Origin of the sequence: Shewanella sp. cp20 (assembly GCF_000832025.1) — a bacterium.
Lineage (GTDB): Bacteria > Pseudomonadota > Gammaproteobacteria > Enterobacterales > Shewanellaceae > Shewanella.
In genome coordinates, this window is record NZ_JPII01000045.1 from 1 (window position 1) to 57671 (window position 57671).

A 57671-nucleotide genomic window follows, 5' to 3' on the forward strand; every position below is an offset into this window, starting at 1 on the left:
GTGGGGTCTCCCCATGTGAGAGTAGGTCATTTCCAGGCGCCTAATAAAGCAAAAAGCCCTAGCCTAAAACGCTAGGGCTTTTTGCTTTCTACGCTCGCTTAAATTGCTCCTGGCAATTTATAGCACTTCCTACATCCAAGTAGGTCGCGCGAAAGCATCTACTTTACCTGCAGTCCAAAGCTGCTTACGCAGTGTGGCAGTTTATTGTTCCATTCATGAACTGCATCTTCGCCATCCTTGGCGGTCAGGCCCCTCAGCTTGCAGCTTAGCCGCTTCGCGCTACAGCCATCCATCAAGCTTAGCTTGATAAGTGGATGTCTTACGCCCCCATGTGAGGAGAGTGTTGTAGCAGTATCTGATATTTTCCTCGAAGCTGGCTATGACAGGCGTTTATTCACTTATGTTGGCATGAATGCCTACTCCCGATGTCGGTCGATAAATGCTCCTTCAATATCGACACTTCCACCATTCATGGCGGTCGCCCACCGCCGAGCGGGCTCCCCAGCTTGCAGCCTAGCTGCTTCGCGCTACATCCATCAAGCTTAGCTTGATAAGCGGATGTCTTACGCCCCCATGTGAGGAGAGTGTTGTAGAAGTATCTGATTTTTCTGCGAAACTGGTCATGACAGGTGCTACTTTGGCTTTTAGAAGAGTGAAGACTAAACAGCAGTGAAAAGCCACCTGAATAAGGTGGCTTTCTTGTGTTTAGGTGTATTCGCTCAGACCTGATCTGATTGTTAACCGGTGGTTAGATCAGGTCAGGTTGGGGCAGGTTAGCTTTCAGTTAGTATCTCTGAAGTTTAACACGTTAAGTTCTATCTGCTATTGCTGTGAGGTTAGTGGCCATTTCTCTGTTCTTGTTCAATCAGACCTATACGTCTTTTAAAGGCTTCTCTGGTGGCGTCGTCTGCCTGCTCATACCAAAAATCTAACATCTGACCGACATTTATCTGATCGCGGCGCGGCGTGACCTGCTGTTGAGTACTTTGTGGTGCAGTTGCTTCTTGGGCTGCGAATAAGCTCGCCGATGCTGCTACAGGGCTTGTCGCATGGTTTGTCGCTGGGCTTGTTGAGGTTGTCTGTGTCACCTGGATAGCTTGGCTGACCTCGATGGCTGCAATGCCCCCGCTCGCATTGTAGGCTTTTATCTCCTCACTGTAATCGCGGCCAATCTGAATGCCCTCTTTACGCAGCTTATCTAGCTTGTAAGCGACCTTATTGCCTTGAGTATCTGTGATACTGACTTGGGGGGCGTCATTGAATTTTTCAGCTGATCTAGGAGAGTTGATTTTAGGTAGGCTGACGCGATAGTGATTATTCTCGCCCAAGAAGGTGACGATGAGGGTCTCTGAGGTGAAGCGTTTCTGTTGGCCAAACTCGCGATAAGTGGCGCGGGCGGCCAAGACCAATTGCTGTTGACCATTTTGTGAGATCAGCCGATGGCTTTTGATATCCTTACCGTTAAGCAGCAGTGGCTCGGCGCTATCGGGCAGGGTGATGGTGACTTCGGCGTGCGCTTGTACGAATAATAGCGGGATCAGGAATAGGCAATGGATTAAAGATTTCATGGTAAACCGAGAAAAGAGTAATTTACCTGTGTTATAGCACCTCGCAGCCCAGTTGGACAACTTTACAGATGGCCGTTAGGCTTTTTGAGCATCCTGGGGGATGGGTTACAGTAATTTGCGAACTAAGACCCTATAATGGTGGGAATTAATTCCAGGAGCGTAGCGTGTTAACTAAAATTTTAGTGACTCTGTTAGTGATTGCCGGCGCAATCGCCTATCTTCGTAAGCCAAAGGTGGCTAGTCAACCCACTGCCAGTCAGTTGGGCCAGCGAATCGTGTTTAAGTATCTTGCCTTTGGTATTGCCACCCTGGCGCTCCTGGGAAGTGGCGCCTATTGGTATTGGTCCTGGCAAGAGGGGAATCAGGTGGTTTATGTCACCATTATCTCGCCAGCCGCGGCTTCGAAGGAGGTCTATCAGGTGCGTAAACGCGAATTAGAGAGTGATGCCTTTACTACAGTAGATGGCCTAAAGGTGCGGTTGTCGACTCAAGAGCGAATTGTGATTGCCGATGCCCCGCCAAATATGAGGTAGGCTCTCTTTTTGACGGCTAAACTTTTATTTTGGTTATATTCCCTTCATTAGCAGTCAATTAGGCTGTTCAATGGCGTGTTATTCGGTAGAATAACGCCAAATTATACCCTGCGCTTGGATGTGGTGATTTTTCATCTAAGTGTCTTTTTCAGGAGGTCCTATGATCACGGCTTATGTCTTTCAAGCGAATAAGTTATCCATTGTCGAGTTGAATATTCGAGACAGTGTTCCCGAGGGGACCTTATGGCTAGATCTCTACAAACCTGAAGATGACGAACGTGAATGGTTGAGGGGCTATTCGGCAGAGGAACTGCCGGACGAGGAAGATATTAACGAAATTGAGGCCTCGGCACGTTTCTATCAAAACAAGGACGGCTTGCACATCAACTCCCTGTTCCCCCAACGTGTGGGACAGGACGTAAAAGGGGTGAACGTCTCCTTTAACCTGCGCCCCCAGTTTCTGGTGACCCTAAGGGAAGACGATGTGGGGCTGATCCGACTACTGCGTAACTATTTGCGTCTAGGCCGCTTAGAGGTGCAGACGCCGCAGGCGCTCTTCCTAGAGCTGTTCAACCTCAAGGTGGATTACCTTTCGGATCTCATCGAGGATGTGTATTCAGTGCTCGACAACGTGGGCGAGCAGGTGTTTCAGAGTGACGAGCTGGACGATGTCTTTAAGCTTATCACCTTGCAGGAAGACTCTAACGGTAAGATCCGCCTGAGTTTGCTCGATACCCAGCGCTCTCTTCGTTATATGCAGCGTTATTATCGTGGCAAGTTGACCGAGGAAGATCTTAAAGATCTACGGGAGATGTTGTCGGATATCGAGTCTTTGATGCCGCACAGTCAGTTTATTTTCGATAAGTTAAACTTCTTGCTCGATGCGGCCATGGGTTTCAGTGGCCTACAGCAAAACAAGATCATTAAGATCTTCTCGGTTGCGGCGGTGATCTTCCTGCCTCCTACTGTGATTGCCAGCGCCTACGGGATGAACTTTACCAATATGCCTGAGCTCGAATGGCAATGGGGTTATCCGATGGCGATCATGATGATGATTGGCAGTGCGGCCTCGACCTATTTCTTCTTTAAACGCAAAGGCTGGCTCTAAGTTTAGGCTGATTGTTATAGCTAAACTTGAACAAAGACTCATACCTCAAGCTTAAAGCGTTAGGCTATTTACCTGGATAACAGAGCACCTTGGCTCTGTTTTCCGTGTAAAGGTCGGGCTGATTGATCACCTGGTTTAATGCAATAAATTTATCGTTCATCAGCTGCAGCGCCATATAGCTGCGGGCGTAAGGCGTGGCGCAGCGCGACAGTTTAAATTCGAGGTGATGGCGAATGGTTTCCAGCTGGGCACGGTTGTTGGCATTGGCCTCGTTGATCAAGGCCTTGTTGAGGTTTTTCTGCAGTGTGGCCAATTGCTGCGGCGCGTGCTGCGCCAGCCATTTCAGGCTGTCGAAATCGGGTAGCTCTACCATACTCTTTCCCCTTAGCGCATAAACACCATAATGCAAGGCCAGTACTCTAATTTTAGTCTGGCCTGCGGAGAAAGACAGTCAGGCAGGTTTTATGCTTTCTTGTCGCCACCGAAGAAATAACTGACGCGCTCTCTGGGGCTCAGATATTTGAAGATCTTTTCAGGTAGGGCCGAGGGGGCTATACACCTGACGATAGTGAGTCCTTCGCTCTCCAGATCCACGATAGGCGCCTGTTCTTTAGGCACTAAGGCATCGTATACCAAGATCCGTGGGAAGAGGATCTTCTCAAGATTCACCGCCATCACCATGGCATATTGACCGCTGGAAAGCTCCACCACACTGCCTGGCGGATAGACGCCGAGCATCTTGATCAGTTTGCCGATAGCTGCCTGGTTTAGCCGCTCCTTGTAGTTCTTATACAGGTAGCCTAGCGCGGCATAGGGAGTTTTCGCCTTAACCTGTCCCTCTGGGTGACAGAGTTGGTCGTAGAGGTTCACCGCGGCAACCAGCTGAGTCGGCAGGCTGATCTGATCCGCCTTCAAGCCTCTGGGGTAACCGCTGCCATCGAGAAATTCGTGATGGTCCCTTACGATGGGCGCCGCATCTTCGGGGAAGTTATCGGCCAGCTTCAACAGCTCTATTCCCATCGCGGGGTGTTGCCTGATGAAGTTAAGTTCGGGCTGGGTGAGCGGCGTCTTCTTACGCAGCAGCTGGGGTGGGATCTTGAGCTTGCCGGTGTCATGAAACAGCGCGCCCATACCGACGGCCTCGATATCTTCCCTGGGCCAATCCAGCTCCTTGGCGATCATCATGGAGAGGACCGCCACGTTGAGGGAGTGATAGTAGATCCCCTCGCTGTCTTTGGCATCGCTCATCAGGTGCAGCACCAGATTGTCTGAGTTGAGCAGCTCTTCTGTGATGCTGTTGATCAGTTCCTTGGCGTCGGAAATGGCGTTAAGCGGGCGGTTTCTCAGCTTGGCCACTAGGTTACGCATCATGGCGACCGAGCGGTCAAACTCCTGCTCGGTTTTCTTAAGATCGCGCCTGAGTTTCTTTAGGTGTTCGATGCGCTCTTGCTTATTTTGATTCATCTGCTGACTGAGCTGTGTCAGGTCATTTTCATCTCTAAAGCTGGGGGCATCGTAGGCATCTTCCTTGCCTAGAGGCGGTGCGCTGCTCTTGTCCAGATCGACAAACACATACTCAATACCGAGTTTTTTGATCAGTTCAATCTGAGCTTCTTGCTTGAGTCTAAAGGAGTTAAATAAAAAGGGATGGTCTTTCCAGGAGACAGGTAATCTAACAAAGTTGCCGACTTGTAGTTGGTTTGTTTTTACCTTACAGCTTCTGCTCATGTGTCTTTACGTTTGCCTTGAGTTGCGCCATATTTTATCTGAACCAGCTGGCTTTACAATTACTTAAGCTATGTGTCAGCATAGTTACATCACAAATTTATCTAAATTAGCGAGTTGTACATGGATTTCATCGAAGTCTACCCCAATGCCATCCCAGATGAACTGTGCGATCGTCTCATGGAGACCGTCAACACACATCCTGGTGTTATTGATGGTATTACGGGTCATGGTGTTGACCTGGAAAAGAAAATTAGCCGTGACATTACCATGGATAACTTTCAGGAGTTACTGCCATTGAGAAACGAACTCCTTAATTATACGCTAAAACACAGCGCGCAATATTTTGAAAAATATGCCCTGGGGTTAATGGGGGCGGTAGCTGTCACCCTGGCGGATGAGCAGGGCAAGCCGCAGACGCTGACGCCGGAAAATTTCGATACTCTGGGACGCCACAGGGTACAGCCCCTGGTGCAGTACCTGTATCGTAGCGGCAGCATTAATATTCAATATTATCAGAAAGGTAAGGGGGGATACCCTCATTGGCATTCTGAGCAATTCCCCCAGATGGGACATAACGAGGCGCTGCATAGAGTGGTGCTGTACATGTTTTATCTTAACGATGTAGAAGAGGGCGGCGAAACCGAGTTCTTCTATCAGCAACGTAAGATAAAGCCGAAGAAGGGCACCATGGTGATCGCCCCTGCCGGCTTTACCCATAGCCATAGAGGCAACATGCCCATCAGTGGCGATAAGTATATCGCCACCTCTTGGGTGATGTTTAACCGCGCCGAGAAGCTATACGCTCCCTTGGGTTAAAGTGGGATCTTAATGGTAAACCTCGCCCCTTCGAGGGACGAGGTATCTATGCTGAGACTGCCGTTGTAGCTTGAGACGATTTCATGACAAACGGCAAGCCCTATGCCTTGGCCTGCCTTTTGGGTGTCGGCGCGAACGCCGCGCTCGATGATCCTCTGACGTATGGCCTCGGGAACCCCTGGGCCGTCATCTTCCACGATCAAAACAAACTCGCTGTTGTCGCTGTAGCGAGCCGTAACCGCCACCTTACTGATACATAGCTTGAAGGCGTTCTCCATCAGGTTGCCACATAGTTCCATCAGATCCCCTTTGTCCCCCGGGAACACCTGATCGGCCGGAATATCGGCGTTAAATTGGATCTGCTTGTCGCGGTAGACCTTAAATAGCATCTGTGATAATTGCTCAACCAACGGCGCAACCAAGGTTTGTTCCTGCTTCAGTCCCTTGCGGCCCAGCATGGCGCGCTTAAGCTGATATTTAACCAATTGATCCATCTGACTGACCTGCTCCATGATCTTCTCACTGGCGCTCGATTTACTTAGGGCTTGATCGTCTGTGATGGCGTGCACCGCTGCAAGTCGAGTCTTCAGGCTGTGGGCGAGATCATTCATGGCATTTTGGTATCGCTCTTGCTGCGCGCTCGATTGCAGCAGCAGTTGGTTGAGTGCCTGAGTAACACCTTCCAGCTCCACCGGATAATCCTCCGAGAGCGCCTTGGCCTTGCCACTGCTGACCTGTTGTAGTTCGTTACGCATACGAACCAATGGACGCATCCCCCAATAACCTGCGCTGATCAAGAGTACCAATGCTAAGGCCAAGATCATGCCTAGGCGCCAGTATGTGCGGCGGCTGAACTTGTCAAACTTCTTCTCTAGTTTTTCTGCATCCTTCATCACTAGCAGATTGTACTTTTGCTTGGCGAGTTCAACCGACAGTAGGTAGACAAAGTAGTTTTTACTGTCGGCTAGGTTGAGGTAGTAAGGAGGTGAGTCGAAACGTATCTCGTTGAAGCGCTCGCAGGTATCGAATAGGCCGCGATCCACGGCCAGGGAGGAGGTCCATACCTGTTTAAACTCCTCGTCACAGCTGGCGATAATATATTTTTCCGGAGTGTTGTTCTCGTCGAGCCATGCCGTAGTCTCCGGTATGAGGTTGTGCTCCTTTAGCTCTGCGGCCACCTTGGGGATCTCGGCGATTAGCTCGGCTGTCTCTTCGTTATAATTGTTTTGGGCGTATAACAAATTGACCAGCCAGGCCAGGCCGAATCCCACCAGGGCGATGATGGAGAGTGAGGTGAGAAACATCCGCGTGAGCAGACGTTGTTTGGGTTTAAACCTTATTTGCATGGCAGGTTAAACTTGTAGCCCTGACCACGAATGGTGGCGATGGGGTTTTCCAGGCCGCCCTTGGAGAGTTTCTTGCGTAGGCGGCTCACCATCACTTCTATGGTGTTGGGATCACCCTCTTTATCGCCATAGATCACGTCCAGTAGTCGCTGTTTGGCGACCACCTCATGACAGTGGCGCATCAGGTATTCAAGAATCTGATATTCGAAGGCCGTAACCTCCATCGGGCTCTGATCCAGTGTGACCTGCTTAGCGGCCAGATCCAGCTCCAGGGGACCACTGGTGATCTGCGGTTTAACGAAGCCTGCGCTGCGGCGCACCAAGGCGTCGAGTCTGGCGACCAATTCCTCTTTCTGGAAGGGTTTTACCAGGTAGTCGTCGGCGCCGGCGTTTAGCCCCTCGACCTTATCCTGCCAGTTGACCCGGGCGGTCAGGATGAGGATGGGCGCCTTGAGATCTGCCTTACGTAGCGATTGGATCAGGGCAATACCATCCTGATCCGGCAGACCTAGGTCGATGATGGCGATGTCTATGGGGTAGTTAGTCGCCTGATAAAAGCCCTCTTTGGCGGTTTGGGCAACCTGAACCTGGTTGCCCAATTCACTCAGCTGTACCTTGAGGTGGTGGGACAGGAGGGGATCATCTTCAACGACCAAAATTCTCATATGTTTTGCCTATCATTTATTTGTGTGCTCGCTTAGTGACCCGGTAGGGCAATTGTTAACCAAGCGGAGGACGTTTTATAAAACATTACTTTATAATAGGTTAGCTTAACAGGGACTGACTCATCTTCAAACAAGCTTTAGGCGTTAGCATTTTGTGAGCAATAGGGGCTTCTTGTACCTGTTAATTTGCCTGTCAAATGGTTAGAATCCGGTTAATTTTATACTCTATTAGGCCTGGATATGTCCTTAGCTAAAATTTTACCCCTGATCTTTACCTGTCTATTCGTGCCGGCGACCTTGGCCGAGACCTTTACCTTTACCGCGATTCCGGATGAAAACGAGAGTCAGCTAAAGACACGTTTTAACAAGGTGGCTAAGTATCTGGAGGCCGAGCTAGGCGTTGAGGTGAACTATGTGCCGGTGAAATCATACGCCGCAGCCGTAACGGCATTTCGTAACAATCAGGTGCAGCTGGCCTGGTTTGGCGGCCTATCTGGGGTGCAGGCAAGACGCCTGGTACCAGGCTCACAGGCCATCGCTCAGGGCTATGAAGATCAATATTTTAAGAGCTTCTTCATCGCCAATGCCTCGACGCCGCTCGAGCAATCAAGCAACTTTCCTAACCTGAATGGCTACACCTTTACCTTCGGTTCGAAAGGCTCTACCTCTGGCCGCCTGATGCCGCAGTTTTATATTGAGCGCAACATGGGCAAACAGGTGAAGGATATCTTTACCCGTATCGGTTTCTCCGGCGATCATAGCCGCACCATAGCCCAGGTAGAGGCCGGTGCCTATCAGGTGGGCGCGGTTAATTATAAGGTGTGGGAAACGGCTGTGGCCAACGGCACTGTCGATACCAGCAAGGTAAAGGTTATCTGGGAAACACCTGCCTATCCAGACTATCAGTGGACGGTACGTGCCGATGCCGATCAGCGCTTCGGTGAAGGCTTTACCGAGAAGTTGACCAAGGCCCTGCTAGAGATGAAAGATCCAGATCTACTGGCCAGCTTCCCGCGTCAGTCGTTTGTTGAGGCCGATAACGCAGACTACGAGCCAATCGAGTCTGTGGCGACGGCGATCGGCCTGTTAGATTAATTCTGTGCTTCACATAGCATCACTCTCCCTGAGTTATCACGAGACTCGGGTCATCGACGATCTCGACTTGTCGATTAAACGGGGAGAGTCTTTAGCCATAGTCGGCCCCTCGGGAGCGGGTAAGTCGACGCTGCTCGGCTATATCTATCAGCAGCTTAAACAAGATGCCGCCCTGTGCAGTCAGTCCCAAGGTTTGGTCGATGCCCTGAGCGTGTTTCATAACGTCTATATGGGCGCTTTGGCCAGGCACTCCTTTGCCTATAACCTATTAAATCTCGCCTGGCCGATGACGGCGAGACGTGAAGAGGTGGCCAAGCTGTGCGCGGAGCTGTACCTCGAGGCGCCGCTGCAAAAACCTGTCTCTTCACTATCCGGTGGCCAGCGCCAACGGGTTGCCCTGGCACGGGCACTCTATCAGGAAAACCCGACCTTCATCGGCGATGAGTCATTCTCCGCCCTGGATCCTGTGATGGCTCAGCGCCTGCTTAGCCTGGTCATGGCGCGCCATGAGACGGTTATCATGGTGCTGCACGATAGTGAGCTGGCACTGAATCATTTCGATCGCATCATAGGGCTTAGCGAGGGTAAGTTAGTACTCGATAAGCCAGCGAGTGAGCTCGATGGTGAGCAACTGTCCCGCTTCTTCGATACCCAGATGGCGACCACTCAAGATGTTTAAGTTTGTCGGTCCCTGGCAGCGGCTGACATTAGGCCTCTGGCTGCTGGTTGGTGTCAGTCTGTTGTTTGTCGATATCGAGATAATCAGCCTGGATCCCTGGGGCGAGTTGCTGCGCATGGGGCAGGGGCTGCTGACGCCAGATTTCTTCGCGACCGAATCACTGGTCAATGCCATTTGGCAGACGGTGAGTTTCGCCTTACTCGGTGTAACCTTGGGTTTGCTGCTTGGATCGCCTTTGGCGCTGGTTTATCGCTCGCCTTGGGTGGCGGGCGTCTGCGCCATGGTGCGGGGGATCCATGAGATCTTCTGGGCACTGCTCTTCCTGCAAGTCTTTGGCCTGTCGCCGTTAACCGGCGTGCTGGCGATCGCCTTACCCTACGGTGCGACCTTTGCCCGGGTATTCCACGACATATTGCAACAGGCGCCGGGAACCACCAGGGAAACGTTGCCCTTTGGCTGTGACAGGCTAAGCGCTTATTGCTACGGTAAGCTCGGGCACGTGCTGCCTTTGATGCTGGCCTACGTACGTTACCGTTTCGAGTGTGCCCTGCGCAGCAGCGCCGTATTGGGCTTTATCGGTATGCCAACGCTCGGCTTCTACCTGGAGACCGCATTTCGCCAGGGCAAGTATCATGAGGGAGCGGCGCTGCTCATCCTCTTCGTGGTCTTGATTGGCACCATTCCGCTCTGGTCGCGTCGCCGTCTGCTGCCACTCTATCTGTTGGCGGCGCTGTTGACCTTGCCTAAGATGACAGGCGTCGATCTGCAGCTGGTCTGGCAGTTCCTAACCTTCGATATTCTCCCCCCAGGGATCCGCGAGCTGCTCCATGGTCAGCAGGATCTGACACAAGGGCTCACGCGATTTGCCAGCTGGTGGCAGCGCCTGACCTTTGATCAGGCCTTACCCGGTGTGGGGGCGACCTTAGTACTGGCGGTGAGCGCATTGGGACTGACCCATCTGCTTGCACTGCTTGGGCATCGTTTTGCCAGCATGCATAGCCGCGGTAAGTATTCTATGCCCCTAGGACAGCTCTTGCTGCTGATCATGCGCTCCATGCCGGAGTATATTCTGGCGTTTATTTTCATGATGCTGTGCGGCCCCTCGATGTTGCCTGCAATGCTAGCCTTGGGGCTGCACAACGGCGCCCTGATCGCCTACTTGCTGACGCGCCAGGATAGGCTGATCACACCAAGCGCCCTGTATCAGCGCCGTAGCGATCACTATGGTTATGAGGTGTTGCCACGAATCTATCCTAACCTGATGTCGCTGCTCTTTTATCGTTTCGAGGTGATCTTGCGGGAAACCGCTATCTTTGGGGTGTTAGGGGTGATGACCCTAGGCTTCTATATCGACAGCGCCTTTAGTGAGATACGCTACAACAACGCCTTCTACCTGCTTTTGGTGACGGCACTGCTTAACGTCTTGGTCGATGCGCTGGCGCGGCGAATGCTGGCCAAGCGCCTGTCTCAGGGGATGGCGGTCGGCCAGGTATCTTGTGTGGTCTAACGCTTAGCCTGTCGCAGGCGTTGTACGCCCTGACAGCAGTAAGAGGCCAAGAGGGTAAACAGGGTCACCGCCGACATAATGAAGGCGAGCCTTACCCAAGGGGCATCCATCGAGATGCGCATCTGCACATAATCAATGCCGCTCAGACCCCAGACGAAGATGGCGCTTAAGATAAGCACCAGCTGTAGGCTGCGGGTGATGGCCACATGGCGAATAAACAGGAGTAGTGGCGCCGCGATGAAAGCTGCGCTGATCAGCGTTTGGCCGAAGCGCATAAAATGGGCGCCCAGTAGGGCAAAAGCGAGAAAGATGATGAGAATGCGCCACCACATGATAGTTGCCTCGAATTGTAGAGTGAATAAACAGCTTGTTGGCAGATTACCTTGGGGCGGCGGCGTATTCTATCGCGTTGTTCACATTTTCATTTATTTGCGATCATCATTGTTTAGGGCCTGTTGAAGTTTGCGCTTTTGGGCGTCACTTAGCTTGCCGCTTTCGATCAGATGGAGTAGCTCTTCGACGTCAGCCTCGTCACCGTCACTTCTGATCACGATGAACTCGCGCTCGCCGTCTCCATGATATTTCATTTCGATCTCCGCTATCTCGGTGGCGATTTCGGCGATATCGTCCGATAGCAGCTCGATGTCGTGATTAAATTCGCCATCATGGGCGTCGATGATCACCTCAAAGTCACGGGCTTTCGCCTCAAGTTCTGCGGCTTTGCGTTCCATTTCGGCTCTTTTCGCCGCCATTTCTGCACTTTTGGCCGCTACTTTAACTTCTATCTTGGCGATATGTTTGGCCAGTTCAGCTTCTTTCTTGGCCATCTTCTTGGAGAGTGAGGCTATCTTGGTCTGATCGGCCTCAGACAGTTTATCGTGTCGCAGGTAATGGTAGTGGTGTTCGTCACTGTTGATCTGCTTGAGCAGGCGTACCATCTTATCTTGGGTCTCACGAGGGAGCTTGGCGAGCTTCTGACGGATGAGCTGCTCGTCTTTCATCTCCTCTTGGCTAAAGCTGTAGTTGTGCTGTTTTCCCTCTAGCTCCAGGGTCAGCTTAGTGGCGTCATCGCCATCCTGAATTAACTTGGCGTTGATTTGGCTATCATTAAAATCGATTTGACGCAGGTCGGTGGGCACAGCCGCCAAGGTAAATGACAGTAGCGCAGAGCAGGCGATGAGCGAAGTTAGTTTATTGAGTTTCATGGTTGTTCCTTCGATAGTGATGAATGATTTTCCTATGCACTGCTAAGGCCGTGCCAAATTTGTGAAATCTAGGCTAGATAAGGGGTTGCGCAACTTCAGCCTTGAAGACAGAGATATTGCTCCCTAGCGGCTTACCCTCAAATGGGTCATGGAATTCCTGATATGGGGAAATCTATCGAGCGATACTGTTACTTAGGTGCTAACTATACAGCCACTTGGGTGCTAAGAAAGGTGCGAACAAGTCCCATGTGTGCTCTGCATCGGCTTTACAGACCTGTAAGCAACGCCCAACTAAAGCAAGTGCCACGAGGACTTATCCGCAAGTCCCCTTGTGTAGTGATCCACAAGGGGTTTCATCTTGGTACTGTTTTTGTATAACCTGAAGGGCAGGCACGCGACGATTTATCTTCAGCGGTGCCAATGCGGCGTTTTCACCGAAACTTGAGGGCTCTATGTCGATTAAAGGTTATCTGTTTGTGCTATTTGGCGCGCTCATTCTGATATTGGGTGGCAGCCAGCTGTTGATCTCCCATTTCTATAAGGCGCAGCTACAGAGTGAGTTGAGTGAGCGCTCGAGGGATCTGTCGCAAAACCTGGTCAAGGTGCTGATCGATAACGTGGGCAGCGAACAAGAGTTCGTGGTGCAGTTCGATGAGGCGGCGATGCAGGCGTCAGTCGAGGATGCAGAGGCACTTAGGCAGGAGTTTGAGCAGGATATCGAATCGGTTTCCGAGGCGATCGCGCAGCTCAGTGAAGAGGTGGTGCAAATGGAGATGGAGACGGACGAGGCCTCGGCCGAGCAGAAAGCCTTCTTCCGTGCCAAACTCGCCGCCAAGCAGCAGGAGCTGAGGGACCACCTCAATGCCATGATGGCCTACGAGAGAGAGCTCAAACAGCGCCAGAAAGCGAGTATTGCCGAGGCGAAGAGAGAGGCCGCCGATGAGTATCGCCGACGTTTACACGATGCGGTGAGTCAGATAGAGATAGACGCCAATAGCTGGCTGGATAAGGGCAACGTGGCCATCATAGACGCGCCTATCTCGCCTACTACTCCGGAGAAGGGCAGAGTCGCCGTGGAGTTTGCCCACGATATCAACCTCCCCAATCAGGAGACCAACGAGCAGCTGGAACGCTTCAGCGAGTCCATGATAGGGGCGATTCTGATGAGCTCCTTGGTCGGATTGTTGTTGGTTTATATGCTCAGTCATGTGATCAGTGCGCCGCTGTCGGCCCTCGCGCAGGGGCACAAGAAGTTGGGCCAGGGGGAGCTTGGTTATCAGGTGGATGAGCGCGGCGTCAAAGAGCTGAAGAGCATACTCAATGGCTTTAATAAGATGAGTCACCAGCTTGCCTCATTAAGCGAGCAGAAGAAACAGATGGCCCAGCAAAAACAGCTGGCCGAACTGGGTGAGGTGACCCGGGGAATAGCCCACAGCCTGCGTAATCCCCTGCATACCCTGGGGCTCCTATCCGAGGCCGTTGCCCAGTCGGCATCTATGGATGATGCCAACAAGTTGCTTAATCAGATGCAGCAGAAGATCGCCATGATGGATAAGAGCATTCAATCCCTGCTGACACTGTCGAGCACTCAGGTGAATCGCCAGTCATGGGTGCCGCTGGCGGCGACGGTGCAGGATATCTTGCTGGAACTGTCGATCAACGGCAGCAAGCCCAGCATCGCCTTTCACTGTGACAATGTTGCTCTCAAGGTGCAGGGAGCCGAGTCTGAGATCCGTAGCATCTTGCATGCCGTGGTAATAAACGCGGTGGAGGCGACCCCGGACACGGGCCGTATCGATCTGACCCTGACAGAAGATGATGAGAGTTATATCTTAAAGGTGGCCGATACAGGTAAGGGAATTAGCCCCGAGGTGCGTGATAAGCTGGCGCAGCCCCATGTGACCACCAAGGCCGAGGGGACCGGGATGGGGATCTATATCGCCGAGCGGCTGCTTCAAGGCCATTACGGTGGACGCATCACCTTTGCGGATAATCCAGGGGGTGGCACCCTGGTGACCCTCTATTTCGCCAAACCTATTTCAGATGAATCTAAGCCCCAGACAGAGGAAGTATGATGGAGCAGCCTAAGTTGCATATTTTGGTGGTTGAGGATGAGCCGGATCAAAGAGCCCTGATCGTGCAGATGTTAGCGGCCAACCAGTATCAGGTGGAGAGCGCCGACAGCGTCGAGCAGGCGATTGTGATGATCAAGGCATCCGCGCCGGATCTGGTGTTCTCCGACTGGAAGCTGGGACAGTTGACCGGCATGGACCTGCTCAACTATGTGCGCCGTGAACACCCCGACATGGGCTTTATCATCGCTACCGCCTACGGCACCATCACCCATGCGGTAGACGCCATGCAGGCAGGCGCCGACGATTATCTGGCTAAGCCCTATCAACGTCAGAGCCTCTTGCTTGCCATAGAGAAAGTAGCCAAGTCTATCGCCCTGAAGCGGCAGAATCGCCGCCTCTCCTCCGAGCTATCGCAGCAGCAGGAGCTGGTGGGGCTGGTGGGACGCTCCGCCCAGATGCAGAAGGTGTATCAGAGGGTGCAGCGGGTGAGTGCCACCGACGCGACCGTGCTTATTGGCGGCGAGAGTGGCACGGGCAAGGAGCTGGCGGCGCGGGCGCTGTATCAGCTGTCGGGGCGCAGCCATAAGCCCTTCATTGCCATCAACTGCGGCGCCATTCCCGAATCTTTGGCCGAGGCTGAGTTATTCGGCGCCGAGAAGGGAGCCTATACGGGCGCCAATACCCAGAAGATAGGCAAGTTAGAGGCGGCCGATGGCGGCACTGTCTTTCTCGATGAGATAGGCGAACTGCCTCTGCTGCAGCAGACCAAGCTGCTACGTTTTCTACAGGAGGGGGTGATCTCTCGCCTCGGGCAGAACAGTGAGATAAAGCTCGATGTCAGGGTGATCGCCGCCACCCATAGAGATCTGCAGCAAGAGGTGGCCGAGGGACGCTTTCGCGAGGATCTCTATTATCGCCTCAACGTCGTCCCCATTCATATGCCGGCCCTGCGGGAGCGCCAAGAGGATATCGGCCGTCTGGTGGAACATTTTCTTAAGCTGCATGCCAATCAATACGGCGTGGAGGTGCCCAAGCTGAGCCGGGATACCCTCAAGGCGCTGCTCGACTACAGCTGGCCGGGCAATGTGCGCGAGTTGGCTAACCGTATCGAGCGTTTCGTCTTGCTCACAGATGAAGAGGAGATGGTGCATGAGCTTAACGCGGCGCCGCGGCCGCTTGATACGGCCCGCTTTGTCTTGCCCGACGAGGGTATCGAGTGGGAGAGCTTTGAGAAGGATTGTCTGCGCCAGGCCTTGAGCCGTTTCGAGGGCAATCGTACCAAGGCGGCGAAATGTTTGGGCCTGAGCTACAAGGCGTTTCTCTATCGCCTGGAGAAATACCAGCTGGTTTAGCTTATCTATGCCCCGTCGGCCTTGGCGGCAGGTCACCAGCTGGCGAGCAACAGCCTGAGTTTCATGCCCCAACTGCTGGTGGCGCCAGAGGTCTTAAAGCGGATCTGCCCCTGTTTGTCGATGATATAGATGGCGGGAAATACGCTGGCCCCCCAGTCCTGGTGTAGGGCATCTCTATGACTTATGACGGCAAACTGATAGCCATGCTCTGCCATGAATTGGTTGATCTCATGATCTGAGCCTGAGGCGACGGCGATGCTGATCACCCTGTGTTCATTGGCCACACTATCGACCATGGGGGAGGTGACGCGGCATATCGGGCACCAGGTGCCCCAGAAATAGACCAGGGTGATCTCACCTTGCTCGAGTGTGAGCGGATGGCCTTGGGTGGTGATGCCGCTCAAGGGGGGCGCCTCGCCGGAGATCATGTCACGCTGCTGGTAGCTGAGCAGCGCAAAGGCAAATAGCGCCACAAGGGCTGCGTCTCTGAGATAGCGGTACCTTTTGCGCCTAGGATTCAGGTAAGGCGCCAGGCGGCTAAACCGTCGGCATACCACTCTTTTGAATAGCGAAGGCACAGTTACTGACCTTTAGTTTGGCATTGAGCCTGTGAACTGGACATGGCCGATTAGAGATATTCGGGCGGTGTCTGGCGAGTCCAGATGCGGCTATAGGCCATCAGCTGTGGATAGAAGGTGCGAAAGGCTATTTCTATCTCGGTATCCATCCGCTTCACCGTGTCGATGGCGCCATCAAAAATTTCCGGCTTAGAGACGCGGCGGCTTACTGCCTGGATGGTCTGATTCAGTCCTTCACGGCTCTCATAGGCGATAAGCCAGTTTTCCTGCTGCATGCGCATGATGATATCGCTCAGTTTACCCGGAAGTTCCTCGGCACTGCTGAGCGCCTGATAGGCCTGCTGGGCAAAGTCGGTCAGCGGCAGGTGATGATACTCTTCCCAATATTTTGCCAACATATGGTCAAAAGAGAGATCGATCAGTATCGGCGCGGCGCGTTGCAGCGTCTTGGGAAATGCGGCCTTGAGTTCCTTGGTGAGTTCGTGGCTATCGGTAAGTATGTCTATCTGCCTGTGCAGCCAGATCCCCTGTTGCAGGGCCTTGGGATGATCGGCGATATTGCCCTTGGCAAAATCACCGGCGAGATTAGCGGCGAGATTGGTTTTACTGTTATCTGCCAGGTGCAGATGAGCCAAAAAGTTCATTAGATAAAGTTTAATTGCTTTGTTAATTCACGCTTTTCACGTTATCATGCCCAAAGGTGTGATGAAACCTTTATCTGACGCGGCCTTATTTTTCGCGAACCGTATGCCTGGATACTGGGATCAACAGGATGTGCACCTAGCACCCTTCATATTAATTATCGGTTTAAAGGATCATGGATGATGTGGAACTGGTTAATGAAACGTCTAGGCAAAAAATCTTCCTCGCAACGGCGTCGGGTCGAGGTCGATATTCCCTTCGAACAGCACAGTTACCGTAAAGCCAGCTTCGATCTGCAAGCCAATATTGCCGTGGCTGACAAGGAGAAGAAGGCCAGCTAAGCCCTGTGTCTTGATCTTATCATCATCAGCCAATAGACTAGCGGCCGATTTATGCTAAGCAGAGACAGACTATGCGCGTTGCCGATTTTTCTTTCGATCTTCCCGATGAGTTGATCGCCCGTTACCCCATGCCTAATCGCACGGCGTCCCGACTATTGACACTCGATGGTAATAGCGGCGCGGTAGCAGACAGGCAATTTACCGATATCCTAGAGATGGTTAACCCCGGCGATCTCATGGTGTTCAACAACACCCGAGTGATCCCGGCGCGCGTCTTTGGTCAGAAACAAACCGGCGGTAAGCTGGAGATCTTGGTCGAGCGTATGCTGGATGACAAGCGTATTCTGGCCCATGTGCGTAGCTCCAAGTCACCTAAGCCCGGCACTATCATCTGCTTAGATGGCGGCTATGAGATGACCATGCTCGCCCGTCATGACACTTTGTTTGAGCTAGCGCTTAACAGCGAGTCCAGCATACTTGAGGTGCTCGAAGAGGTCGGACACATGCCGTTGCCGCCCTATATCGACCGTCCCGACGAGGATGCCGATAAGGAGCGCTACCAGACGGTCTATAACCAGAACCCGGGCGCGGTGGCTGCACCGACGGCGGGCCTGCACTTTGACGATGCCCTGCTAGCCGCGTTGAAAGAGAAGGGGGTGAATGTCGCCTTCGTGACCCTGCATGTGGGTGCGGGTACCTTCCAGCCGGTCAGAGTCGATAACATCTTAGATCACAAGATGCACTCAGAGTGGGCCGAGGTGCCTCAGGATGTGGTGGACCAGATCAAAGCCACTAAGACGGCGGGTAATCGTGTCATCGCCGTGGGCACAACCTCGGTACGCTCGCTTGAAAGCGCGGCCAAGGCCAGCGAAGGGGAGCTTAAGGCCTACAGCAGCGACACAGACATCTTTATCTACCCAGGCTATGAGTTTCAGATTGTCGACGCCATGGTGACTAACTTCCACCTGCCGGAATCGACCCTCATCATGTTGATCAGTGCCTTTGCCGGCTTCGATGAGGTGAAAAACGCCTATCAGCACGCGATTGCACAAAAATACCGCTTTTTCAGCTATGGCGATGCCATGTTTGTGACTAAAAAAGCGATCTAAGCGATGATTTTGCTTTAAAATACCCACCCACACTTGAGGTGGGTATTTTTTTAGAGATTTTTGCTGATGAGGGTTGATACTCAGTTGTTTGCCCTTATCTCTATTGTTCAGCTGTGTCTGTTTTAGTGACACGAAGAGAGTCAGACTGTTTCTCTGGCGAGGTTAAAAATGAAATTTGAATTAGATACAACCGATGGCCGCGCACGTCGTGGTCGCCTAGTGTTCGAACGCGGTACGGTAGAGACCCCGGCATTTATGCCTGTAGGCACCTACGGTACGGTAAAAGGGATGACGCCAGAAGAAGTGCGTGCCACGGGCGCCGACATTCTGCTGGGGAACACGTTTCACCTTTGGCTGCGTCCTGGCGAAGAGATCATGCGCAAGCATGGCGATCTGCATGACTTCATGAATTGGCAGCGTCCGATTCTGACCGATTCGGGTGGATTCCAGGTATTTAGTCTCGGCGATATTCGTAAGATCACCGAAGAGGGCGTGCACTTCCGTTCGCCAATTAACGGCGAAAAGATCTTCATGGACGCGGAAAAGTCGATGCAGATCCAATACTCGCTCGGTTCTGACGTGGTGATGATCTTCGACGAATGTACGCCATACCCGGCGACACACGACGAGGCACGCAAGTCGATGCAGATGTCACTGCGTTGGGCACAGCGTTCGCGTGATGAGTTCGACCGTCTGGAAAATCCTAATTCGCTGTTCGGGATTATTCAGGGCAGCGTGTATGAAGACCTGCGCGATGAGAGCCTTAAAGGCTTGTTAGAGATAGGATTCGACGGTTATGCCGTCGGCGGCCTGGCGGTTGGTGAGCCTAAGGAAGATATGCACCGCATTTTGGAGCATGTCTGTCCGCAGATCCCGGCCGATAAGCCGCGCTACTTGATGGGGGTAGGTAAACCGGAGGATCTCGTTGAGGGTGTACGTAGAGGGGTCGATATGTTCGATTGCGTCATGCCGACTCGTAATGCGCGCAACGGTCACCTGTTTACCAGTGAAGGCGTTATCAAGATCCGCAATGCGCGTCATCGTGATGATACTTCACCACTCGATGCTAAGTGTGACTGCTACACCTGTAAGAACTACTCACGGGCGTATCTGTACCACTTAGATCGTTGTAATGAAATTTTAGGAGCACGTTTAAACACCATTCACAACTTGCGTTATTACCAAATGTTGATGGAAGGTTTGCGTGGCGCTATCGAGACAGGTACATTAGACGCCTTTGTTGAGGAGTTCTATACCAGTCAAGGTCGCGAAGTTCCTAAGTTATCCGATTAATTTTACTGCTAATAAGAAGAGAGAAATATGTTCATTTCAAATGCATACGCAGCCGACGCGCCGGTAAATGGTGCGGGTGGTACCATGGAACTGGTTTTCATGCTGGTCATTTTTGGTTTGATCTTTTACTTCATGATTTTCCGTCCGCAATCTAAGCGTGTAAAGGAACATAAGAACCTGATGAGCTCGCTGAGCAAGGGTGATGAAGTGCTCACTAGTGGTGGGATCCTGGGTAAGATCGCCAAGATCAGCGATGACAACGATTACGTGTTGCTGACGATCAACGAAACCTCAGAAATCACAATCAAGAAGGATTACATAGCGGCTGTTTTGCCTAAAGGGTCTATTAAGTCACTTTAAGTTGAAAGTTAAGTCACTTTAAGCCAAGAGGGCGATGGTGTGTTAAATAAATACCCAATGTGGAAGAACCTGATGGTGGCGTTGATCATCACCATCGGTGCCTTCTACGCAATACCAAATTTATTTGGTGAAGATCACGCGGTGCAGGTCGTGGCCACACGTGGCGCGGAAGTTAATGCTTCGACTCAGAGTCAGGTTACTGACCTTCTGTCGGCGCAAGGCATCGCGGTGAAGCGTTCAGAGTTGGAAAATGGTCAGCTATTGGTGCGCGTTGCCGATGCCGATCAGCAACTGCTGGCGAAAGAGGCAATTGCCGAGGTACTCGGCGACAAGTATATCGTGGCGCTTAACCTGGCACCGGCTACGCCTCAGTGGCTGGAGTCTATGGGTGGTAGCCCGATGAAGCTGGGTCTGGACCTTCGCGGTGGTGTGCACTTCCTGATGGAAGTGGACATGAGCGAGGCGATCCGCAAGATGACCGAAGCAAAAATTGCCGACTTCAGAACCGATCTTCGTGGTGAGAAAATTCGTTATGCGGGTATTCGCAATACCCCTAAAGGGATTGAGATCAAGTTTCGTGATGCCGAGAATTTAGCCAAGGCAGAACGATTCCTCAAGAGCCGCACTAACGAGATGGTGTTCGTCGATGCGTCGTCAGGCAGCGATTTCATGTTGCTGGCGAACATGAGCGAGATCTACCTCAAGCAAGTGAAAGAGGAAGCGCTGCAGCAGAACATCACCACCTTGCGTAATCGTGTGAACGAGTTGGGTGTTGCCGAGCCTGTGGTTCAGCGCCAGGGTGCGGAGCGCATCATCGTCGAATTGCCGGGTGTTCAAGACACGGCCCGTGCCAAGGATATCCTGGGTGCGACTGCGTCTATCGAATTCCACATGGTTGATGAGAAGGCCGATGCGGCGGCGATTGCAGCCGGTCGCGTGTCTCCAGGTTCGCAGATCTATGATCGCCGCGAGGGCGGTAAAGTGGCCCTGCATAAAGAGGTGATGCTTACCGGTGACCATATCCAGGGCGCACAGCCAAGTTTCGACGAGTATAGCCGTCCTCAGGTGTCTATTAACCTGGACTCTAAGGGGGGCTCTATCTTCTCGAACGTGACCAAGGACAACATCGGCAAGCCGATGGCGACCCTGTTCATCGAGTATAAGGATAACGGCGCCAAGAACCCTGACGGCAGCGTGAAGATGGATAAGATCGAAGAGGTTATCTCGGTCGCGACCATCCAGGCGCGTCTGGGCCGCAACTTCGTGATCACTGGGCTTGACCACTCTGAAGCGCAAAACCTGGCGCTCTTGCTACGTGCCGGTGCCCTGATTGCACCTGTCTCTATTGTCGAAGAACGCACCATTGGTCCTAGCCTGGGTGCCGAGAACATCGACAACGGTCTGCAGGCGATGATCTGGGGTATGGCGGTCGTGTTGATCTTCATGCTGGTCTACTACCGCGGCTTTGGCCTTATCGCTAACCTGGCGCTGACGGCTAACCTGGTGATGGTAGTAGGTGTCATGTCTATGATTCCTGGCGCCGTGCTGACGCTGCCGGGTATCGCAGGTATGGTATTGACTGTCGGTATGGCGGTAGATGGTAACGTACTGATTTACGAGCGTATTCGTGAAGAACTTCGTGCGGGACGCAGCGTACAGCAGGCGATTCATGAAGGTTATGGCAACGCGTTTTCAACCATTGCTGATGCCAACATCACCACCTTTATGACGGCCTTGATCCTGTTTGCCGTGGGTACCGGCGCCGTGAAAGGCTTCGCCGTGACCCTGATGATAGGTATCGCGACCTCTATGTTCACCGCCATCGTGGGTACTCGCTCGATAGTTAATGCTATCTGGGGCGGTAAGCGCGTGAAGAAACTGTCTATTTAAGGGGAAGTTGACCATGTTCCAGATTTTATCAATTAAAGGCACGATCAACTTCCTGCGTCACGCCGTGGCCATTAGTGCGCTATCACTTATCTTGGTGGTCGGCTCACTCGCTTCTTTGGCCGTGAACGGGATTAACTGGGGACTTGATTTCACCGGCGGTACCGTCGTTGAGATGGAGTTTAAGAACCCTGTCGATCTTAATAAGCTGCGTGCAGCCCTGACCTCTGACGAGACAGATGGTGCCGTGGTGCAGAACTTCGGTTCGAGCCGTGACGTGCTGATCCGTCTGCCGGTAAAAGAGGGTGTGAAGAGCGACCTGCAAGTCGAGCATGTGATGCAGGCTGCGTCTCAGGTCGACCCTAGCGTGACCCAGAAGCGTGTCGAGTTTGTCGGTCCTCAGGTGGGTAAAGAGCTTGCTGAGCAGGGCGGCCTGGCCGTCTTGGTGGCGCTGATCTGTATCCTTATCTACGTCTCTTTCCGTTTCGAATGGCGCCTGGCGCTGGGTTCGGTAGCGGCGTTGGCGCACGACGTGATCATCACCCTAGGTGTGTTCTCTCTGTTCCAGCTGGAGTTTGATCTGACCGTCCTGGCCGGTGTGCTGACGGTGGTGGGTTACTCGCTCAACGATACTATCGTTGTGTTTGACCGTATCCGTGAGAACTTCCTCAAGATGCGTAAGGGCACCCCAGAAGATGTGGTGAACAACTCTATCACCCAAACCATGAGCCGTACCATCATTACCACGGGCACGACCCTGGTGGTGGTTGTGGCCCTGTTCCTCAAGGGCGGCACCATGATCCACGGCTTCGCGACAGCCTTGCTGATGGGGATCTTCGTGGGTACCTTCTCTTCTATCTATGTAGCGAGTTTCCTGGCGGTTAAGCTGGGGATCAACCGCGAGCATATGATGCCAGTAGAGATCGAAAAAGAGGGCGCGGATCAGGAAGCGCTGATGCCATAGGGCACAGATTGCCTGATATGTGTCATGAAAAAGCCACGGTTTCGTGGCTTTTTTATTGCCAAATTGGCCGGATCCCGACTCGACAATTGGTCAGTTTTAAGGCTAGGATGTTGAGCGAATATACCAATCACAGTAAAAATGTGATCAGAAATAGCGCAGGAAAAACGCTTGAGAACAAAGCAGGATTTTTAGATAAGTAGTTATTCTACAATTAAAAATACTAATACAGTTATCGAGCGTTTTAACAAGCTAGAATGATTAATTATTTATTACGATTGGTATTAGTCAATACACCTGATAATTTGCCAAAAAGAGCAAGCGTTGTAGGGGATAAAGATGGAAGAACGCAGTAAGTTGGTGGCCGGAGGTAACTTGTTACAGGCCCATGCTTGGAAAGGGATGTTGGAGGCCTGCGGTATTGGGGTCGAACTGCGAGGCGAGGCCTTGCTAGGCGGTATCGGTGAGTTACCGGTTGACTTACAGGATGTCGAGCTGTGGGTTGCAGAGTCACAATATGAGGCGGCCAGGGCACAGCTGGAAACCTTAAACAGCGAGAGCCCTAAGTGGCAATGCGTTAAGTGTCACGAGATAAACGAAGGTAACTTTGAACTCTGCTGGCATTGCAGCGCTGAGCGCAGCGAACAGCTCAGCTAGTAGTGCTTGCCGCTGACTTAGGCTTACTTTACTCTTGTCTTATTCTTAGTCGAGACAAGTCATTTAGATAATGCAATATTTTCCCATTTTCGCTCAGGCCGATGGGCTGAAGATCCTGATGATAGGGGCCGGCGAGGTTGCCAGCCGTAAACTTGAGCTGCTGTGTCGCACTCAGGCCCACATCAGGGTGATCGCCCCGGATGTCTGTGACGCCGTGATGGCCTTGGCCACTCAGGGACAGATAGCCCTGGAGCAGCGTTTCGCCGAACTCGATGACCTTGAAGGGATAGACCTGCTCTATATGGCGACCAGCGATGAGCCGCTCAATCGTCAGTTTGCCCTGCAGGCCAAGGCGCAGGGGCTCTGGGTCAATGTGGTCGATGCGCCTAAGCTGTGTAATTTCATCACGCCTGCCATCGTCGATAGAGGACGTTTACAGGTCGCCATCAGCACCAGCGGCGCGGCGCCGGTATTTGCCAGAGAGCTCAGGGCGCGTTTGGAGACCTGGCTGCCAGCCTCCCTGAGCGGGCTGTTTGATTTCATCGCCGAGAAACGCACCGAGGTTCAAGACCGTCTGCCGGCGTTTGAACAGCGCAAGCTGTTCTGGGAACAGTTTTTCCGCCTCAATGGCGACAGGTTCGATGAGCGTACGGACAACAATTTCGAGCAGGCGTTCGATACCCTATCGACCAGTGGCGAACTCTTGCTGCTCGATGCCCACACCCCCATAGATCTCCTTCCCCTTGCTGCGGTGCCCATGATGCAACGCCTCGACTGGCTCTGTAGCGATTTGGACTTGCCGCAGCGTCTGTCTGAGTTGGTGCGCCGTGACGCCGGACGTCAGCCCATGTTGTCGCTCAGCGAGTTGGCTGCCAGGTTAGAGAAGGGCGAACGTGTGATGGTTTATGGTGAATCAGAGACCATAGCGCAGCTGGTGGCCCATTTCCCCATGGCTAAACATCTGCGCCCGGGCGCACTATAACGCTTCTGTTGCTCAAAGGGCGCCTAATTAGGGTAAACTAGGCGCTTTATTCTTAACGATTGAGCATTATGGCGCCCAAAGCAACCGTTTATAAAGTGCAGCTGCAGATTGCCGACATGGATCGTGGCTACTACCAGGATCATTCCCTCACTATTTCGCAACACCCGTCTGAAACCGATGCCCGCATGATGGTCAGGCTGTTGGCGTTTGCCCTGAATGCCAGTGACACCCTGGCCTTTAGCAAGGGGCTCTGCGTCGAAGGGGAGCCTGAACTGTGGCAGAAATCCTTAAGCGATGAGATAGAGTTGTGGATCGAGTTTGGCCAGAGTGACGAGAAGTGGCTGAGGAAGGCAAGTAGCCGTGCCGATAAAGTTTTGCTCTATACCTATGGTGGCCGCGCCGTGCCAATTTGGTGGCAGCAAAATGAGCAAGCGCTCAGTCGTTACCAAAATCTCGAGGTGTGGAATCTTCCCGAAGAGGCGGTGAAGGCGATGGGTGAGATGGTGGCCCGTAACATGAGTCTGCAATATAACATCAGCGAAGGTGAGGTGTGGCTCTCAAACGACAGTGGCAGTGTACACATAGTCCCCGAGCAGCTAAAGGGATAAGCGTTAGAGGATACGCTAGCGCGACGATTACCGTCCATAAGCCCTGGATAAAGGCATAAAAAAACCAGTCTCGCGACTGGTTTTTTACTTTGGGGGTTGTTTTAACGAAGATGTTAATTGAGGAGATTAGGCCTCTTCGGCTAGCTCTTCTTCGCCGCGGCCCTTTGTCTTCACTATGATAAGCGCCGTGATAACTAGGGTGGCAACGATACCGGCAAGGGTCGATACCGTCATCGGCAGGCCTGCACCTAAGGTGGCCGAGTTGAGCAGGAAGCTGATGACCACTGTGGTCATGAACATGGCTGGCACGGTACAGATCCAGTGCAACTTGTTATGACGCAGCAGGTAAGCAGAAGCGGTCCAAAGCATCATCACAGCCGTGGTTTGGTTAGCCACACCGAAGTAACGCCAGATCACACCGAAGTCAACCTGAGTCAGAATCGCACCAACCACAAACAGTGGGATGGCCAGCATAAGACGCTTAGGCAGCGCTATCTGTGGCATCTTGAAGAACTCTGACAGGATAAGACGTGCAGAGCGGAAAGCGGTATCGCCAGAGGTGATAGGCAGAACAATCACACCTAGGATAGCCATGAATCCGCCGACCGCGCCCAGCAGGCCAGTAGAGGCTTCGTATACGACATTTGCAGGGTTACCCGCCATGCCGGCATTTAGACCTTCTACACCGCCGAAGAATGACAGGGCGATAGCACACCAGATAAGGGCGATGATACCTTCACCAATCATGGCGCCGTAGAACACGAAGCGGCCGTTAGATTCATTCTCGACGCAACGGGCCATCAGCGGAGACTGAGTGGCGTGGAAGCCAGATACGGCACCACAGGCGATGGTGATGAATAGCGCAGGCCAGAGTGGCATGTCGTTCGGGTTCAGGTTAGTCAGGAAGTCACCGGCGCTGAAACCTGGCAGCAGCGTGTGCTCGCTAGAGACGATCAGGGCGATGGTCAGGCCCACAGACATGAAGAGCAGCAGGGCGCCGAAGAAGGGGTAGAGGCGACCGATAATCTTATCGACAGGCACGATAGTGGCGATCAGGTAGTAGGTAAAGATGATGCCAAGGAACAGGCTAACATCCCAACCGGTCAATTTGCCTAGCAGGCCAGCCGGCGCCGAGATGAAGACCACACCCACCAGCAGTAGGAGTATGATGGCGAACACGTTCATGAAGTGCTTGGCGCTCTTGCCCAGATACTTACCGGCAAGGTTTGGCACTGACTGACCATTGTTGCGCACCGACAGCATGCCCGAGAAGTAGTCGTGCACCGCACCGGCGAAGATACAACCTATGACGATCCATAGCATGGCGGCAGGACCATAGAGGGCACCTAAGATAGGGCCGAAGATGGGGCCAACACCTGCAATGTTTAACAGTTGAATGAGGTAGACCTTACCTTTCGACATAGGCACATAGTCGACGCCGTCTGTCTTGGTAAAGGCGGGGGTTTGGCGAGCGGTATTGATACCGAACACCTTCTCAACAAACTTACCGTAGATGAAGTATCCGCCGAGGAGCAGGCCGACACAGATTAGAAACCACATCATAATTAGTACTCCCATTAAAAGTTAACAAGAGTGTAACCTGTCGGCAATTTTAGGAAACCGACATTTAGGTGAGTGGTCGAATAAGCGGATTAAGCGGTAAAATCGAGGCGGTAACTGTATTAGTGAAAGCCGAAGATCTGTTTCAGCGGCTTGAGGAAACGCCGCGACACAGGGATGGTTTTACCCGAGTGGGTGACCACCTCGGCGCCATTTTCCAGGATGAGGATCTCGCTGATCGCCTGCGGGGAGACCAGATACTGCTTATGGCAGCGTACCAGATCTGTCTTCTCCTCTAACACCTTGAGGGTCAGGTGAGTGTGTACCTGCTCCTGCGCCGTGGTGACATGGATGCCGCTGAGATCGCTAAAGGCAAACTCCACTTCACCGACATTGACCACCTTGAGACGATTGCCGCAGTAACAGGGAACATGCTCGAGCTGAGTCGGCAGTACCGCATCCAGCGGCTTTTGGTGTAGATCTCGGCGCACCCTTTCAATAGTGGTGGCCAGGCGCGCCTCATCGACGGGTTTGAGTAGATAATCGAAGGCATGATTGTCGAAGGCCTTGATGGCGTACTCGTCGAAGGCGGTAACAAACACCACCCTGGGCATGTTGTCGGGATCTAACATGGCGACCAACTCGAGTCCATTTACCTTGGGCATCTGAATATCGACGAAGATCAGCTGAGGCTTGAGCTTGCCAATGGCTTGCATCCCCTCGATGGCATTACTGCACTGGCCTATTACCTCAAGATCGGGATAGATCTTGAGTTGGTCGTAAAGGGCTTCGCGGGCAAAGGGTTCATCGTCGATTATTAAGCAAGTGATCACGCCGTGGATTCCGTTTGTGCCGCATCGTTAAGCGGCAGAGTAATAATAACTTGGGTAAAACGGTCCTTCTCGCAGTTGATCTTAACGCCATAGAGGGGGCCAAACAGGCTCTGGATCCGCTTATGGACGATGGACATACCTAATCCTGAGGTGTCTGTATTGAGCTCTTCTCGATACAGACCTGCATTGTCTTTAACTTCCAATATTAATAAATCTTGCTCGGCTCTGCCACTGACCCAGATCTCGCCGGGCTCAAGCAGGTGTGATGTACCGTGCTTCACCGCATTTTCTATGATGGGCTGCAGGGTAAAGGCCGGCAGGCGATACTGGTGCAACGCGGACGGAATATCGATATGCACGCTGAGTTTGTCGATAAACCTTGCCTTCTCTATGGTGAGGTAGGCGTCGATATGTTCTAGCTCGTCGCTGAGGGTCACCAGGCCCGTGGTGCGCTTGAGGTTGATACGCAGAAACTGCGACAGATGTTGCAGCAGCTGTCTCGCCATCAGGGGATCTTTGCCTATGATGGCGGCGATGGTATTGAGGGCGTTAAACAGGAAGTGAGGGTTCACCTGAGCCTGCAACAGCTTTAGTTCGGCCTGGGTGAGCAGGCTCTGTTGCAGCTCATAGCGGCCATAGAGGATCTGGTTACTCATCAGCCTGGCGATCCCTTCTCCCAGGGTGCGGTTGATGTTGAGAAACAGCTTGTTCTTCGGCTCATAGAGCTTGATGGTACCAATCACCTCGGACTCACACCGCAGGGGGATAACCAGGCTGGAGCCGAGACGACACTGGGGCGAGATGGAGCAGGCATAGGGAGTCTCCACGCCGTCGGCGAACATGACGCAGTTCTGCTCTATGGCATCTTGGGTGATCTTAGATGAGATAGGCGTCCCGGGAATATGATGGTCATCGCCGATGCCGATGAAGGCCAGTAGCTTCTCTCTGTCGGTAATTGCCACCGCGCCGACGTTGGTCTCCTCCAATATGATTTGCGCCACCTTAGTGCTGCCCTCCTGATCGAACCCCTTGGAGAGAATGCCTACGCTGCGCTCGGCAATTTTCAGCGCCTTGGTGGAGAAGGCGGAAGAGAGCTTGTCGAACATGGTCTTCTGATCTCGCACCATACTCATGAAGAGAGCGGCGCCGATGGAGTTGACCGTCAGCATGGGCAGCGCAATCTGTTTGACCAGGGTCAAGGCCTCGCCATAGGGTTTGGCGATGGCCAGGATCAGTGCCATCTGTAGCATCTCGGCCGAGAAGGTGACCAGGGCGACCAGCAGTGGTGCATAGACCATCTCACTGCGGTTTTGTTTGCGCAGATAGAAGCCGACTATGCCCGCCGACAGCCCCTCTAGGGTGGTGGAGATGGCGCAGGCCAGATCGGTAAAGCCACCCATGCTGTATCTGTGCAGACCGCCGGTTAAGCCGACCAGAAAACCGGTTACCGGTCCGCCTAACAGGCCACCGAGCACGGCGCCCATGGCACGGGTGTTGGCGATAGCATCGTTGGTCTGCTCGCCAAAATAGGTGGCCATGATGCAAAAGCCCGAGAAGATAAGATAGATGTAGATCTTATGGGGCAGGCGAGTGGCCGTCTCGGCAAACAACTTAAACAGCGGCGTCTTACTTAGCAGGTACACTATCACCAGATAGAGACACATCTGTTGGGTGAGCAGGAGGATCAGCGGCATAGCAACTTGGGTACTCGTGTAGGAGAGGCCTGAGTGATCTTCAGCATAGCACTGGCGCTGGTTTTAGGACAAGGGCGGGCTTTGCGTACGGGATCAAAGTTTCTGTCAATGAGATAGGTTATAAAGAGATATCTTTTTTATATCTTTTAGGAAGAGTATGTCAGATTCAATTCATGGCCATCAGGTGATGGAACTTATGTTGTCCTTGGGCCGCGCAGTATCAAAGAGGGAGCTGACTCAGCTCATGCATAACGAGTTTGGTGAGCATGCACGCTATCATACCTGTTCGGCCAGCGAGATGGACGCCCAGGAGCTGATTGCGTTTCTCGAGCGTAAGGGCAAGTTTACCGAGTCGGCCGAGGGGATAGCCACCGCAGCCGATCGTATCTGCAATCACTAACGCATCGCTAGTCCTGGCTGAGCTCTATCAAGGCTTGTAGCTCTGCCTTAGATTTACCGGCGAATTCGGTGATCATCATACGGATCAGGCGAGACTTGGCCACCTTGCTCTCCTTCGCCAGCGAATTGAGCTGAGCTATGCTGGTCTCGGTCAGGGTAAAGGTGGCATGGCGAAAGATACGGCTCGCCTGCTTCTTCTGGTTGACCGTGGTATTGGTTTTGCGTTGTTTCTTGACGCGATTAGAGAGGCTAGGCTGACCAAACGCATAGTTGTTGGCATCCTCGATAAAATCTTCAACCGACAACTTTTTGCGTGGCTTAGATTTACGGCGTTTAAGATCAGTTAAGCTCATAGGAATTTTCTGGTGGTATCGCAAACAGTTCATCGGCGATAGCACGTATCTCGGCGGCGGCTTTTCCTTCCGGTTCGATTTCGATGACCGACGATCCTTGTTCTTCACTGTCATCATAGATGTTGCGGCTAAAGGTCACCGCGTCCAACACCCTGAGTCCGAATGATTCAACCACCTCCTTGGCCTCCAGTATGCGTTTATATTGGCTGGGCAGTGCAGGGCACTGGGTCATCACCACGGTAGCCACCATCTTAGGGTTGACCATCTTACAGGTGCTGAGCATATCTTCCATATGGGGGAGAGTCTTAAGATCCCGCCGCTTGGGCCTCAGAGGCAGTACCACATAGGTGGCTACCGACATGGCCGCACGCATGGCTAGGTTGTCCTGACCACCGCAGTCGACGATCACATAGTCGAATCTTTGGTCTAACCCAAGAAGATCATTACGAATTTTACCGTAGAGTTGAATGCAGTTAATCGCGGGTAGGCTGGTATCTTCGTTACGGGCCTGGATCCAGTCTGAGGTGGTGCGCTGGGGATCACAGTCGACCATCAATACGTTGGCTTTGTATTTTTGAGTGATATGTACGGCGATATTTTGGGCCAGGCAACTCTTGCCCGCGCCACCTTTCTCACCCCCAACAAGCAGAATCATAGCGTGTCTCCCTCAAGCATTGGCACTGGTTTATGTCGCAGAACTTGTGCTGTTTAGTATAGAACAGAGTTATGGATACTGCCCGAACTCCTGTTTTTAGTTCACTGAAAAGGCTAAATAATTTGCATCGCAACCTGGAAACGATGTGGTGCACATTCGGTGCATCGACACACCTGGGCCTTGATACTGTTTTGCTTATCTGTGTTGGGATTGAAGGTGACAGTGAGCAGGTCGCCCAAAGTAAAAGCCTGCTTGTATTCAATCAGCACACCACGACGCGCCAGATCCATACAGATGGCATCATCTGTGTGCACCACGTCTAAGCCATCCGTCCATGAGATCAGGATACGTTCGGCTTCCATGTCAACCCGCAGGGATTGACGGCGTTCTTCAAAATCTTCGTGGTTTTGATCCATCAGAGTTTTCCTTGCTGTTAGATATAGGGGGAAAGCCTTTTAAACGTAGCACAGTTTATGTGGGAAATAATAGTTATAACAACATGAATAACGGTTAGTTATTTACAGCTGATGTTGAGTTGATGCTTGGTAGTCAAATGTAAAAAGGGGCGGCGCCTGCCGCCCCACAAACAGGCTAGTGATCGTCCTCTTTTCGAGGATAGGGGAGTTTTAGCTGTCCCCAGCGGATCACGATAACCGTACTGGCGAGCACTAGGGTAGAAACCGAGATGGCTAGAATACGCCAGTCTTCCATCCCCTTCATATCCAGAATCAGATAACGGGCCAGGGCGACGATGGCGATATAGAGCGGCATCCGCACCGGTAACTTACCGGACTCTGCGTAGTTGGCCACCATGGCCAGCACCTCGAGATAGATGAATAGCAGCAGCAGATCCGCCAGCGCGACCTCTCCCATCTTGATGATGTGCGCTATCTCTTGCCCTATGGCCACTATGGTGGCAATGGCGATGATAATTAAAACAAAATGTTCTATTGCTTTGAGGCTTTTAGAGCCATATTGCGTGTAGAGTTTTCCCATGAATAGCGCTCAATAATGTTTTTATAGATGGTAACAAGTATTGAGCGCTATGCCAGAGCCTGGATGTGATGCTTTTCACAAACTGACGTTTTGGCCTCTGTTAGGGACTTAGCCGGGTCTGCCATCAACCCTTGGAGTGAGCAGAATGGGGGCGTAGCAGACAACAAAGGTGCCAAAGGCGAAGATCCAGGCCACCAGGGCAACCGTGAGCCAAAGCATAAACTGCTGTGGGAACAGGCTTGCCAAGACGCGGGTGATTGTCGAGATAAGGATAAGGGCGAAGGCGCCTGTCATTACCTTAGGTGGTAGCAGGTTGCGACCAGTATGGCCCAAGGAGACCCTGGCCATCATTGCCAGGATCATGCCGCCCAGTCCGCCTACCGTCATGGCGTGCAGACCGGCCGAGACGCTAGCGCCCATCGCGATCAGCAGCAGGCCAACCGGGATGCAGAGATAGCTCAGATGCAGCGACCAGAGTAGTGGTACGCCAAAGGTAGATTGCACGCCCCAACGAGACCAGCGTACCAAGAGGGTGATCCCGGCCACGGCGGCGCACAGCATTACCGCAAGGGGCTGACCCACGAGCATGGCGATAAAGAGAGCCATCAGGCTGATGAAGGTGAGCTTCTCCAGCCAGGAGATGTTGTCCGGGCGCTGCCACTGTGTGGCTCTATCGGTAAAGAAGGGAATTACCCGGCCACCGATGAGGGCCACTATGGTTACCATCAAGATGGTGGCACCGTGAAAGGCATGGGATACCAGCAGGCTGTTCTGGCTGCTCACACCGTAGTAGCTCAGGGCATTGGCCATGGTGAGCAGCAGCAAGATGGGGATGAAGGCAAAGTTGTGCCATTGCCTCACGGCGATCACCTGGCGGGCCAGTACCAGTGCCGCTGCCGGCGCGAACAGTAGATCCAGCATGGCCACGACCTCGAAGCTGCCCCACTGATTATTCGCGAGTAAGATGCGCGGCGCCAGCCAAAGCAGGAAGAGGGCTCCCAGTGACCAGCCTTTGATGCTCTTCTGACCTGTCCAGGTTTGCGATGCGGTTAACAGGAAGCCTGCCACAATCGCCATCACGAAGCCGAACAACATCTCATGGCCGTGCCACCACAGCGGATTGCCATGGGGAGTAAAGCCGAGACGACCGGTGAGAAAGCTGCCCCAAAGTGCCGGGCAATCAGGCTGAACAGAGCGCCAAATAGGAAGAAGGGACGAAACCCCAAACGCAGCAGGGCGAGTTTGGGTTGGAGGTGGGCGGGTTCGTCTATGTTAAGCATACGCGTCTCAATAAATATCCGAGTAATTATGTCGGATATTATAAGATGTAATTTATATGCATGTAAATAAGCGGTAGTCGCTTTTAACGAATACAGACTTTAAATCTGTGTATTGACGGCGACTAATACCAATCAAAGTGAGTATTTGATCAGAAATAGCGCAGGAAAAACGCTTGAGAGCAAAGCAGGATTTTTAGATAAGTCATTATTAAACAACTAAAAATACTGATGCCGTCATTGAGTGTTTTAACAAGCTAGCATGATCAATTATTTATTACGATTGGTATAAGGGCGGAAGCCGTCTTACGGGGCCTTATAAGCGTACTTGCTACTTTAATAGGCGGCTGGCAGGTATACAGTTAAAGACGATGGTTTCACGAACCCGTGGGCTGATGGCGAAACCCGAAAAAGATGTCAACAAAAAGCATAAAAATCAGGTGTTAAAAAACCGCCCCTAAATTATGTACAGTAACTTATATACAGTATCTTATGTACAGTAACCTAAAGGGCGGTTTTAATAGAGTGCGATTAATCCAGGGATTAACGCTTAAGGGCATCGCTCAGCAGAGGGCGGAAGCTCTTCACCATAGCGACGGTTGCCTTAGGGCTACCTGCGATGATGTTGCCTGAACCCATGTAGCCGTGGTTACCGGTAAAGTCGGTGACGGTACCGCCGGCTTCACGAACCAGCAGATCGCCTGCGGCGATGTCCCATGGCTTAAGGCCGATTTCGAAGAAGGCGTCCATACGACCGGCTGCTACGTAAGCCAGATCCAGGGCGGCAGAACCTGCACGGCGCAGATCGGCACACTGGCTGAAAGTAGAGGCCAGCAGCTTCATGTATGTTTCTGAGTGTTGCTTTGCTTTGAATGGGAAGCCGGTACCTACGATGGCGTCGCTAAGATCGTTTGCTTTGCTCACGCGGATACGGAAATCGTTTAGCTTGGCGCCTTTACCGCGCACAGCAGTGAAAAGCTCGTCACGAACAGGATCGTAGACGACGGCAACTTCGGTTTTGCCTTTGTGTTGTACGGCGATAGAAACCGCAAAATGAGGGATGCCTCTAACAAAGTTGTTAGTGCCATCCAAGGGATCGACAATCCACATGTAGTCGCTGTTTTGACCCTTATTCTCACCATTTTCTTCACCGACAATGGTGTGGTCCGGGTATGACTTGCGGATTTGATATGTAATGGCAGCTTCAGCTTCTTTATCTACGTTAGTCACGTAGTCATTGATACCTTTTGCGCTAACTTCTACACGGTCGAGTTCGGTATAGGCACGCATAATTGTTTGGCCGGCAGCGCGAGCGGCGCGCACAGCGATGGTCTGCATCGGATGCATTACAATCCCCTGGATGTTAAAGAACAGATATAAATAATCGGCGCGTATTATACGCTTTTCAAGCGTTATATCAAATATAGATTTTTATATTAAGGGATCCCCTCGCGCTGTGATACCATCAATCCACTGTTCTATAGAAAGAAATCAAACTTGTTTCATGCTTAGCAATATTCGTGTCGTTCTCGTAGGAACCACTCATCCAGGTAATATAGGTTCAACCGCCCGTGCCATGAAAACCATGGGGCTTTCCACACTTTATCTCGCCGAGCCCAAGGTGGCACCCGATGGCCAGTCTGTCGCGCTCGCCGCCGGGGCGTCGGATATCCTTAAGCATGCGGTGACCGTCGACTGTTTGGAAGACGCTATTGCCGATTGCAGCCTGGTGATCGCCACCAGTGCCCGCAGCCGTACTCTGGACTGGCCCATGCTGGATCCTCGTCAGGCGGGTGAAAAACTTGCCGGCGCCGCCGTTAGTGGCCCGGTGGCCATCGTCTTTGGTCGTGAGAGCAATGGTCTGAGCAATGATGAGCTGCAAAAATGCAACTATCATGTGAGCATACCCGCGAATCCGGAATATACCTCGCTGAACCTGGCTCAGGCGGTGCAAATCATCTGTTATGAGGCGCGCGTGGCGCACCTCAACATGGATCCCGAGACGGTGGAAGAGCAGGCGTATCCGCTGGCCAAGGAGCAGGAAAACTTCTTCGTTCATCTGGAGAAGACACTGCTTTCGACCGGATTTATCATCAAGCAGCATCCGGGGCAGGTGATGACCAAGCTGAGACGACTCTTTAGCCGGGCGAGGATCGAGAGCCAGGAGATGAACATCCTGCGTGGTATCCTGACCTCGGTAGATAAGAAGGTCGCATTGGCCCAGCAGGCCACAAAAGTCGTGCAGTCAACGAAGGAAGAATAGAGCCATGGGCGTGATTTCCAGAATTAAAGATGACATAGCCTCCATCTACCATAGAGACCCGGCGGCAAACGGTACCCTAGAGATCCTACTCAACTATCCAGGGATGCAGGCGATTTGGATCCACCGTGTCAGCCATAAGCTTTGGAAGGCCAAATGGTGTCTGACGGCGCGCATGATCTCTACCTTCTCACGCTGGTTGACCGGCGTGGAAATTCATCCGGGTGCCACCATAGGCGACCGTTTCTTTATCGACCATGGCATGGGCGTGGTGATCGGTGAGACAGCCGAAATCGGTAACGACTGTACTCTATACCATGGCGTAACCCTTGGGGGCACGACCTGGCAGGCGGGCAAACGTCACCCGACCCTTGGCAACAATGTGGTCGTGGGCGCCGGTGCCAAGATCCTCGGTCCCATCACCATGCACGATGGGGCGCGTGTGGGCTCTAACTCTGTGGTGGTCAAAGAGGTGCCAAAAGACACCACTGTGGTGGGGATCCCCGCCCGAGAAGTGGCCAGGCCTAGCGATGAGGCTAAGGAGCATGCTCAGCGCCGCTCCGAGATGGCCAAGAAATATGGCTTCGATGCCTATGCGGTCTCGCCCGATAATCCCGACCCTGTGGCCAATGCCATCGGCAAGATGCTCGACCATATGCACCTGATGGACTCCAAGGTGCAAGAGGTGTGTCAGGCCGTGCAGAGCATGGGCGGCAGCGTCTGTACCGAACGGCTTCCCGAGCTCGAAGTGGGTGAATTTAGCGACGCCGAGCAGGCCGCCGCCGAGAAACGCCAGCAGGCGATAGATGAGTTTGATCCCATTATTTAATAAAGAGTGAGATTTATTGCCCTCTGAGCGTTGAATCTTTGCCTTGAAACAGGTTAAATACCCCAGCAACGAAGCAGGGTATTTCCTGTTTCCGATAACGCCCTTAATACCTGACCAAAATACTAGGTTTTATACTTGACTAAAATAGTCGGGTATGATTGAATTGACCTAAGCATTTTAGAGAGCAGTGGTAGCTATGAAACTAACTTCAAAAGGTCGGTATGCGGTAACGGCAATGTTAGACGTTGCAATGCATTCTACTTCTGGCCCGGTCCCATTAGCTGACATCTCCGAGCGTCAGGGAATCTCTCTTTCCTATCTTGAACAACTCTTCGCTAAATTACGTAAGCATGGATTAGTCTCCAGCGTCAGAGGACCTGGTGGCGGTTATCGTCTCGGCTTCGACGCCAGTGATATCTCCGTGGGCATGGTCGTAAGGGCGGTAGATGAGTCGGTCGACGCCACACGTTGTCAAGGTTTGGGAAATTGTCAGAGCGGTACAAGATGTTTAACCCATTCGCTCTGGGGCGATTTGAGCAAACAGATTTCAGATTTTTTAAATGGCATTAGCCTTGCGGGTCTGATGAACAAGCGAGATGTGCAATTTATCTCAATCAAGCAAGACAAGATGCAACAGGAACAAAGAGTAACCCTATAAGTTAACTTTGTTATTAATTATTACTATATGTACGTGGTTAAGTGGTCGCGCCATGACTACTCAGTACGGAGTGTGAGATGAAGCTTCCTATTTATTTAGATTATGCTGCGACGACGCCGGTCGATCCGCGCGTAGCAGAAAAAATGATGCAATACATGACGATGGACGGGATTTTTGGTAACCCCGCTTCACGTTCTCACCGCTACGGCTGGCAGGCCGAAGAGGCGGTGGATATCGCCCGTAACCAGGTGGCCGAGTTGATCAACGCCGATCCTCGCGAGATCGTATTTACCTCGGGTGCTACCGAGTCTGACAACCTGGCTATCAAAGGTGTTGCGCATTTTTATCATAAGAAAGGCAAGCACATCATCACCAGCAAGACAGAACATAAGGCTGTGCTGGACACCTGCCGTCAGCTAGAGCGCGAAGGCTTTGAAGTGACCTACCTTGAGCCAGAGTCAAACGGCATCATCCCTATCGAAAAGATCGAAGCGGCGATGCGTGAAGACACTATCCTGCTCAGCCTGATGCATGTAAACAACGAGATCGGCGTGATTCATGATATCGACGCCATCGGCGAGCTTTGCCGTGCCAAGAAGGTGATCTTCCACGTAGACGCGGCACAAAGCGCGGGCAAATTGCCTATCGACCTGCAGAAGACCAAGGTCGACCTGATGTCTATCTCGGCCCATAAGATGTATGGCCCTAAGGGCATCGGCGCCCTATATGTGCGTCGTAAGCCACGTATTCGTCTGGAAGCGACCATGCACGGTGGCGGACACGAGCGCGGCATGCGTAGCGGTACCCTGGCGACTCACCAGATTGTGGGCATGGGTGAAGCGGCAGCCATTGCCAAGGCCGACATGGAAAGCGACAACGCCCGTATCCGTCGTCTGCGCGACAGACTATGGGACGGCATCAAGCATATCGAAGAAACCTATATCAACGGTGATGCAGAGCAAAGATACTGCGGCAGCCTGAACGTCAGCTTTAACTTCGTCGAAGGTGAGTCTTTGATGATGGCGCTGAAAGATCTGGCTGTTTCATCAGGTTCTGCCTGTACCTCAGCAAGTTTAGAGCCTAGCTATGTGCTTCGTGCATTAGGATTAGACGATGAAATGGCGCACAGCTCAATCCGTTTCTCTATCGGTCGTTTCACGACGGAAGAGGAGATTGACCATGCGATCGAGACCATTACCAAGTCTATCGGTCAGTTGAGAGAGATGTCTCCATTGTGGGAGATGTTCAAAGATGGTGTAGACCTGTCAAAAGTGCAGTGGGCACACCATTAATCCGGCCGATAAACGAATAGAGATTGGAGCAGAATCATGGCTTACAGTGAAAAAGTAATAGATCATTATGAGAACCCGCGTAACGTAGGTTCATTCGACAAGAACGACCCTTCAGTCGTGACCGGCATGGTAGGCGCGCCTGCCTGTGGTGACGTCATGAAGCTTCAGCTGAAGATCGACGAGCAGGGCATCATCGAAGACGCCAAGTTTAAGACTTACGGCTGTGGTAGCGCTATCGCGTCTAGCTCTCTGGTCACCGAGTGGGTGAAGGGCAAGACGATTGAAGAAGCACAAGCGATTAAGAATACGGATATTGCTGAAGAGCTTGCCTTACCGCCTGTAAAAATCCACTGCTCAATCTTGGCTGAAGACGCCATCAAGGCAGCGTTAGACGAATACAAGGCTAAGCACGAAAAGTAATAGTCGGAGTAATAATGGCAATAACGATGACACCGGCGGCGGCCGAGCGAGTAAGAAGTTTCTTGGCTAACCGCGGTAAAGGTATCGGATTACGTTTGGGACTGAAGACGTCCGGCTGCTCCGGCATGGCATACGTGCTGGAGTTCGTCGACGAACTCAATGACGACGATGAAGTTTATGAGATCGAAGGGGTGAAAATCATCATCGATGCCAAGAGTTTCATCTACCTGCAAGGGATCGAGTTAGATTTCGTCAAAGAGGGACTCAACGAGGGCTTCCAGTTCAACAACCCCAATGCGAAAGGGGAGTGTGGCTGCGGCGAGAGCTTCACAGTTTAACGAGCGAATCGAGATACATGAACTATTTTGAGTTGTTTAGTTTATCGCCATCGTTTGAGCTAGATACCGCTTTACTTTCAGAGCGGTATCGCGAGCTGCAGCGTGCGGTGCACCCTGATAAGTTTGCCAATGCCAGCGAGCAGGACAAGCGTCTGGCCGTGCAGCATACCGCCCAGGTTAACGATGGTTATAACACCCTGAAACATCCCATCTCGCGCGCCGAGCACATGCTCAGCCTCAAGGGAATCGACCTAAGCCACGAATCCACCACGGTTAAAGACACTGGGTTTTTAATGCAGCAGATGGAGTGGCGCGAGGCCCTGGAGGAGATCAGCGACAGCGATGATCCCGACGAGGTGATTGAGCATCTGCATCAATCCTTTGGCGAGTATCGCGGTGAGATCACTTCGCAGCTGGCACAAAAGATAGGCAGCGACGAGTCTTCAACCCTGGAGCAGGCCGCCGATCTGGTGCGTAAACTCAAGTTTATGGATAAGCTGCAGGCGGAACTCGAGCGAGCCGAAGACGCACTCTTTTAAGCGCGAATGTTTTTTGATGGCTCTGTCGTCGATTGAGGTCGATTGAGCCTTTTATTTTTTTAAGTTGGAAAGATATGGCACTTTTGCAGATCGCTGAACCCGGACAGAGCGCCGCGCCGCACCAGCACAGGCTGGCTGTGGGCATTGACTTAGGTACTACCAACTCCCTAGTGGCTGCCGTGCGCAGTGGTGTTGCCGATACCCTGGCCGACGAATCAGGCCGTCACGCCCTGGCTTCCGTGGTGCGTTACAGCGAAGATGGGGTGCAGGTCGGCGTGGATGCCGAGCGTTTCTCTGCCCAAGACCCACTCAATACCGTGGTCTCTGTTAAGCGTTTCATGGGGCGCAGTCTGAGTGATATCCAGGCCAAGGATGCCTCGCTACCCTATAATTTCTCTGCCAGCGAAAACGGCTTGCCGCTCTTTAATACCCAGGCCGGTCAGTTCAACCCTATTCAGATCTCTGCCGATATCCTAAGACCCTTAGTGGAGCGCGCCGAGAAGACCCTAGGGGGTTCCTTAGAAGGTGTGGTCATCACAGTGCCTGCCTACTTCGATGACGCTCAGCGTCAGGGCACCAAAGAGGCGGCCAGCCTGCTTGGGGTCAAGGTGCTGCGTCTACTCAACGAGCCGACGGCGGCAGCCATTGCCTACGGACTGGATTCGGGGCAGGAAGGGGTGATCGCCATCTATGACTTGGGCGGCGGCACCTTCGATATCTCGATTCTGCGTCTTAACAAAGGGGTGTTCGAGGTACTGGCTACCGGCGGTGATTCCGCCCTTGGCGGCGACGATTTCGACCATGCCTTGGCGGATCATCTGCAGCAGAGCTGGCAACTGGCCAGCCTCAGCGCCAGCGAACGCCGCGCACTGCTCATCGAGAGTCGCCGTGTGAAAGAGGCGTTGACCGAGCAGGCAAGTGTTACCGCGAGCCTGACATTGGCGGCGGGAGAAGTATTTGAGCAAGTGGTCGACAAGGCGCAGTTTGATGCCCTGATCGAGCCCTTGGTGAAGAAGACCATCGCCAGTTGTCGCCGCGCGCTACGCGATGCCGGTATCAGTACCGATGAAGTGTTGGAAACCGTGATGGTTGGCGGCTCGACCCGCGTGCCTCTGGTACGTGAGCGCGTCGAAGGCTTCTTCGGTAAGGCGCCGCTGACCTCGATCGATCCCGATCGCGTGGTCGCCATCGGCGCCGCGATTCAGGCCGACATCTTGGTGGGTAACAAGCCAGAGTCTGATCTACTGCTGCTGGATGTGATCCCGCTGTCGCTAGGTATCGAAACCATGGGTGGCCTGGTTGAGAAGGTGGTGTCTCGTAACACCACGATTCCGGTTGCCCGCGCCCAGGAGTTTACCACCTTTAAGGATGGCCAAACTGCCATGGCATTTCATGTGGTGCAGGGCGAGCGTGAGCTGGTGGCCGATTGTCGCTCGCTAGCCCGTTTTACCCTCAAAGGCATTCCGCCTATGGCGGCCGGCGCGGCCCATATTCGTGTCACCTTCCAGGTCGATGCCGATGGTTTGCTTAGCGTGACCGCCATGGAGAAATCATCTGGCGTTCAGGCCAGCATCCAGGTTAAGCCTTCCTTCGGTCTGACCGACGAAGAGATCGGCACCATGCTCAAAGATTCGATGGCCCATGCCAAAGAGGATATCGAGCGTCGCATGTTGGCCGAGCAGCAAGTGGAGGCGGCCAGGGTGCTAGAATCCCTGTCGGCGGCACTGGCTAAAGATGGCAACCTGCTCGATGAAGCAGAAGCGGCGACGATTCAGGCGGGAATGGCCAATCTGGCACAGGTGGCGAGCCAAGCCGATACGGACGCCATCGAAAAGGCAATTGCTGCGCTGGACGATGCCAGCCAAAGCTTTGCCGCGAAACGTATGGATAATTCCATTCGATTGGCGCTCAAGGGCCAGTCGGTTGACAATATATAGGTAACAATATGCCTCAAATAGTTTTTTTACCCAATGAAGAGTTATGCCCGGACGGCGCAGTAGTCGAGGCCCAGGTGGGCGAGACTGTGCTGGACGTGGCGCTGCGTAATGGCATCAGCATCGAGCATGCCTGTGAGAAATCCTGTGCCTGTACCACTTGTCATGTGATCATCCGTGAAGGCTTCGATGAGCTGGAAGAGAGCGATGAGCTCGAAGATGATATGCTGGATAAGGCATGGGGCCTAGAGCCTGAGAGCCGCCTGTCGTGCCAGTCTAAGGTGCCCGACAGCGATCTTGTTGTCGAGATCCCTAAATACACCATCAACATGGTGAGTGAAGGTTAAGCCTGACTTACAGTGCGCTGCACAGCGAAAGAAAGCCGGTTCATCAGACCGGCTTTTTTGATCCCGCCATCCGCCGAGGGACTAAACTTAAGGGAGAGTTTTTAGCGATAGAGGTAAGACAATGAAATGGATAGATTCTCTCGATGTCGCACTCAGTCTGCTTGAGGCCCATCCCGATGTGGATCCCGCCAAGATCCGCTTTACCGATCTGCGGGAGTGGGTGTTGGCACTCGATGAGTTTGACGACGACCCCAATCATTGCAATGAGCGGATCCTGGAGGCGATTCAGGCCTGCTGGATCAACGAGTATTGATGTTGCGTCGAGCTTTTTAGTATCGCCTTGACCCAAAGAGGTTCAGGTTTGTGTTTGCTACTTTGCAAGCAGGATCGCGCAAAGCCTAGATGACGGTTTGATGAATGTCTCATTCATCTCGTTATAAAGGTAGGTTTTTCGGTTTTAATTTCGTATAATCCGCGCGAATTTTTAAAAACCTGTTTAATGAAGGAAGCTAGACATGGCTATCGAACGTACTTTTTCTATCATCAAGCCTGATGCCGTTGCTAAAAACCACATCGGTGCTATCTACAACCGTTTTGAAACCGCTGGCCTGAAAATCATCGCTTCTAAAATGGTTCACCTAAGCAAAGAACAAGCTGAAGGCTTCTACGCCGAGCACAGCGAGCGTCCTTTCTTCGGCGCGCTGGTTGAGTTCATGACTTCTGGTCCTATCATGGTTCAAGTACTAGAAGGCGAAAACGCTGTTCTGGCTAATCGTGAGATCATGGGTGCAACTAACCCAGCAGAAGCGGCTCGTGGCACTCTACGTGCTGACTACGCAGACAGCATCGACGAAAACGCCGTTCACGGTTCAGATGCACTGACTTCTGCAGAGCGTGAAATTGCTTACTTCTTCAGCGCTGAAGAACTTTGCCCACGTACTCGTTAATACGAGTCTGATGCAAAACACGCTAAAAGGAGCCTTAGGGCTCCTTTTTTGTGCCCGCCATTTACGGCAAAATAGTACGGTAAAATAGCCCGAGTCATACCAATCACAGTAAACATGTGATCAGAAATAGCGCAGGAAAAACGCTTGAGAACAAAGCAGGATTTTTAGATAAGTAGTTATTCTACAATTAAAAATACTAATACAGTTATCGAGCGTTTTAACAAGCTAGAATGATCAATGATTTATTACGATTGGTATCAATAGCGAAGAGAAGTCGATGAAAATTGTAGCCGATGAAAACATGCCCTATGTCGAAGCCCTGTTTGCCGATCTTGGCGAGGTGGTGATGGTCGATGGCCGCACCCTGACCCAGGCCCAGGTAGAAGATGCCGATGTCCTGCTGGTGCGCTCAGTCACTAAGGTCGACGAGACCCTGCTCGATGGCTGTGACAGGCTAAAGTTTGTCGGCAGTGCCACCATAGGCATGGATCATCTGGATCTGGATTATCTGAAGCGACGAGGCATATTCTGCACCAATGCGCCGGGCTGTAACGCAGTGGCCGTAGGCGAGTACGCCTTCAATGCCATGCTGGAGCTGGCCAGGCGTTTTCATTCGCCGCTTAAGAATAAGACGGTCGGCATAGTCGGTGCCGGTAACACGGGCACAGCGCTGCAACATTGTCTGCAAGCCTATGGGGTGAAGACGCTGCTTAACGATCCCTTGCTCGAAGCCAGTGGCGATGAGCGCGGCTTTGTCTCCCTGGGGGAACTCATAGAGCGCTGTGATGTGATCTCCCTGCATGTGCCATTAACGCGTTGTGGCGAGCATCCCACCCACTATCTGTTTGACCAGGGGCGCCTGAACACACTCGCCGAAGGCACCTGGCTGCTGAACTGCTGTCGCGGCGAGGTGATAGATAACCGCGCGCTCATTCAGGTGAAACAGGTGCGGGAGGATCTCAAGCTGGTGCTGGATGTGTGGGAAGGGGAACCCGAGCCGATGGCCGAGCTGGTGCCCTTGGTAGAAATTGCCACCCCGCATATCGCAGGCTATAGCCTTGAGGGCAAGGCTCGCGGTACCTTCATGTTATATCAGGCTTTGATGGCTCAGCTCGGAAGAGAGGTCGATAAGTCGCTTTCTAGCCTGTTGCCGCCGCTGTGGAGTCATCAATTGTCGCCCCTGTCGGTGCCTGATGAGAGGGCCTTGCTCAGCCTGGTTCGCCTGGTCTATGACCTGCGCGATGACGACGAACTGTTTCGCCAGCGATTCCAAAATAACAAAGGCTTCGACCTGATGAGAAAAAATCATAAGCATCGACGTGAATTTAGCGCGTTAATGCTAGCCAATGCCGCGGGTTCTGATGTAGATTGGTTGTTCGAATTAGGTTTTTCAGGAGTCGGTCTGTAATTATGTCGCAGGAATTTAACGTCGTCGTTTTAGGTGCATCGGGAGCCGTGGGTCAAACAATGATTGAGATCCTCGAAGAGCGCAACTTTCCCGTTGCCAACTTGTATCCTTTAGCCAGTAGTCGTAGTGCGGGCGACACGGTAACTTTCCATGGTAAACAGGTCGAAATTTTAGACGTGGAGACCTTCGATTGGTCTCAGGCGCAGATAGGTTTCTTCTCGGCGGGCGGTGACGTATCGGCCAAGTGGGCACCTATTGCAGCCGAGCAGGGCTGTGTGGTGATCGATAACACCTCACATTTCCGCTACGACATCGACATTCCGCTGGTGGTTCCGGAAGTGAACCCTCAGGCGATCGCCGATTTTCGTAACCGCAACATCATAGCCAACCCTAACTGCTCGACCATTCAGATGCTGGTCGCGCTTAAGCCTGTCTATGATGCCTTCGGGATCTCACGTATCAATGTGGCCACTTATCAGTCTGTATCAGGCTCGGGCAAACAGGCTATCGAAGAGCTGGCCAATCAGTGTGCCAAGTTGTTGCAGGGGCTGCCGGTAGAGCCTAAGGCCTATCCTAAGCAGATCGCCTTTAATGTGCTGCCTCAGATCGATAAGTTTATGGACAACGGCTACACCAAAGAAGAGATGAAGATGGTGTGGGAAACCCAGAAGATCTTCGGCGACGACCAGATAGTGGTTAACCCTACCGCGGTGCGTGTGCCGGTCTTCTATGGCCACTCCGAAGCCGTGCATATCGAAACCGTGCAGCCGGTGAGCGCCGAGGATGTTAAGGCCGTGTTGCGTGATGCGCCGGGCGTTGAGCTATTCGAGTCTAACGAAGAGTACCCAACGGCGGTGACTGAGGCGGCGGGAACCGATCCTGTTTATGTGGGCCGTGTGCGTGAAGATATCTCGCATCCTAACGGCATCAACCTCTGGGTTGTGTCTGATAACATTAGAAAAGGCGCGGCGCTTAACAGCGTACAGATCGCCGAAGTCTTGGTCAGAGACTACTACTGATCACTCGGCCTAACGGGCCAATAAGCCTCTAAGTGGAGAAAAAGCCTGCAGTTTGCAGGCTTTTTTTTGTGTGATCACTTGTTTTTGAAATGTGAACAGTAGCAGGCCATCTAAAACTGGTTTATAGTAATCTCAATAAATACAATTGCCTAAAGCACGCTGCCAAATGGCAGTCCATCATCGCTTGAAAGGGAAGAATTGATGAACTTTCGCACATCGCATCTTGCTGGTTTGCTAGCCAGCGCACTGCTTGTTCTCTCGTCGACTTCGGGTCTTTTATCTGCCGCAGAACCCCTCAATATTACCGGTCCAGATGGTGAGAGTCGCCAGACACTGCGCCAATATGGTCCAACCACGGCGTCTGATACCTTCTGGAGTATTGCACAGAAAACCCGTCCCGATGCGAGTGTGACCATCTATCAGGTGATGGCGGCGATTTATGAAGCCAACCCTCATGCGTTTACCAGTGACAACTACAACAGCCTAGAGAAGGGGATGATCCTGCTGATCCCCTCTAAAGAGGTGATGCTGGCGATCCCTAAGAGTCTGGCCAAACAGCAGGCCGAAAAAAACGATAGAGGTTGGCGTCAGAAGCCGCAGACCGCGGCTAAGCCTAAGCCGGTAGCGACGGCACAAGCGCCGCAAACGAGTCAACCAGAGGCGAGTCAACCTGAGACTGCTCAGGCCGACATGACTCAGGCCAAAACGACTCCGTCTGATAAGCCTAGCGGCGAACAGCAAAAGCAGATTGAGGCATTAACGGCGCAGCTCGAGGCCGAGCAGGCCAAGAACCTGTCACTCACCGATGAGCTCGCCAGGGCACAAGATAAGCTGAATCTGGGCAACAACGACAGCGAGATGTTGCAGGCCAAGATAGATGAGCAAAGCAGCCGTATTGCCGAGCTGGAAGAGGCACTACTGGTTCAGAAAGAGCAGAAGGCGCAACTTAACAGCGAGGTGGAGCAGTTACGTCAGCAGCTCGCGGCCGCCACTCAGCCAGCCCAGCCTAAAGAGGTTGATGATAGCTGGCGCACCATGATGAGCAGCCCGCTCTACCTCGGTTTGTTCGCGGCCATTCCAGCGCTACTGCTGCTGGTCTTGGTATGGCTGTTTATCAAGCGTCGCAACAATAAGAGTGAGGCGGGCGAGGCGAGCGCGCCTGTGACACAGCAGATGGATGATAAGCCTGTCGCACCAGCGCCTGAAGATAGCGAAGAGATGATGGCGGTGCACCTGGACAATGACGATGAGGCCGACTCGCTGGATTCCTTGATGAAGGTCGACGAAACCCAGTTAACGCCAGAGGCCGATCTTAGCGAGGAGTTGCCGCAGGAAGGCGCCGAGATGGTGGTCGATGCCGGTGATGAGCAAGTGATGTCACCGATCGATGATGAAGGGCAGTCACTCGATGATCTCTGGGCCGAGGCCATGGGCGAGCAGGAAGAGGAAGAGACTAAGGCGGCACCGGAAGATGACCTGGATAGCCTGCTGGCCGAATTGGATGCGCCGGTCGCAGCACCCGCTGAGGACGAGGCAGTCGAAGAGCCATTAGCCGAGGAAACTTCGTTCGAGGCGCCTTCAGCACTTGAAGATGAGGCTGACAGTAGCGAGACAGATCTCGATGAGCTGCTAGCCGAATTTGAGCAAGAGACACCAAGCGAAGAGACTAAAGAGGAAGATTTAGATGCGCTGCTGGCCGAGTTTAACCTGCCAGCAGAAGAAGCAGTAGAAGAAGCGGCCGTGGAAGAGACGGCTAAGGCTGAGGAAACCGCCGAGCCTGAAGTCTCCCCAGAGGATGCGCAGCAGGAAACCCTGGCTGATGAGATAGCGCAGGAACTTGAAGAGGCTATCGATGCTAAGGGCGATGAAGCCGAGGTCGACGATACCGATCTCGACGCCTTGCTAGCCGGTTTTGATGCTGAAACAGCAGCCTCAGAAAACGAAGCGACAGAAGCCGAAGAGGCGCTGACGACTGATAGCGAGCAGGATGATGAGATAGCCCGTCAGATCGCCGCCGAATTTGAGGAAGAAAACGACGATGCCGATGAGGCGGATCTCGATGCCTTATTGGCCGAGTTCGAACCCGCTGCGCCAGCAAGCGAGCCAGAAGCCGCTGAAACTCAAGCGCCAGACATTGCAGCGAGCGATGAAGCGTCCGTCGATATCGAGCCTGAACTTGAGCCGGAACTTGAGCCTGAATTCGACCCGGCAGCCGAGCTAGAAGCGAGTAAGCCATCGACCGGCCATGAGCCGCTAGAATTTGATCTGGGTGAGGATGAGCCAAGCGCTCAAGACGAAACCAAGCCTGAGGATGACGGTGAGGTGGATCTCGATGCACTGCTGGCCGACCTCGAATCGGTCGAAGAGGCAGAACCTAAGGCTGAGAAAAGTGAGTCGGGTTTCTTCGGTGATCTCAAGGGCAATAAGCGCAGCAGCGATAATATGCTTGAGTGGGAGTCTGCATTGACTAGTGCTGAGCCGAGTGCACAGGATACGCCGGCAGAAGAAGATGACGACGAAGGTATCGATCTGCAGCTGGACGATGATGATAATCTGACCGTAGATCAGGCACTGGCAGCCCTGGATGCGGCAGAGAAGAAGGGTGCCGCCAGAGCCGTGCCTGAGCATGACCTGACCGCCTTCCAGCAAGATAACGGCTTTATCGATATCGACAGACTGCTTAACGAGGCCGATGAGGAGCAGCTGGATGTCGACAAATACAAGGAGCTGGATGTCGACATGGGTGAGCTCGATAACCTGATGGGCAATGCGGCCATGGTGGATGTCGACGACGAGGAGAATTCGGTCAATGCCAAGCTGGATCTGGCTCGCGCCTATATCGAGATCGATGACATGGATAGCGCCAAGGCACTGCTCAAAGAGGTCGAGCTCGATGGCAACGAGCGTCAGCAGCAAGAAGCCAAGAAGTTGCTAGACGAGCTCTAGTCCAGAGAAGCTCTAAACCAGAGAAGCTCTAATCAAGATAAGTCATAAAAAACGGTGCTTAGGCACCGTTTTTTTTATGGCGGCAAGCCAATATCTTCTCAATTCATGCCGTTATACCAATCACAGTAAACATGTGATCAGAAATAGCGCAGGAAAAACGCTTGAGAACAAAGCAGGATTTTTAGATAAGTAGTTCTTCTACAATTAAAAATACTAATACAGTTATCGAGCGTTTTAACAAGCTAGAATGATCAATTATTTATTACGATTGGTATTAAATCGAGGATGGCCAATTATCGGGCCAGTTAACTATCCAGTTCATACCGAGCTTGTGCTAGAATCCGCCGCCTAGCGTACATATTTATAAAACATGAGTAATCAAACATGAGGACAGGTATTTCATGCGCGTAGCATTAGGTATCGAATATGATGGCAGCCGTTATTTTGGCTGGCAACGTCAGGCCGAGGTCGACTCGGTACAAGCCCAGCTCGAGCGAGCCCTATCTTTTGTTGCCAACGAACCTATTTCGATTCAATGCGCCGGGCGTACCGATGCCGGGGTGCATGCCACGGGCCAGGTAGTGCATTTCGAGACCAATGCCGTGCGTAAGGAAAGCGCCTGGACCCTAGGGGTCAATGTTAACCTGCCGGACGATATCGCCGTGCGCTGGGCCAAGGATGTGGATGATGAGTTTCATGCCCGTTTTACCGCCACCGCCCGCCGTTATCGTTACATGATCTATAACCATCAGTTCAGACCTGGCATCCTGCGCTCCGGCGTGAGTCATTATCCGGGGCAGATAGATGAGACCAAGATGCATGAGGCGGCTCAGTTTCTGTTAGGTGAGCAGGACTTCACCAGTTTCCGCGCCATTCAGTGCCAGTCAAACACGCCGTTTCGCTGCGTACATGAGGTCAATGTGACCCGTCAGGGCATGTATATCTGCGTCGACATCAAGGCCAATGCCTTCTTACACCACATGGTGCGTAATATTGTGGGCTCCCTGCTCGAGGTGGGTTACGGTCGTCAGCCCGTGACCTGGATTAAAGAGCTACTGGCACTAAAGGATCGCACTCAGGCGGCGGCAACGGCCAAGCCTAACGGTCTCTATCTGGTCGATGTCACCTATCCCGAGCATTATGATCTGCCCAAGTTGGCCCTGGGGCCGCTGTTTATGCTGGATTAATCCCGAATCAATATAATTAGAGCAATTCGCAATGACCTTGCTACCTAACGCACAATCTAGCCTTAATGACTGGCTGACGCATCTGATGGCCATCCATCCCACCGAGATCGATATGGGGCTTGGCCGCGTTTCGGCCGTCGCCAAGACCATGGGGCTGGATAGCCTTGCCGGCACTAAGGTAGTGACCGTTGCCGGCACCAATGGTAAGGGCACGACCTGTGCCATGATAGAAGCCATCATGAGGCAGGCGGGGCTAAGGGTGGGGGTCTACAGCTCGCCCCACATGCTCAAGTACAATGAGCGGGTGCGCATCGATGGTCTTGATGCCAGCGATGAGGCGCTTATCGAGGCGTTTTGTGCGATAGATGCGGCTCGCGGCGACATTTCGCTGACCTTCTTCGAATACGCCACCCTGGCCGGGCTCTACCTGTTTAAGCAGGCGGGGCTGGATCTCGTGCTACTCGAGGTAGGCTTAGGCGGCCGACTCGATGCCACCAATATTATTGATGCCGATATCGCGGTGATCACCGCAATTGATATCGACCATCAGGAATACCTGGGTGATACCCGTGAGCTGGTGGGCCGAGAGAAGGCGGGGATCATGCGCGCTGGGCGTCCCGTGGTGATTGGTGACCCCGACCTGCCGGTAAGTGTGGTGGATTACGCCGGGTCCATCGGCGCTAAGATGCTGCGGGTGGATCAGGAGTTTAGCTATCAGGTTAGCGAGACAGATTGGTGTTTTAAGGCGGCCGGGCCGTCTCATCTATCACTCTCAGGGCTGCCGCTGCCCAGCTTGCCGCTGGCCAATGCCGCCACAGCGCTGGCGGTGGTGCAACAGCTTATGCGCCAGCAGTTTGAGACAGAGCAGGCCCGCATCGCCATCGCCACGGGGCTGAAAGAGGCTAAGTTGGCCGGGCGACTCGAGGTGGTTAGCGAGCAGCCCAAAATCATCTTAGATGTTGCCCATAATCCCCATGCGGCGAGTTATCTGGCCAAACGTCTAAGAGCTTATCAAGGCCGGCGAATCTTCGCCCTGTGCGGCATGTTGAAAGATAAGGACTGCCGCGCCGTGCTTAGCCTGCTCGACGATCAGGTACATGCCTGGTATCTGGCAGACCTTGATTGTGAGCGTAGCGCTAAGGCGCAGGATCTGCTCAGCTATCTTGGTGGCGATAAGCCCGCCTATGGTTTTACCTCCGTAGCGCAGGCTTACCTGGCGCTAAAGCCTGAGATTGGCCAATCCGATGTGGTAATTGTGTTTGGCTCCTTTTACACTGTGGCAGAGTTTAAGCAATTGGACCTAAGTTAAATGCAGGTGGATGAAGTAGAAGTTAAACAAGAGAAGGTATCGAGCCAGTTTCAAAACCGCTTGGTGGGCATTATAGTCTTGGTGGCCCTGGGGGTGATCTTTTTGCCCGATATCTTAGATGGCAAGAAGCAGCATCAGGAAGAGCAGTTTGCCGAGATCCCATTGCGACCACAGGCTGAGTCCCGTCTCGACGAGCAGGGCACCATCACGGCCATCGACCTGGGTGAGCAGCAAGCGCAGTTCGACCAACAGATGAGTGCGCGAGAAGCTAACGCTAGCCAACTGCCAGCCGAGCCGCAGAGCGAGAAAGAAACGGCTAAGGTCGTCGAAGCTAAGCCCGAGACTAAGCCAAGTGTGACAAAAACCGATGTTGCGAAAACCGATACCGCTAAGACAAGTGCCTCTAGCAAGAGTGAGCCTGCGCCAGCGACGGCGAGCTCTGCCTATACCCTGCAGCTGGGTAGCTTTAAGAATGCCGACAATGTAAATGCCCTGGTTAAACGCCTTCGAAGCCAAGGCTACCGCGCCTATACCGTGCCGCAAAAGCCGGTAGATGGCCAGCTGACCAAGGTGTTTGTGGGGCCTGATATCTCCAAGGCCAAGCTGCAGAAGCTGCAGACCAAGCTGGATAAGTTTACCGGCCTTAAATCGGCGGTGGTCGACTACAATCCGCTGCTCTGATCTTGAGTGACCGCTCCCCCGACGCCCAGGCTTTCCCTGGGCGTTTTTGTCTGTGGGGCCGGGGTAAAGTTGTCCTGGTTCAGAACTCAGTGTCCGTAATTGCGGATAAACTAAATCACTTTTAAATCAGGCTAGGGGGTGAGAATGTCTTCAGTCTCTGGTAAAATCCCGCCGTCTTAATGCTAATGCTGGATCACCTTATTCAATGGTTTGGATCGATTATGCCATTATTGCGGTCATCGCAATTTCGACTTTAATTAGTCTACTTCGTGGTTTCGTTAAGGAAGCCATGTCACTCGTGGTCTGGTTTGCCGCCTTCTTCGTGGCGAGTCAGTTTTATCAAGATCTCGCCGTCTACCTGACCCAGATGAAAGATGAAATGGTGCGAAATGGCATCGCCATCGCCATCCTGTTTATCTCGACCCTTATTCTCGGTGCCCTGGTTAACTATCTTATCGGCCAATTGGTGGCCAAGACTGGCCTGTCTGGCACAGACAGGGTACTGGGGCTCTGTTTCGGCGCTCTGCGCGGGGCGCTTATCGTCAGCGCGATACTCTTTTTCCTGGATGCCTTTACCGGGGCGCCCAGGACAGACTGGTGGGCCAGCTCACAGCTGGTTCCCGAATTCGGAGTGGTTATCCAGTGGTTCTTTGACTACGTGGAAAACACCTCAAGCTTTGTACCTAAAATATAAAAATGCTTAAGCATAGGCGAGCCTAGCCATTGGTCCTGGCCGCAGATAATAATTATCAGAACATCTTAAAATGAGGAAACCTACCCATGTGTGGTATCGTCGGAATAGTTGGCCGAACATCGGTTAATCAGACAATCTATGATGCACTCACAGTGCTACAGCATCGTGGCCAAGACGCCGCGGGCATTGTCACCGTAGATGGCAATGCGTTTAGATTGCGTAAGGCCAATGGTCTGGTAAAAGACGTATTTGAACCTAAGCATATGCAGCGCCTGCAAGGCTCCGCTGGCATAGGTCACGTGCGTTACCCAACTGCGGGTAGCTCGAGCGCGTCTGAGGCGCAACCTTTCTATGTTAACTCACCTTTTGGTATCTCTCTGGCGCACAATGGTAACTTGACCAACACGGTCGAGCTGCACGAGCGTCTGGTGAAGCAGCGTCGTCATGTGAACACCACCTCAGACTCTGAAGTTCTGCTTAACCTGTTGGCCGATGAGCTGCAACACACCAAGAGCCAGTATCTTACTGCCGACGAAGTCTTCGAGGCGGTGACTAAGGTGCATGAGCTGACCCGCGGCGCCTATGCCGTGGCGGCGATGATCATCGGCCAGGGCCTGGTAGCGTTTCGCGACCCTTACGGCATTCGTCCACTGGTACTGGGTAAGCACGAGACAGAGCAGGGCACCGAATATATGGTGGCCTCTGAGAGCGTGGCACTCGACGCCGTCGGTTTCGAGACGGTACGTGATGTTGCCCCAGGCGAAGCCATCTATATCTCCTTAGATGGTCAGCTCTACACGCGTCAATGTGCCCAGTCGCCAACCTATTCGCCTTGTATCTTCGAATATGTATATTTTGCCCGCCCAGACTCGACCATCGACAAGGTGTCTGTCTACGGTAGCCGCGTGAACATGGGTACTATGCTGGGTGAGAAGATCAAGAAGGAGTGGGAAGATCACGATATCGACGTGGTGATCCCGATTCCTGAGACCTCATGCGATATCGCGCTGGAGATCGCCCGTAACCTGGACCTGCCATACCGCCAGGGCTTCGTGAAGAACCGTTACATAGGTCGTACCTTCATCATGCCGGGCCAGCAGGAGCGTAAGAAGTCGGTTCGCCGCAAGCTTAACGCCATCAATGCCGAGTTTAAGGGCAAGAACGTACTGCTGGTGGATGACTCTATCGTGCGCGGTACCACCTCCGAGCAGATCATCGAGATGGCTCGTGAAGCCGGCGCCAAGAAGGTTTACTTCGCCTCGGCGGCCCCTGAGATCCGCTTCCCGAACGTCTATGGTATCGACATGCCAACCTCGAGCGAGCTGATCGCCCACGGCCGCGACGCCGAAGAGATCAATAAGCTGATCGGTGCCGACGGCATCATCTTCCAGGATCTAGAAGACCTGATCGAAGCCGTACGTCAGCAGAACCCGGATATCAAACGTTTCGAGACCTCGGTATTCGACGGTAACTATGTGACCAACGATGTGGATCAGGCCTATCTGGATCACCTGACCCAGCTACGTAACGATGATGCCAAGGCAAATCGCATCAAGGATATCGGTACCAACCTAGAGCTGCACAACGTCTGTCACCCTTAATTGGTAGCAGATGCATCAGTTAAAAGCCGACCCTAAGTGGTCGGTTTTTTTATGTGGGTGGTCGGTTTTTTTATGGGGCATTTTGCTACATCGCTTCCCCTGCAAGGTCAATTAAATACCTGATAGCATGGTGTTTTAATGCTTTAGTGCTATGTTTAATGAGTGAAAGATCTCGGTCTCACGCCTTAATCCTCATCTCTACCGCCTTGCTTAGGAGTGATAAATGAAACACTTGTCCATCAGTACTAAGTTGCTTTGGATCACCTCAGCGCTGTTTTTGATCATCGTTGCCATTCTCTCCTTTAGCCTCTGGTGGTCGCTCAGCGACAAAAATGCCCAACTGGCAAGCCAGGTGCAGAGTGCGCTGCATGATGAGACCCGCCAGCGTCTCAGCGCCCGGGCCGGTGAGTACGGCGAGCGTGTAGCGGGTTTCATCAACGAGGCTTATCGAATTCCCTTCTCCTTTGCCGGTATGATAGAGCAGAGCGCCGCCACTCAGCCGCTATCTCGTGAAGGGGTAGAGGAATCTGTGGCAGGTATTTTGCGCAAGAATAGCCAGCTCTCTTCCATGTACGCCCAGTTCGAGCCCAATGGCTATGATGGCCGGGATAGCGAATATACCCAGAAGATTAGTCACAGCGTGCCGGAGGCGGGCACCCTGGAGATCTATTACACCCGTAGCGACGATGGCAGCGTCGAACATCAGCAGGTGGACGATGCCAGCGAGAAGTATGATGCCAGCCTCAAGGAGTTTGGCGTGCGCGAGGCCGAATGGTATCTGTGCGCCAAGGATACCAAGCGCCCCTGTCTGATGGAGCCCTACCTGTATGAGATAAGCCCGGGCAACACGGCGCTGATGACCTCGCTGACCGTACCTGTGGTGGTGGGCGGCAGTTTTCGCGGCGTGATAGGTGTAGACGTCAACCTGCCTGTGTTTCAGAAGCTGATCGACGAGCTCTCGGCCAGCCTGTATCGAGGCAAGGCTAAGGTGACCCTGCTGAGCCAAAAGGGCCTAGTGGTGGCGGCCAGTCACTATGATAAGAAGGCAAGGCCCTTGGGCGAGTCTATCGCACCCTCGCTCGCCAGTCAGTTAACCGGGCTGCATCGCCAGGGAGGCTACTTGGAGCAAGGAAGCCATATTATCGTCGCCTATCCTATCGATATTGGACTTGCCAAGGCGCAGTGGTCGCTGGTTATCGAGGTGGACAAGGTTGATGCCTATGAGGCCGCCAATGCCATGGATAAGGCGATGTCGGCGATGGCCAGCTCTCTGGGTAGCCTGCTGCTGATCGTCGGGGTTATCGTCTCCTTAATCGCCGTGATCACCATCAGTTTAGTGATACGTTCCATCATAGCGCCGCTTAAGGTGATTCAGAATCGAGTGGAAAACCTCGCCAGCGCCGAGGGGGATCTGACTCAGGCGATCATGGTGGAATCCCACGCCGAGTTAATCGCCCTGGGAGGCGGCATCAATGGCTTTATTACCAAGCTGCGCCTGCTGATCGGCGAGCTTAAGGAGCTGGCGTCACGCTCACAGGCGGAGAGTCAGGTGGCAGCCGGGATAGCCCAGCAGACCCACAACAGCGTCAATCGTCAATACAGCGATATCGAGAGTGTGGTGACCGCGGTGAATCAGATGAGCGCTACCGCGCTCGAGGTGGCCAAGGCCTCTGAGCAGACCGCATCGGAAACCGAGGCGATGACCCTCAACGTCAAGGCCGGTGAAGACAGCCTGAGTCAGGCCATGGGCTATGTGACCCATATGTCGCAAGAATCTCTACTGGCCAAGGAAGCCGTGGGCAAGGTGGCGGAAAGCAGCACCAACATCAGTAAGATCCTCGAGGTGATCAGCGCCATTGCCGAGCAGACCAATCTGCTGGCGCTGAATGCCGCCATTGAGGCCGCCCGCGCCGGGGAACAGGGGCGGGGCTTTGCCGTGGTTGCCGACGAGGTGCGCGCCCTGGCCTCCAAGACCCAGAGCTCTACCGATGAGATTGGCAAATTGATCGAGACCTTACAGCGGGAGGTTACCAGCGCGTCGCAGATCATCGATCAAGGCGTAGATGGTGCCCAGCGCGCCGTGGCCCAGACCGAATCGGCCCTGAGTTCGCTTAATACCATAGTGAGCCAGATTCAGGAGGTCTCGGGGCAGGTGACCCATATTGCTACCGCGGCCGAGGAGCAGAGCGCCGTCACCGAAGAGGTCAATCGCAACATCACGGGGATTTCCGATTCGGCCTCAGAGCTGGCGAGACTGGCCGATGAGGCGCAGCAGAGCAGTGCCAGCCTGGCGGCATTGGTGGAGCAGCAGCACCAACAGCTAGGCAAGTTAAAAACCTAGATTCAGCATGTTGTGAAAGCTGATTGAGGCGTCTCCAGGGAGGCGCCTTTTTAATGTATTTTGTCGGCTGAGGCCGAGACAAAGCTGGGGGCAAGTCACTGCTAATCGAACATAGCGAGAGTTCAGAAGGGGAGCAGCAGGCCTTGGCTTACCCACACCAACAGCCAGAGGCCGAACAGGAGTCCCATGGCCAGCCTTTGATTCTTACCATGGCGGGCGAGCGCAAATAGAGTGCCTGCGCAGCTTAGCAACAGCAGCGCGCCAAACAGCATCAGGGGATCCTGTCGCCAGGGGAAAGCTAAGTTAGGCATTAAGAGCAGAAGCAGCGCCGTCGTTGTCAGCGTGGCATAGAGTAGCAGGCGCTCGGGTTGGTAAGGGGTCTTGAGTCGTATGTGCATATCAACCTCCATAGAATGGCCTTAGACTACCTATTAATGAGAATTGTTCTCAACTAAATTTACATGTAAGCATAAGATTGCCTTCTTGTATTTGCGCCAACGCTGCGAGTGGTTTAAAGTTACTGTTAATTTATACAGTAATTTGATGTTAGCATGATCTTATACATAGCAGAGAAGCCCAGCCTAGGGCGCGCCATCGCCGATGTGTTACCTAAACCCCATAAGAAGGGCGAGGGCTATATCACGGCGGCCAACGGCGACACTGTCTCCTGGTGCATAGGGCACCTGCTGGAGCAGGCCGAGCCTGACAGCTATGATCCCGCCTTTAAGTCCTGGTCGTTCGATCATCTGCCCATAGTGCCCCAGCAGTGGAAGATGACCCCCAAGAGCAAGACCCGGGGCCAGCTCAGCGTGCTGAGAAAACTGGTCAAGCAGGCCAGTCAGTTAGTTAACGCCGGCGATCCCGATCGCGAAGGTCAGTTGTTGGTAGACGAGGTGATCGCCTATCTGGGGGTTAAGGGGGACAAGCTCGAACAAACCCAGCGCCTGTTGGTGAGCGATCTTAATCCTCAGGCGGTAAAACGTGCCCTGGGCCAGCTACGCGCCAACCGCGAGTTTATCCCACTGTCGACCTCGGCGCTGGCACGCTCTCGCGCCGACTGGCTCTATGGCATGAACATGACCCGCGCCTATACCTTGCAGGGGCGCAAGGTGGGCTATCAGGGCGTGCTCTCCGTCGGCCGGGTACAGACGCCCCTCTTAGGCCTGGTGGTGAGGCGGGATGAGGCAATTGAGCACTTCGTCAGCAAGCCTTTCTATGAGGTGCTGGCCAACCTCTACACCCAGGAACAGGCGCATTTTAAGGCCAAGTGGCGTCCCAGTGAGGCCTGCCAGCCCTATATGGATGAGGAGGGGCGGGTGTTATCTAGGCGCCTGGCGGAAAACGTGGTGGGGCGGATCACAGAGCAGAGCGCTCGGGTGACAGATCTGCAGGCCAAAGACAAGCAACAGGGGCAACCCTTACCCTATAACCTGTCGTCGCTGCAGATAGATGCGGCCAAGCGCTTCGGCATGAGCGCCAAGGCGGTGCTCGATACCTGTCAGTCTCTGTATGAAAAACATAAGCTGATCACTTATCCGCGCTCAGATAGCCGCTACCTGCCCAAGGAGCAGCTCGCCCTGGCGCCTAGCGTTATTGATGCCGTGCTCAAGGGGGCGGGTGAGCTTACGGCTCAGTGCGCCGCGCCAGATCCTAAGATAGTCTCCAAGGCCTGGAATGATGCCAAGGTCGATGCCCATCATGCCATAGTGCCCACAGAGAAGCTGGCTAACCTGAGCGCGCTGAATCAGGCCGAGCGGCAGATCTACCTGCAGGTGGCACGGCAATACCTGGCGCAGTTCTATTCAGTCTATCGCTACCATGAGACTCAGGTCGAGGTGGAGATCGCCGGCGGGCATTTTCATACCAAGGCCAAGCAGGAGATTGCTCCAGGCTGGAAGCAGCTGTTCCCCAAGCGCGCCGATGACAAGGCCGACAGCGAGGGCGAAGAGGCGCTGGCCCAATTGCCGCCGCTGCATAAGGGACAGACACTGCATTCGGGCCAGGGGGAGCTTATCGAGAAGCAGACCCAGCCCCCCAAGGCCTTTACCGATGCGACCTT

At 53.1% G+C, this 57671-nt stretch carries 58 protein-coding genes (1 of these 58 running past the window's edge); 39 read left to right on the top strand and 19 right to left on the bottom strand.

Annotated elements, in window-relative coordinates; translation table 11 throughout:
* Window positions 1-836: 836 nt before the first annotated feature.
* On the bottom strand, window positions 837-1568 hold the full coding sequence (locus DB48_RS14340) for a DUF2057 domain-containing protein (protein ID WP_052813798.1): 732 nt from the start codon (window positions 1566-1568) through the stop codon (window positions 837-839).
* A gap of 164 nt (window positions 1569-1732) precedes the next feature.
* Between DB48_RS14340 and DB48_RS14345 the strand changes: the two genes are divergently transcribed.
* The gene (locus tag DB48_RS14345; RefSeq protein WP_041510921.1) at window positions 1733-2101 is read left to right on the top strand and encodes a hypothetical protein; all 369 of its coding nucleotides are present in this window, start codon (window positions 1733-1735) and stop codon (window positions 2099-2101) included.
* 160 nt (window positions 2102-2261) lie between these two features.
* Window positions 2262-3209, top strand: a complete 948-nt coding sequence (gene corA, locus DB48_RS14350; protein WP_041510922.1) for a magnesium/cobalt transporter CorA — start codon at window positions 2262-2264, stop codon at window positions 3207-3209.
* A 64-nt stretch (window positions 3210-3273) separates the two neighbouring features.
* Here the strand turns inward: corA and DB48_RS14355 are convergent, their stop codons facing one another.
* Together DB48_RS14355 and DB48_RS14360 are read right to left on the bottom strand one after the other, a co-directional pair.
* Window positions 3274-3582, bottom strand: a complete 309-nt coding sequence (locus DB48_RS14355; protein ID WP_041510923.1) for a DUF3135 domain-containing protein — start codon at window positions 3580-3582, stop codon at window positions 3274-3276.
* Between the two features lie 89 nt (window positions 3583-3671).
* On the bottom strand, window positions 3672-4937 hold the full coding sequence (locus DB48_RS14360; RefSeq protein WP_041510924.1) for an HD-GYP domain-containing protein: 1266 nt from the start codon (window positions 4935-4937) through the stop codon (window positions 3672-3674).
* Window positions 4938-5057: 120 nt separating this feature from the next.
* Here DB48_RS14360 and DB48_RS14365 point away from each other — a divergent pair, with 120 nt between their 5' ends.
* Complete coding sequence (locus DB48_RS14365) at window positions 5058-5753, top strand: 2OG-Fe(II) oxygenase (RefSeq protein WP_041510925.1); 696 nt, start codon at window positions 5058-5060, stop codon at window positions 5751-5753.
* Here the strand turns inward: DB48_RS14365 and DB48_RS14370 are convergent.
* Both DB48_RS14370 and DB48_RS14375 read right to left on the bottom strand, forming a co-directional pair.
* Entirely contained in the window at window positions 5750-7099 is a 1350-nt protein-coding gene (locus DB48_RS14370; RefSeq protein WP_041510926.1) for an ATP-binding protein, read from the bottom strand. The two genes, DB48_RS14365 and DB48_RS14370, sit on opposite strands and share 4 nt — an antisense overlap.
* Window positions 7090-7764, bottom strand: a complete 675-nt coding sequence (locus DB48_RS14375) for a response regulator (protein ID WP_041510927.1) — start codon at window positions 7762-7764, stop codon at window positions 7090-7092. Before DB48_RS14375 ends, DB48_RS14370 begins: the two co-directional genes overlap by 10 nt.
* 240 nt (window positions 7765-8004) lie before the next feature.
* On the opposite strand from DB48_RS14375, the gene DB48_RS14380 reads away from it, so the two are divergent.
* From DB48_RS14380 to DB48_RS14390, 3 genes are read left to right on the top strand one after another with little or no spacing between them, the layout of a single operon-like run.
* Entirely contained in the window at window positions 8005-8859 is an 855-nt protein-coding gene (locus DB48_RS14380; protein WP_041510928.1) for a putative selenate ABC transporter substrate-binding protein, read from the top strand.
* A gap of 4 nt (window positions 8860-8863) precedes the next feature.
* The gene (locus DB48_RS14385; protein ID WP_041510929.1) at window positions 8864-9538 is read left to right on the top strand and encodes an ATP-binding cassette domain-containing protein; all 675 of its coding nucleotides are present in this window, start codon (window positions 8864-8866) and stop codon (window positions 9536-9538) included.
* Entirely contained in the window at window positions 9531-11045 is a 1515-nt protein-coding gene (locus DB48_RS14390) for a PhnE/PtxC family ABC transporter permease (protein WP_041510930.1), read from the top strand. Before DB48_RS14385 ends, DB48_RS14390 begins: the two co-directional genes overlap by 8 nt.
* Here DB48_RS14390 and DB48_RS14395 read toward each other — a convergent pair.
* Window positions 11042-11377, bottom strand: a complete 336-nt coding sequence (locus tag DB48_RS14395; protein WP_041510931.1) for a hypothetical protein — start codon at window positions 11375-11377, stop codon at window positions 11042-11044. The genes DB48_RS14390 and DB48_RS14395 overlap by 4 nt on opposite strands.
* Before the next feature lie 93 nt (window positions 11378-11470).
* Entirely contained in the window at window positions 11471-12250 is a 780-nt protein-coding gene (locus DB48_RS19720) for a hypothetical protein (RefSeq protein ID WP_052813799.1), read from the bottom strand.
* A gap of 452 nt (window positions 12251-12702) precedes the next feature.
* Between DB48_RS19720 and DB48_RS14405 the strand changes: the two genes are divergently transcribed.
* Window positions 12703-14325, top strand: coding sequence for a sensor histidine kinase (locus DB48_RS14405; RefSeq protein ID WP_041510932.1), 1623 nt, complete (start codon window positions 12703-12705; stop codon window positions 14323-14325).
* The gene (locus DB48_RS14410) at window positions 14325-15677 is read left to right on the top strand and encodes a sigma-54-dependent transcriptional regulator (RefSeq protein ID WP_200890558.1); all 1353 of its coding nucleotides are present in this window, start codon (window positions 14325-14327) and stop codon (window positions 15675-15677) included. Before DB48_RS14405 ends, DB48_RS14410 begins: the two co-directional genes overlap by 1 nt.
* 32 nt (window positions 15678-15709) lie before the next feature.
* Here DB48_RS14410 and DB48_RS14415 read toward each other — a convergent pair whose 3' ends face one another.
* Window positions 15710-16150, bottom strand: coding sequence for a protein disulfide oxidoreductase (locus tag DB48_RS14415; protein WP_235375413.1), 441 nt, complete (start codon window positions 16148-16150; stop codon window positions 15710-15712).
* Window positions 16151-16305: 155 nt separating this feature from the next.
* Window positions 16306-16899, bottom strand: a complete 594-nt coding sequence (locus DB48_RS14420; RefSeq protein WP_041510935.1) for an acyl carrier protein phosphodiesterase — start codon at window positions 16897-16899, stop codon at window positions 16306-16308.
* Between the two features lie 195 nt (window positions 16900-17094).
* Here DB48_RS14420 and DB48_RS20255 point away from each other — a divergent pair, with 195 nt between their 5' ends.
* From DB48_RS20255 to DB48_RS14460, 9 genes are all read left to right on the top strand, one after another.
* Entirely contained in the window at window positions 17095-17238 is a 144-nt protein-coding gene (locus DB48_RS20255; protein ID WP_162484110.1) for a hypothetical protein, read from the top strand.
* A 71-nt stretch (window positions 17239-17309) separates the two neighbouring features.
* Window positions 17310-18347 carry a tRNA preQ1(34) S-adenosylmethionine ribosyltransferase-isomerase QueA gene (gene queA, locus DB48_RS14425; protein WP_041510936.1) on the top strand — a complete coding sequence of 346 codons (1038 nt, stop codon included), beginning with the start codon at window positions 17310-17312 and terminating at the stop codon, window positions 18345-18347.
* 168 nt (window positions 18348-18515) lie between these two features.
* A complete protein-coding gene (gene tgt / locus DB48_RS14430; RefSeq protein ID WP_041510937.1) occupies window positions 18516-19640 on the top strand; it encodes a tRNA guanosine(34) transglycosylase Tgt in 1125 nt (374 codons plus the stop codon).
* A gap of 27 nt (window positions 19641-19667) precedes the next feature.
* Entirely contained in the window at window positions 19668-20000 is a 333-nt protein-coding gene (gene yajC, locus DB48_RS14435; protein WP_033539156.1) for a preprotein translocase subunit YajC, read from the top strand.
* Window positions 20001-20039: 39 nt separating this feature from the next.
* Window positions 20040-21890, top strand: coding sequence for a protein translocase subunit SecD (gene secD / locus DB48_RS14440; protein ID WP_041510938.1), 1851 nt, complete (start codon window positions 20040-20042; stop codon window positions 21888-21890).
* A gap of 13 nt (window positions 21891-21903) precedes the next feature.
* Entirely contained in the window at window positions 21904-22851 is a 948-nt protein-coding gene (gene secF / locus DB48_RS14445; RefSeq protein WP_041510939.1) for a protein translocase subunit SecF, read from the top strand.
* Between the two features lie 336 nt (window positions 22852-23187).
* On the top strand, window positions 23188-23505 hold the full coding sequence (locus tag DB48_RS14450) for a putative signal transducing protein (protein ID WP_041510940.1): 318 nt from the start codon (window positions 23188-23190) through the stop codon (window positions 23503-23505).
* Between the two features lie 70 nt (window positions 23506-23575).
* Window positions 23576-24487: a precorrin-2 dehydrogenase/sirohydrochlorin ferrochelatase family protein gene (locus DB48_RS14455; RefSeq protein ID WP_041510941.1), complete on the top strand. Its 912-nt coding sequence runs from the start codon at window positions 23576-23578 to the stop codon at window positions 24485-24487.
* Window positions 24488-24555: 68 nt separating this feature from the next.
* Window positions 24556-25095 (top strand): YaeQ family protein, encoded by a 540-nt coding sequence (locus DB48_RS14460; protein WP_041510942.1) that lies wholly within the window; start codon window positions 24556-24558, stop codon window positions 25093-25095.
* A 126-nt stretch (window positions 25096-25221) separates the two neighbouring features.
* On the opposite strand, the gene DB48_RS14465 is transcribed toward DB48_RS14460, so the two are convergent.
* From DB48_RS14465 to DB48_RS14475, 3 genes are all read right to left on the bottom strand, one after another.
* Complete coding sequence (locus DB48_RS14465; protein WP_041510943.1) at window positions 25222-26658, bottom strand: carbon starvation CstA family protein; 1437 nt, start codon at window positions 26656-26658, stop codon at window positions 25222-25224.
* Between the two features lie 119 nt (window positions 26659-26777).
* Window positions 26778-27488: a two-component system response regulator BtsR gene (gene btsR, locus DB48_RS14470; protein WP_041510944.1), complete on the bottom strand. Its 711-nt coding sequence runs from the start codon at window positions 27486-27488 to the stop codon at window positions 26778-26780.
* Window positions 27485-29182, bottom strand: coding sequence for a sensor histidine kinase (locus DB48_RS14475; RefSeq protein WP_041510945.1), 1698 nt, complete (start codon window positions 29180-29182; stop codon window positions 27485-27487). The genes btsR and DB48_RS14475 overlap by 4 nt, the downstream gene beginning before the upstream one ends.
* A 157-nt stretch (window positions 29183-29339) precedes the next feature.
* Here DB48_RS14475 and DB48_RS14480 point away from each other — a divergent pair, with 157 nt between their 5' ends.
* Entirely contained in the window at window positions 29340-29582 is a 243-nt protein-coding gene (locus DB48_RS14480) for a YecH family metal-binding protein (RefSeq protein ID WP_041510946.1), read from the top strand.
* A 7-nt stretch (window positions 29583-29589) separates the two neighbouring features.
* Here DB48_RS14480 and DB48_RS14485 read toward each other — a convergent pair whose 3' ends face one another.
* From DB48_RS14485 to suhB, 6 genes are all read right to left on the bottom strand, one after another.
* On the bottom strand, window positions 29590-29934 hold the full coding sequence (locus DB48_RS14485) for a hypothetical protein (RefSeq protein ID WP_041510947.1): 345 nt from the start codon (window positions 29932-29934) through the stop codon (window positions 29590-29592).
* Window positions 29921-30589 carry an AAA family ATPase gene (locus tag DB48_RS14490; protein ID WP_041510948.1) on the bottom strand — a complete coding sequence of 223 codons (669 nt, stop codon included), beginning with the start codon at window positions 30587-30589 and terminating at the stop codon, window positions 29921-29923. Before DB48_RS14490 ends, DB48_RS14485 begins: the two co-directional genes overlap by 14 nt.
* Before the next feature lie 113 nt (window positions 30590-30702).
* On the bottom strand, window positions 30703-31005 hold the full coding sequence (locus DB48_RS14495; protein ID WP_041510949.1) for a PilZ domain-containing protein: 303 nt from the start codon (window positions 31003-31005) through the stop codon (window positions 30703-30705).
* Window positions 31006-31180: 175 nt separating this feature from the next.
* Complete coding sequence (locus DB48_RS14500) at window positions 31181-31585, bottom strand: phosphate-starvation-inducible protein PsiE (RefSeq protein WP_011866120.1); 405 nt, start codon at window positions 31583-31585, stop codon at window positions 31181-31183.
* A 108-nt stretch (window positions 31586-31693) separates the two neighbouring features.
* Window positions 31694-32788 carry an NnrS family protein gene (locus DB48_RS14505; RefSeq protein WP_327270820.1) on the bottom strand — a complete coding sequence of 365 codons (1095 nt, stop codon included), beginning with the start codon at window positions 32786-32788 and terminating at the stop codon, window positions 31694-31696.
* A 617-nt stretch (window positions 32789-33405) separates the two neighbouring features.
* Window positions 33406-34209 carry an inositol-1-monophosphatase gene (gene suhB / locus DB48_RS14510; protein ID WP_041510950.1) on the bottom strand — a complete coding sequence of 268 codons (804 nt, stop codon included), beginning with the start codon at window positions 34207-34209 and terminating at the stop codon, window positions 33406-33408.
* 157 nt (window positions 34210-34366) lie between these two features.
* Here suhB and trmJ point away from each other — a divergent pair, with 157 nt between their 5' ends.
* From trmJ to DB48_RS14610, 20 genes are all read left to right on the top strand, one after another.
* Complete coding sequence (gene trmJ, locus DB48_RS14515) at window positions 34367-35125, top strand: tRNA (cytosine(32)/uridine(32)-2'-O)-methyltransferase TrmJ (protein ID WP_041510951.1); 759 nt, start codon at window positions 34367-34369, stop codon at window positions 35123-35125.
* 4 nt (window positions 35126-35129) lie between these two features.
* Window positions 35130-35951 (top strand): serine O-acetyltransferase, encoded by an 822-nt coding sequence (gene cysE / locus DB48_RS14520; RefSeq protein ID WP_041510952.1) that lies wholly within the window; start codon window positions 35130-35132, stop codon window positions 35949-35951.
* Window positions 35952-36147: 196 nt separating this feature from the next.
* On the top strand, window positions 36148-36609 hold the full coding sequence (gene iscR / locus DB48_RS14525; RefSeq protein ID WP_011866115.1) for a Fe-S cluster assembly transcriptional regulator IscR: 462 nt from the start codon (window positions 36148-36150) through the stop codon (window positions 36607-36609).
* A 77-nt stretch (window positions 36610-36686) separates the two neighbouring features.
* Window positions 36687-37901, top strand: a complete 1215-nt coding sequence (locus DB48_RS14530) for an IscS subfamily cysteine desulfurase (protein ID WP_041510953.1) — start codon at window positions 36687-36689, stop codon at window positions 37899-37901.
* 36 nt (window positions 37902-37937) lie between these two features.
* Complete coding sequence (gene iscU / locus DB48_RS14535; RefSeq protein WP_041510954.1) at window positions 37938-38321, top strand: Fe-S cluster assembly scaffold IscU; 384 nt, start codon at window positions 37938-37940, stop codon at window positions 38319-38321.
* A gap of 14 nt (window positions 38322-38335) precedes the next feature.
* A complete protein-coding gene (gene iscA, locus DB48_RS14540) occupies window positions 38336-38659 on the top strand; it encodes an iron-sulfur cluster assembly protein IscA (protein WP_041510955.1) in 324 nt (107 codons plus the stop codon).
* Window positions 38660-38676: 17 nt separating this feature from the next.
* A complete protein-coding gene (hscB, locus tag DB48_RS14545) occupies window positions 38677-39198 on the top strand; it encodes a co-chaperone HscB (RefSeq protein ID WP_041510956.1) in 522 nt (173 codons plus the stop codon).
* 74 nt (window positions 39199-39272) lie between these two features.
* Complete coding sequence (gene hscA / locus DB48_RS14550; RefSeq protein WP_041510957.1) at window positions 39273-41135, top strand: Fe-S protein assembly chaperone HscA; 1863 nt, start codon at window positions 39273-39275, stop codon at window positions 41133-41135.
* Window positions 41136-41143: 8 nt separating this feature from the next.
* Window positions 41144-41479: an ISC system 2Fe-2S type ferredoxin gene (fdx, locus tag DB48_RS14555; protein ID WP_041510958.1), complete on the top strand. Its 336-nt coding sequence runs from the start codon at window positions 41144-41146 to the stop codon at window positions 41477-41479.
* Window positions 41480-41600: 121 nt separating this feature from the next.
* Window positions 41601-41792 (top strand): Fe-S cluster assembly protein IscX, encoded by a 192-nt coding sequence (gene iscX / locus DB48_RS14560; RefSeq protein WP_041510959.1) that lies wholly within the window; start codon window positions 41601-41603, stop codon window positions 41790-41792.
* A gap of 202 nt (window positions 41793-41994) precedes the next feature.
* Window positions 41995-42426: a nucleoside-diphosphate kinase gene (gene ndk, locus DB48_RS14565; RefSeq protein WP_041510960.1), complete on the top strand. Its 432-nt coding sequence runs from the start codon at window positions 41995-41997 to the stop codon at window positions 42424-42426.
* A gap of 277 nt (window positions 42427-42703) precedes the next feature.
* Entirely contained in the window at window positions 42704-43834 is a 1131-nt protein-coding gene (locus DB48_RS14570; RefSeq protein ID WP_041510961.1) for a 4-phosphoerythronate dehydrogenase, read from the top strand.
* Between the two features lie 2 nt (window positions 43835-43836).
* Entirely contained in the window at window positions 43837-44853 is a 1017-nt protein-coding gene (locus tag DB48_RS14575) for an aspartate-semialdehyde dehydrogenase (RefSeq protein WP_041510962.1), read from the top strand.
* Window positions 44854-45054: 201 nt separating this feature from the next.
* Window positions 45055-47799: a FimV/HubP family polar landmark protein gene (locus DB48_RS14580; RefSeq protein WP_041510963.1), complete on the top strand. Its 2745-nt coding sequence runs from the start codon at window positions 45055-45057 to the stop codon at window positions 47797-47799.
* 401 nt (window positions 47800-48200) lie between these two features.
* Window positions 48201-48986 carry a tRNA pseudouridine(38-40) synthase TruA gene (gene truA / locus DB48_RS14585; RefSeq protein ID WP_041510964.1) on the top strand — a complete coding sequence of 262 codons (786 nt, stop codon included), beginning with the start codon at window positions 48201-48203 and terminating at the stop codon, window positions 48984-48986.
* 31 nt (window positions 48987-49017) lie between these two features.
* On the top strand, window positions 49018-50295 hold the full coding sequence (gene folC / locus DB48_RS14590; RefSeq protein WP_041510965.1) for a bifunctional tetrahydrofolate synthase/dihydrofolate synthase: 1278 nt from the start codon (window positions 49018-49020) through the stop codon (window positions 50293-50295).
* Between the two features lie 6 nt (window positions 50296-50301).
* Window positions 50302-50976 (top strand): cell division protein DedD, encoded by a 675-nt coding sequence (gene dedD, locus DB48_RS14595; RefSeq protein WP_041510973.1) that lies wholly within the window; start codon window positions 50302-50304, stop codon window positions 50974-50976.
* 205 nt (window positions 50977-51181) lie between these two features.
* On the top strand, window positions 51182-51670 hold the full coding sequence (locus tag DB48_RS14600; RefSeq protein WP_041510966.1) for a CvpA family protein: 489 nt from the start codon (window positions 51182-51184) through the stop codon (window positions 51668-51670).
* An 86-nt stretch (window positions 51671-51756) separates the two neighbouring features.
* Window positions 51757-53271 carry an amidophosphoribosyltransferase gene (gene purF / locus DB48_RS14605; RefSeq protein WP_041510967.1) on the top strand — a complete coding sequence of 505 codons (1515 nt, stop codon included), beginning with the start codon at window positions 51757-51759 and terminating at the stop codon, window positions 53269-53271.
* A gap of 223 nt (window positions 53272-53494) precedes the next feature.
* On the top strand, window positions 53495-55612 hold the full coding sequence (locus DB48_RS14610) for a methyl-accepting chemotaxis protein (protein WP_041510968.1): 2118 nt from the start codon (window positions 53495-53497) through the stop codon (window positions 55610-55612).
* A 122-nt stretch (window positions 55613-55734) separates the two neighbouring features.
* On the opposite strand, the gene DB48_RS14615 is transcribed toward DB48_RS14610, so the two are convergent.
* A complete protein-coding gene (locus DB48_RS14615) occupies window positions 55735-56010 on the bottom strand; it encodes a hypothetical protein (protein ID WP_041510969.1) in 276 nt (91 codons plus the stop codon).
* A gap of 153 nt (window positions 56011-56163) precedes the next feature.
* On the opposite strand from DB48_RS14615, the gene DB48_RS14620 reads away from it, so the two are divergent.
* A protein-coding gene (locus DB48_RS14620) for a DNA topoisomerase III (protein ID WP_041510970.1) crosses the window boundary here: on the top strand, window positions 56164-57671 show its 5' portion. 568 nt of this gene lie beyond the right edge of the window; only the first 1508 of its 2076 coding nucleotides appear in the window; its start codon is at window positions 56164-56166; its stop codon lies beyond the right edge, outside the window.

Coding starts and splice junctions, on each gene's coding strand:
- DB48_RS14410 (WP_200890558.1), top strand. CDS start 14,325: ATGGAGCAGCCTAAGTTGCATATTTTGGTGGTTGAGGATGAGCCGGAT.
- DB48_RS14390 (WP_041510930.1), top strand. CDS start 9,531: ATGTTTAAGTTTGTCGGTCCCTGGCAGCGGCTGACATTAGGCCTCTGG.
- corA (WP_041510922.1), top strand. CDS start 2,262: ATGATCACGGCTTATGTCTTTCAAGCGAATAAGTTATCCATTGTCGAG.
- cysE (WP_041510952.1), top strand. CDS start 35,130: ATGGGCGTGATTTCCAGAATTAAAGATGACATAGCCTCCATCTACCAT.
- DB48_RS14460 (WP_041510942.1), top strand. CDS start 24,556: ATGGCGCCCAAAGCAACCGTTTATAAAGTGCAGCTGCAGATTGCCGAC.
- DB48_RS14495 (WP_041510949.1), bottom strand. CDS start 31,005: ATGGATCAAAACCACGAAGATTTTGAAGAACGCCGTCAATCCCTGCGG.
- DB48_RS14600 (WP_041510966.1), top strand. CDS start 51,182: ATGGTTTGGATCGATTATGCCATTATTGCGGTCATCGCAATTTCGACT.
- secF (WP_041510939.1), top strand. CDS start 21,904: ATGTTCCAGATTTTATCAATTAAAGGCACGATCAACTTCCTGCGTCAC.
- iscR (WP_011866115.1), top strand. CDS start 36,148: ATGAAACTAACTTCAAAAGGTCGGTATGCGGTAACGGCAATGTTAGAC.
- DB48_RS14420 (WP_041510935.1), bottom strand. CDS start 16,899: ATGAACTTTTTGGCTCATCTGCACCTGGCAGATAACAGTAAAACCAAT.
- DB48_RS14530 (WP_041510953.1), top strand. CDS start 36,687: ATGAAGCTTCCTATTTATTTAGATTATGCTGCGACGACGCCGGTCGAT.
- tgt (WP_041510937.1), top strand. CDS start 18,516: ATGAAATTTGAATTAGATACAACCGATGGCCGCGCACGTCGTGGTCGC.
- purF (WP_041510967.1), top strand. CDS start 51,757: ATGTGTGGTATCGTCGGAATAGTTGGCCGAACATCGGTTAATCAGACA.
- DB48_RS14610 (WP_041510968.1), top strand. CDS start 53,495: ATGAAACACTTGTCCATCAGTACTAAGTTGCTTTGGATCACCTCAGCG.
- DB48_RS14615 (WP_041510969.1), bottom strand. CDS start 56,010: ATGCACATACGACTCAAGACCCCTTACCAACCCGAGCGCCTGCTACTC.
- DB48_RS14500 (WP_011866120.1), bottom strand. CDS start 31,585: ATGGGAAAACTCTACACGCAATATGGCTCTAAAAGCCTCAAAGCAATA.
- iscA (WP_041510955.1), top strand. CDS start 38,336: ATGGCAATAACGATGACACCGGCGGCGGCCGAGCGAGTAAGAAGTTTC.
- folC (WP_041510965.1), top strand. CDS start 49,018: ATGACCTTGCTACCTAACGCACAATCTAGCCTTAATGACTGGCTGACG.
- DB48_RS14580 (WP_041510963.1), top strand. CDS start 45,055: ATGAACTTTCGCACATCGCATCTTGCTGGTTTGCTAGCCAGCGCACTG.
- DB48_RS14575 (WP_041510962.1), top strand. CDS start 43,837: ATGTCGCAGGAATTTAACGTCGTCGTTTTAGGTGCATCGGGAGCCGTG.
- DB48_RS14465 (WP_041510943.1), bottom strand. CDS start 26,658: ATGATGTGGTTTCTAATCTGTGTCGGCCTGCTCCTCGGCGGATACTTC.
- DB48_RS14450 (WP_041510940.1), top strand. CDS start 23,188: ATGGAAGAACGCAGTAAGTTGGTGGCCGGAGGTAACTTGTTACAGGCC.
- DB48_RS14380 (WP_041510928.1), top strand. CDS start 8,005: ATGTCCTTAGCTAAAATTTTACCCCTGATCTTTACCTGTCTATTCGTG.
- DB48_RS14365 (WP_041510925.1), top strand. CDS start 5,058: ATGGATTTCATCGAAGTCTACCCCAATGCCATCCCAGATGAACTGTGC.
- DB48_RS14570 (WP_041510961.1), top strand. CDS start 42,704: ATGAAAATTGTAGCCGATGAAAACATGCCCTATGTCGAAGCCCTGTTT.
- hscB (WP_041510956.1), top strand. CDS start 38,677: ATGAACTATTTTGAGTTGTTTAGTTTATCGCCATCGTTTGAGCTAGAT.
- DB48_RS14480 (WP_041510946.1), top strand. CDS start 29,340: ATGTCAGATTCAATTCATGGCCATCAGGTGATGGAACTTATGTTGTCC.
- DB48_RS14355 (WP_041510923.1), bottom strand. CDS start 3,582: ATGGTAGAGCTACCCGATTTCGACAGCCTGAAATGGCTGGCGCAGCAC.
- DB48_RS20255 (WP_162484110.1), top strand. CDS start 17,095: ATGAAACGTCTAGGCAAAAAATCTTCCTCGCAACGGCGTCGGGTCGAG.
- DB48_RS14455 (WP_041510941.1), top strand. CDS start 23,576: ATGCAATATTTTCCCATTTTCGCTCAGGCCGATGGGCTGAAGATCCTG.
- DB48_RS14360 (WP_041510924.1), bottom strand. CDS start 4,937: ATGAGCAGAAGCTGTAAGGTAAAAACAAACCAACTACAAGTCGGCAAC.
- DB48_RS14405 (WP_041510932.1), top strand. CDS start 12,703: ATGTCGATTAAAGGTTATCTGTTTGTGCTATTTGGCGCGCTCATTCTG.
- DB48_RS14485 (WP_041510947.1), bottom strand. CDS start 29,934: ATGAGCTTAACTGATCTTAAACGCCGTAAATCTAAGCCACGCAAAAAG.
- DB48_RS14340 (WP_052813798.1), bottom strand. CDS start 1,568: ATGAAATCTTTAATCCATTGCCTATTCCTGATCCCGCTATTATTCGTA.
- hscA (WP_041510957.1), top strand. CDS start 39,273: ATGGCACTTTTGCAGATCGCTGAACCCGGACAGAGCGCCGCGCCGCAC.
- trmJ (WP_041510951.1), top strand. CDS start 34,367: ATGCTTAGCAATATTCGTGTCGTTCTCGTAGGAACCACTCATCCAGGT.
- yajC (WP_033539156.1), top strand. CDS start 19,668: ATGTTCATTTCAAATGCATACGCAGCCGACGCGCCGGTAAATGGTGCG.
- DB48_RS14370 (WP_041510926.1), bottom strand. CDS start 7,099: ATGCAAATAAGGTTTAAACCCAAACAACGTCTGCTCACGCGGATGTTT.
- DB48_RS14490 (WP_041510948.1), bottom strand. CDS start 30,589: ATGATTCTGCTTGTTGGGGGTGAGAAAGGTGGCGCGGGCAAGAGTTGC.
- iscU (WP_041510954.1), top strand. CDS start 37,938: ATGGCTTACAGTGAAAAAGTAATAGATCATTATGAGAACCCGCGTAAC.
- fdx (WP_041510958.1), top strand. CDS start 41,144: ATGCCTCAAATAGTTTTTTTACCCAATGAAGAGTTATGCCCGGACGGC.
- suhB (WP_041510950.1), bottom strand. CDS start 34,209: ATGCATCCGATGCAGACCATCGCTGTGCGCGCCGCTCGCGCTGCCGGC.
- ndk (WP_041510960.1), top strand. CDS start 41,995: ATGGCTATCGAACGTACTTTTTCTATCATCAAGCCTGATGCCGTTGCT.
- DB48_RS19720 (WP_052813799.1), bottom strand. CDS start 12,250: ATGAAACTCAATAAACTAACTTCGCTCATCGCCTGCTCTGCGCTACTG.
- truA (WP_041510964.1), top strand. CDS start 48,201: ATGCGCGTAGCATTAGGTATCGAATATGATGGCAGCCGTTATTTTGGC.
- iscX (WP_041510959.1), top strand. CDS start 41,601: ATGAAATGGATAGATTCTCTCGATGTCGCACTCAGTCTGCTTGAGGCC.
- DB48_RS14375 (WP_041510927.1), bottom strand. CDS start 7,764: ATGAGAATTTTGGTCGTTGAAGATGATCCCCTCCTGTCCCACCACCTC.
- DB48_RS14395 (WP_041510931.1), bottom strand. CDS start 11,377: ATGTGGTGGCGCATTCTCATCATCTTTCTCGCTTTTGCCCTACTGGGC.
- queA (WP_041510936.1), top strand. CDS start 17,310: ATGCGCGTTGCCGATTTTTCTTTCGATCTTCCCGATGAGTTGATCGCC.
- DB48_RS14475 (WP_041510945.1), bottom strand. CDS start 29,182: ATGCCGCTGATCCTCCTGCTCACCCAACAGATGTGTCTCTATCTGGTG.